Raw genomic sequence first — 57,671 nt, 5'->3', positions numbered from 1 at the left:
TTGGTCATTGTTATAAACGATTGCCTGCTCGGAAGGATCGAACTCGATTCTGAATCCTGCAATTTGTGCAAAACGACCTGTTCCGTCTCCCGTACCCATTCCTGTTTCAGGGTCAATACTTGAGACAGCATTTTCCATAATTTCAAGAAGGAGTGTTGGTGAAACATCTTCAACAACAGCAAGAATATTACCAAAAGGAAGTACATCGAATGTTTGGCTGGCAGTAATTATACCTGCAGGAATTTGATCCCTAATGCCACCACCATTTGCAAGTGCAACTAAACGACTAGGATCAAGATCTAAGCCAAAATTCTCTGCCGTTGCTAATGTAACAGCCAGATATCCATCGGTAATCAGATTACCAAGATTGGTTTCACGGGAGCGAATTTGATTTCTTTCACCTATCAAATGCACTTCAGTAGTAGCTACTTTAATTCTTGAAAGTTGTTCTACATACTCACGAACGGGTTCAACAACTTCTTGAAGAACCTGAGAGTCTTCTTCAACACCTCCTTCAAGTGAAGCATCAGCTACACGAATCGGGCCACCATTAAATGAGGTCACTTCTCCGTTAATGTCGAAATCAACATTTAAACGGCCTAAATATGTGTAATTGCCCTTAGTAGTAACTACCGGCACTTCTTTATTTTCTGCATCCTTTACAATCATAGGATATGAAGAGCGGATAAGTGCTTCGTCTCCCGGAATGAGAAGATTATCATCATTTGCAAGTAGTTCGTCTCCACCACCCGCAATCATGATATCAATTCCTGTTAGCTGTGCTGCAAGAAGCGAATCTTCTTCAATGCCTTGTAAGTGGCTGATAAGAACAATGCTCCTGATATTTTGAGCTTGTAATGCTGCTACTTCTGCCTGAACTGCAGGTAAAACCTCATTTACAATCACCGTTCCTGGGCTTGAAATGAAATTAAGGTTTTCGGTAGTAGCTCCAATAATTCCTACTGAAGCACCATTTGATAATTCAATAGTAGTACTTTTAGCAATGCGCCCTTTAGTTTGAAGTTCGAGTAGCTCTGGTTGATTTGAGAAATCAAGGTTGGCACTTAGAAATGGAGGCATGTTACCACGAGTATCTGAGATGAAGCCAGAATATGTAACCGGTCCTGCATCAAAATCGTGATTACCCATAGCAAGAGCGTCGTACCCAATGAGCCCTATTGCACGGGCATCGAAGAAGGTTCCTAGATCGAGACTAGCATTGAACTCAGTTCCTGCAAGGAAGTTGTCACCCGAGGAAACCATAATTACTTCATTGCCAGCATCCCAAGCGTCCTGCTTTTGTTGATCGGTAAGTGTTTTAAAACGTGCAACACCACCAAAATTCTCAAATCCAGCACCAGCATTAAGAAGCTGAGATTCACCATCATTATTATGGAGTACTGTAAGAGTAAAAGGCTCGGGTATGCCACGGATACCTAAACTTGACCAATCATTTTGAGCCAATACAATCCATTCAGAATCTTCAGTATTAGTTCCGAATGAACCTTGTGGAGCTGGGTTACCATGCGAGATTTCAACTTTACGAACTAAGGTATGATCCTGAGTTCCATTAGCAACACCCGCAACTTCCCATCCTGAACCCGGATCTGCAAAAAGATCACCTATGATATCAAGAATCTCGTAGTTGTTTTCGGTACCATAAACCAATGCATACGCATCATCACCATTATGGAAAACGGAGCCGGTTCCATCAGCGAAATCGAGAACTCCTGCATCAGCGCTAGAATTTGCAATTACGTAGGTACCTTTAGCAGGAACAACAGCGCCTTCAGGAAAGGTATTCCAGAAATCAAATTCGCCTGCCACGTTATTTTGGTTACTACCGGTCAGTCCGTTATTCATGTTTGGGAAAGCATAATTGGCAAGACTTACATCTTCATTTGTAGGGTTATAAACTTCAATATACTTGTTGTTTCCACTTCCTTCAGCATATTCTGAGAAGAATAGTGGAGCAGCCTGAGTTTCGAAGTTTATTTCATGAATGGTAATAGAACCGGTAATCTCATTACTTAAAACAGCAAGAGGGAGACCTATTGGACTGGCGCCTTGTTTTAAGAAAGAAATGCTTTCGGGACCGGAAGCAATAGTTGATTCAAGAATGGTTTTAATTCCAGAATGATCAGCTAGGTCGTCCAAGGATTCAATCATATCTTCATTGAAGTTGGCTTCATCAAAGTTTCGAACATTGTCGTAAGTAACAAATTCGGGTGCTGTAGGGTTGGTAATGTCATACACCATTACACCTCCAATTCTTTCCAAACCGATGAAAGCGTATACTTTTCCAGCTAATTTCACCACAGTTACGGCTTCCGGTTCCGGACCTTTATCATCAGAACGATTGTCGAAAGAATCGTTTTCTGAATTGGTAGAGTTGAAGTTTTCGGGGTCAAGAACGGAAAGAATTTGTTCGAACTCGCTGCCGCTGTCCCAGACTAATTCTCCGGTAGATGGATTCCAGATACTGAAAGAGCGTGCACCATAACTATATAATGCATCATACATAGGATCTCCATAAAGCTGACCACGGATCTCGCCACCAGGATTTGCGGCAGTGTGTACATTTACATATAAGTTTACTTCCTCTTCAAACGCAGCCGATTTAAGAGCTGATACGAAATCAGACAGATCAGAACCGTTTAATCCTTCACCCTGAACCCAGAATCCTGAAATCCATGCTGCAGTAGAATCTACTAATTCGAACTCAGTATCTGCATCCGTGCCAATATTAAATACAACGTTTCCATTAGCTCCGCTTTCTTCAAAATGAAAGTGCATTCCGGTAACATCATCCAGAGAGCTAACAGTAACAGAATCTCCCCCTGCAATTTCGCCAAAATCTAACCCTTCTATGTAGAAAAGATAGTGTAGAGTATCTTCAGTGGCACTTAAGTAAAACTCACCTTCACCCTCAGCATCCGAATCTACTTCTGCAACTTCCTGATCTCCATCAAGTTCTGTGTACAGAAATGTAGAATCCGTATTCACGCCCAGTGTGGTTGTAATATTGATACGACCTAAGTTTTCATCTTCCTGCAGATCAGGATCTGTAAATATGGATGGGTTTAAACGTAGATCTTTAACACGAGCTTCTTCACTAAAACCGTCATAATCACGGGAATCTCCTTCATTAGCGGAAACGATATAAGTAGTTCCATTCATTGTAAATGAAGAAATAGCATCGGGTTGGTACATTCCCCAAACAGGCCAGTTTGTGATATTGATTTCATCATCATCGTTACTGGCGTCAAGTTCATTGCCCGCTGTTGCATGGTTTTTATATCCCAATGCGTTAATTTCTGTAACCGTAGCGGAAGTGATATCCACAACAGCCAGAGCATTTGCTTCCTGAAGCGATACATATGCAGTAGTTCCGGTAGAATCAATAGCTATGTATTCAGGTTCGAGATCCTGAGCAACGGTAGCTCCGGGTCCGAAAATGCGAACACCTGCTTCCAACAAAGTAGTTTTTTCAGAGTTATAGGCTGTAAAATCAGCAGTTGAAGTAGTAGCGCTTGCAGCTCCGCCGGAAACATCTATAATAGTGATGCTACCTTCAGGATCTACATCATAATCATCATTTGGTTCACCTTCGTTTGCTACAATTACTTTAGATCCATCAGGAGTAAATATTAGCATATCAGGAAGAGCACCTGCAGTTATACTGTTGATGAAAGCACCGGTAGATGCTTCAAAAAATACCACACTCCCGGCATCGGTTTTAATAGCTGCTTCTACAGCTACGGCAACCAACCCGTTAAAAATGGCCACACTGTTAACGCCACCACCATAAACCGACATGTCGATGTTAGTAACTTCGGTTGGGTTGTTTGGGTCTGAAATATCCAAAACAACTACTGAGTTTGCATCAGCATTGGTAAAGAATAAATGTTTAGATGCGGGATCGTAAGCCGAGATTTCGGCTGCACCTCCATCAAAAACTCCGGTATGGTAATCTCCAAGAAAATCGAATGAGACCTCTTGTGCGAAAACCACCGTAGACGTGAAAATCATCACTGCTAAAAGCAGGGAAAAGTTAGCTTTTTTCTTCATTAGTTAGGTTTGTTTGTTAAGATTGAAAACAACCCAGAATGCACAGCTAACTTTACTACAAGATTACTCCCTGTTTATGATTCTATTAATAGAGTATATCCTATATTATCAATTTGATAAGTCATGGGTTTTAAAATAAACCCGGGTTTATTTTTTTGTTAAATAATTATTTACAAAAAAGTGGTAATGAAAAAGTAAATGAGGATATTACTTCTCGGGTTTCGAAACTGGAGGAAAATGAAACTCCTGTTTATAAAGTTAAACTAGCTTCAGTGTATCAGTCAATGTTTGGAATCACAAAAGATGTAAGCTATTTGGTAAAAGCGGAGGAGCTTCTTACAGAACCAAATAAATTCTATAAAGAACAAAATGCCGGAGTTATTTTGAAAGAAGCCGGTGAAGAAGAAAAAGCAAACAAATTTCTCAACTATGCAAAAGAAGCAAGTTTTGAGTTAGGACCTGTAACAGTCAAAGATATAGATTCTAAACTTTAGTAGGTCCGGATTTAGAAATATGCCGTCAGCTTGATATATCCAAACGAGCTGGCTGCATAGTTTTTAAAATTGAAATGCCCATAAAAGTTTTCGCTTTTTTTACCTCCAAAAAAATGAAAGCCAAGAGCTGTTTTAAGGCCGTCCTTAATATCGTATTGAGCTTCGGGGTTAATCCAAAAATCACTTCCTACATAGTTGTATCGCCCAAATCCTGACAATAAAAGATTATTTCTTAGAAATGATCTCCGAAGGCTTAGAGTGGAATAAAAGAAATTCTCTTCTTGTAGTATCAACTCATCATAGTTAAATATACATTCATAAAAGAACTGAGACTCAATATCCAAACTGGATAAACTTGTCTTAACTCCGATCATACTAATAAGCCAAGGCTTTTCGAATAAAAAGCCATCTTCATTTTGATTGAAAATTAAGATCAACTGCTGTGCCTGAGCAGGAGTAAGGCTATTGAGGTCTGCAGAAGTGGCGAGTTCAGGCAGATAATCGAAATACTTCTTAAAATGGAAAGCTGATTCAGATTTAAAGATCAGATTATCATTTACAATATAATTTCCTGAATAACCTATTATTGGTGATTTTAAATAGGTCTTTGTCAATTCGATTGCAGGTTCAGCAGGTAATAAAGGACCGGTAAACACAAGATCTTTTTTATACGATGGATTTCCTTCCGTCCACCACATTGCTGTCAGATCTAAATCCCATTTTAAACTGCTTCTGATTCCCCACTTTATCATTCCCTGAAAAGAGCTGAATGAGTTTTCAGTTAATGAATCTGAATAGGTGACGTTTGTACTTTTTTCCAGCTCTGTAAACGGAAACCATCTGGAACCGGGTTTAGCCAGTGTATTGGATTGAAAAACAGGAGTGGCAATGAATTCTAAAAAGTTATTCCCATAGTATCTGGTATATCTTACGGCCGGAATTCCTCCTTTAAGATCTTCTACTGAAAGTGTTAAAAACTCACTCACATCTACAGGGGAGAGTATATCGGTTATAAATGTTCCGTTTGTTCTTCCCTGACTTATGACCTGCTTCCCGATCCGCAGATCACTATTCCTGAAAAACAGATCTATATAACCTTCCGAAAAATCATACGCATAATTATTCGCAGATTCTGAATAAGTATTTAGTATTTCGTTAGAAATAAACACTGTTCCGTAATTAGTATTGAACGAAATGTCGACTCCAAGTCTGTTTCTTCCAACCAGATATTCGTTAGGAGGGCTTGTTAATACAGCATTATAGTTTCTAAGAAATCCGGTAACATCTTGAGAAAAAATAAGCTTAGGGGTGAAATTAATGGAGAAAATCAGAATCAAGAAAAATAGGGGTCGCCCGATTTGACTTATAGTCATAAAAAGAAGTAATTAAAAGTTTATTTATATCGTGATTGTTATTGAGGCTTAACCAATTTATCCGTATTTTTAGTTCATTATGGTTAAATCCTATCTGTATCCGTGAAAGTCGGTTCATCATCAAGATTTTAATCTCAAAACGAACACAATACTAAGAAATCTATTATGGCGCACGAAAGAATCGAAATTGATTTACCTCTTGCCAAAGCGTATGAGTTATTAAGTAATCCAGTTGAATTTCCTAAGTTTTTGGAGCGTATCGATGTAGTTAATCGAATAAATTCACAAACATTCGAATATAACACTAAGATCGGTAACGAAGAATTTAAGTGGACAACTAACTTAATTGACAATCTTCGCAACACAAGATTTGCTTGGATCACCATCAACGGTAACCTAAACCAAACAGGCACAATCCGCTTTACTCCATTAGATAATGGCGAGCGCACACGTGTTGAGTTTTCTTTAGACTATCGTACATTTTTTGGCGAGCCTAGCGAAGAAGTTGCTAAATTTATTGAAGAATCAGCCGCTCAATTGGCAAAAGATTTAGAAACGTTTAAGAAACTTGCTGAATCTGGTACATTCAAAGAGACTGAATTAAAACCAGCTGAAGAAACTGAAGAAGTAACAGCATAGTTACTCTAAAATTATTTAGTATTTTAATGCGCACCCTATCAGGTGCGCATTTTTTTTGTCCATAATCCAAGCCCGATAATTTTTTGAAATTTTCAGAGTTTATAGAATCCGAGAAAAGTCAGCTTTCCCATTATTTGCTAATTGGAAATCCTGTAATGCACAGTTTATCTCCCGCGATGCATAACCTTGCTTTAAAGCATAACAAAATAGGAGGGGAGTACATTTCGGTTTCAGTTTCTTCCAGAGATGTGAACATGGTTCTGGCACATTGCACCAACGATTCGTTCCTGGGAGCAAATATCACAATTCCGCATAAAGAATTATTTCTGGATATGGTGGATGAATTAACCGATGAAGCAAAAGAGATCGGAGCCATCAATACTTTGGTAAAGCAGGATGGGAAATTGATCGGACATAATACCGATGCATACGGCTTCATAAAACCAATAGAGAATTATATAGATACTCTGCATGGAGAAAGAGTGATCATTTTTGGATCAGGTGGTGCGACAAAAGCGATTGTTTTTGCTCTTCAGGATCTTGGAGTTGAACAGATCGTATTGGTGTCCAGAAGACCGGAAATGTATGAAAGCAATGGCTCGGAAAATATTATCCGTTGCAGCTATGACAACTGGATCGCTTATGCAGACGATGCTGCCATGATCGTGAATGCCACTCCACTGGGAATGACACCGAACACAGAAAGTTCACCCGTACCGGATCAGGATATTGAAATTCTGAATGAAAAGATCTGTTATGACATTGTATATAATCCCAGACAAACGAAATTCCTGAAACAGGCCATACAAGCAGGTGGAACACCCATTGGTGGTTTGGATATGCTGATATATCAGGGAGCTAAATCGTTTAATTTGTGGACGGGATTTGAATTCCCAATTGAGAAAATTAAATCAAAGTTAGATGAAGTCTTACCAACCTGATTTTATAAAACCATCGGTATTTGATTCGGAAGCTATTTCTTCCTGGTTTACAAAGCGGGGAGAGTCTGTTCAGGATAATTTTAAGATCAGAGGTTTGAATCTTGGATTTAACACAGAAGAAAATGAAGAAATAGTAGAAGGAAACAGAAATTTTTTAGCCAATTCTATTTCTACTCCGATTTCTGATATCGCCTTTGCAGATCAGGTACATGGAAATGAGATCATTGAAGTACAAAAAGGCGGCATCTATAAAAATATTGATGGTTTTATAACTAGGGAAAAAGGGTTGGCTTTGGCTATTCAGGTTGCAGATTGTGCTGCAGTATTATTTGGCGATTCAAAAGCAGGAGTTATAAGTGCCGTTCACGCAGGCTGGAGAGGAGCCGAAGCTGAAATTGTACCCAAAGCTATACAAAAAATGGTGAGCTTGAATGCCGATCCAAAGGACATAAAAGTATTCATTAGTCCGTGTATCTCTCAAAAGCAATTTGAAGTCGGAGACGAAGTGGCTGAAAAATTCTCGGATGATTTTGTTGATCGAAAAAGCTATTCAAAGCCACATATCGACATCAAAAAATTCATAGAATCTCAGCTTGTGAATGCAGGTATACTTGATGAGAATATTGAAATTCACGGAAGTTGTACCTTTTCTGATTCAGATTATTATTCTTACAGAAGAGACGGAAAAAGATCGGGACGAATGATGGGTATCATAAAACTGAATGACACGGTTTGAGAGTTAGTTATAGTCCCGGGTATTACGCTACTATTCCTAACGAGCATATTTTCCCGATGGGGAAATTTCAGGGATTGCATCGCTATTTGCTGGAAAAAGAAATTCTTTCTGATTTTGAGATCATTGAACCCAAAATGATCGATTTCATAAATCTGATGACGGCTCATACATCACGATATGCTTACGGTGTCTGGAACGGAACACTAGATAAAAAAGAAGTGAGAAAAATGGGGCTGCCATGGACAAAAAGTCTGGCGATTCGATCCAGATTAGCTGTTCAGGGAACTTTGAATGCCGGAATAATGGCACTGCAGGATGGGATTTCGGGGAATCTTGCAGGAGGAACCCATCACGCTATGGCTGATTGGGGAGAAGGATTTTGCGTATTTAACGATGTGGCCGTTGCCATAAAAGTGTTGCAACAATCCATGTGGATAAATAAAGCTTTGGTGATCGATTGTGATGTCCACCAGGGTAATGGAACGGCTGAAATATTCAAAGATGATGAGACAGTTTTTACCTATTCCATTCATGGCGAAAAGAATTATCCGTTCAAAAAACCACCTTCAAATTTAGATGTTGGATTACCTGACAAAACGGGAGACAAAGAATATCACAGAAATCTGATCGAGTCACTGGATTCGGTACTTAGTTCATTTGAACCGGACATCGTTTTTTATCTGGGAGGAATCGATCCGCTGGAAACCGATCATTTCGGGAGATTGTCACTTACTTTAAAAGGACTCAGAGAACGTGATCGTATTGTAATAGAAATGATCACTCAAAAGGAATTGCCTTTAGTTTTGTTACTTTCCGGTGGCTATGCACCCACACTTGAAGAAACAGTGATTGCTCATGCTCAGATGTTTGAACTGGCTAAAGAGTTGGGTTTTTAAATATTTAAATTGGGTATAAAGTCTCATAATAAATTAAATGGCTAAATAATTATACTTAAAGAAAATGGTGATATAAAAATGAGATTTATAATAGCGATATGTTACATTATCTTTGTTGTATCAACTTTAGAAATAGAGGCGCAAAACAAGGATTTTTTTCCTTATAAGAGTGGTGATATTATTGTATTTGCCGTTTTTCAAGGTAATGACCGGATGAATGATCATAAAGTAAGTTTTGTAGATGTTTCTACGGATTCGAATAAAAATACCTTTTTCACCCTAAACTATGAAGGTTATGAAAATCCAATATTTTCGGATTTAAAAATTGACAGCTCAGGAAACGTATTTGGAAATGATTGGTGGACACCTACGGAGAAGTGGAAAATTTTAAATTATGAGCTTATTACTGAAGAGAATTGGATCGCTTGGTTCTATTCGAGTGAAGAATTTGAAATTGGAAGAGTATTAAGTACCGACACTTCAAATTATTTAGGAATAAAATCTGAACACAAAAATATAGAATATTTCACAGCTGGTGATAGCACTTCCTCATCAGGATTTCAGACTATTGGAGCGACAGTAAAGGATAGTTTAGGATTTATAGATGTTTTTAGCTACGAATTTGGACCAAGATATTTGCTTAAAGGAGGAAAAATTGGTGATGAAATTTTTGGGGATACAACTCTTACATTGATAACTTCTAATGAAGAAGAAAATTCTTTCCTAAATGATTTTCAGTTAAGTAACTATCCCAATCCTTTCAATCCTTCCACAACAGTTTCCTACAGCATGAAAGAGGCAGGAACTGTAGTGTTAGAGCTATATGACATTACAGGAAGATTTGTTGAAGAGATAGTAAATGAATATAAATTGTCTGGAGAGTATAAAATTCGTTTTGACGCTTCAAACTTGTCAAGTGGCACATATTTTATTCGGGGAAAACTGGGAGAGAGTATAAGCACCCAAAAGATAACTTTGATTAAATAACTATACTTTCGTTAATTAGTAAGAAGTAAATAATAGGTTATGTGTAAATTTTCACTTAAAAATACTTTTGTCTTTCCAAGTATTTTTTTTGCTATGCCTATATTTTTATTGATTGGCTGCAGCACTAATACAGAACTCCCTCCTGAGAACGATATGATCATTCCGCTTGCAGAAGGGAATTATTGGGTTTATGAGACTAATCTATCTCGAAATGATACTGTAGTTTTTGAAAACAGGTTAGATACATTATCACTTGCTCAAGAATTCATTTTTAATGATAAAAAATCTTGGAAATTTGGTCACACATATGACTGGTCCCCATTTGGGTTAACACTATTTGATTGGTATAAACATATCAGTATCGATTCTTTAGGTGTTTATTTTACATGTACCACCGATAGGGCTAATCAATGCATAGAAAGAGAGGAATTTATTTTTCCAGCTTCAGTTGAAGATACCACTAGTTTCATTTGGTATGATGGTGATTCTATTTTAGGCTTTAGAAATATTACTATTGATATGAATTTAGATTACTCAACAAGCAATCGTGTTTATAAGGTTGAAACATTATTAAATGAATCAAAAACTTTTTTTCATATAGTAAGTGGTATAGGAATAGTTTATTGGGAAGAGGAATTTGATAATAGCAAGAGAACCTTCTCTTTAATTTCTAAAAAAAGATAAACTAATTTATTATTTATGGTTATAAAAAGACTTTGTTTTATTTCTTTCGTTTTCATTTCATTTACGATTAATGCTGAAGGAAGAAGCTTTTAACATGAAAGTAATAGAATAGCACTGGGGTTGGAATATGTTTGTACTTGAACTTTAGAATAAAAGGTAATTGCTCATGCTCAGATGTATGAAGTGGTTAAAGAATTAGGTTTCTAATTAAGCTCATTGTGCTCTATATTTCAGCTCTGAAAATCAAAGACACATCAAGTATTGAATAAACAAAAACTGGCTATTTTAGGGTCTACGGGATCTATCGGGACACAAGTGTTGGAAGTGGTCCGACAACATCCGGACAAGTTCGAGATTGTGGCGCTCACAGCCAATGGTAACTGGAAGTTGCTGGCTGATCAGATCAATGAGTTTACTCCTGAACTTGGCTTGATATGTAATGAGGCTCATTATTCAGATCTGAAACAAGCCGTATCAACTAATACTGATCTGCTTTCGGGAATTCATAATTTAGTTGAGATCGCAACTCATGAAAATTGTGATACCGTATTAAACAGTTTGGTGGGATTCGCGGGATTTGTCCCAACGATTGAAGCTTTAAAAGCAGGAAAGAAAGTAGCACTGGCAAATAAAGAGTCTTTGGTGGTTGGCGGCCAGATCATCAGAAATATTCTGGATGAGTATTCCGGAACATTAGTTCCTGTAGATTCAGAACACAGTGCCATGCTTCAATCTATAGTAGGAGAGAAGCACGAGAACATCGAGAAAATAATTATCACAGCAAGTGGTGGTCCGTTCAGAGATCTGAACAAAGAGCAGATGCAAAATGTAACGTTAGTTCAAGCCTTAGATCATCCAAATTGGGATATGGGCGCTAAAATAACTGTAGATTCTGCGACCATGATGAATAAAGGACTCGAGATCATAGAGGCAAAATGGCTGTTTGATATTCCCGTTTCCAAGATCGAGCCGGTCATCCATCCACAAAGCATAATTCATTCCATTGTTACTTTTACGGATGGTTCCAGCAAAGCACAGCTTGGTCCACCGGATATGAAAGTTCCGATTATTTATGCATTGACTTATCCTGACAGGCTAAAGTTAGAAACGCCGAGAATGGACTGGACTCAGGCACAAGAACTCACCTTTTCGCCCGTTGATTACGGGAAGTTTCCTTGTCTAAAACTCGCAATCGAATCTATAGAAAAAGGAGGGGTTGCTCCGACGGTTTTAAATGCAGCGAACGAAGTAGCAGTTAAACGCTTTTTGGATAAAGAAATTAAGTATATTGACATCCCGAAAATTGTAGAGGAATGTCTTGAAAAAATCGGGTCGGGTTATGAAGTAAACATTGACTCGTTAATTGAAATCAATAAAGAGACGCGCGACTTAGCTGCGCAGATTAAGTAATATGACGTTTATAGAAATTTTATCGACAATCGGCATCTTTATGGGTGCTTTAATGATCCTGGTTTTCATACATGAACTGGGACATTTTTTGGCCGCCAAGTTATTTGGAATGCGAGTAGAACGCTTTTCGGTTGGTTTTCCTCCTCGCGTTTGGGGATTTAAAAAAGGAGATACCGATTATTGTATCGGAGCCACTCCATTAGGCGGTTATGTGAAAATCGCCGGAATGGTGGATGAAAGCATGGATAACGAATTCCTTGAGCAGGAACCCCAGCCTTGGGAATACAGAAGTAAACCCGTTTGGCAAAGAATGGTTGTTATTACTGCGGGAGTTATTTTCAATATGATCCTGGCTTTTGTGATCTTCTCAGGGATGATCATGACGAATGGAAAGTTGGTCGTACCGGTAGAAAATATTGACGGTTTATACGTTCCCGAAGAATCTATTTTACACGAAATAGGATTCAGAAATAACGATAAAATTATCGGAGTAAACGGTGAAGAAGTTCCTTATTTCAATGATCTGGTTTCTGCATCGGCATTGACTTCAGAGAATCTGAATTATCAGATAATCAGAAACGGTGAAGAAATCACTATTCCTGTTGCGTCTTCATTTTTAGACAGCATTCAAACGCGAGGGTTTATTGACGGAACAAGTATTGCTCCAAGCATTTTCTCTCAAATAGAAAGAGGCTCTCCGGCAGCAGAAGCTGGCTTGGAGGTTGGAGATAAGGTTATTGCTATGAACGGCGAGAAAGTTACAACATGGTTGGCTTTCTTTCATATAGTTGGAAATAATGAAGAAGGAGTTCCGATTGATCTTACTATTGATCGTGGTGGAGAGACGTTATCATTCAGTATAACCCCAAATGAGGATAATAAGATTGGAGTTGGTGGACCTCAGACTTATCAATTTGGAACAAGAATTGAGTATGGAATCTTTGAATCGATTGCAGCAGGTTGGGAAGAAACAGCGGACCAAACGACAGGAATCATACAGGGATTTGCCAGAATGATCAAAGGTGATATTTCCGTACGTCAAAATTTAGGAGGTCCGATTGCCATTGCCGAAATGACCAAACAAGCTACAGATTCCAATGGTTGGATCGGTTTTTGGACGATCACTGCATTACTGAGTATTACACTGGCAATTATGAATATTTTACCTATTCCTGCTTTAGATGGCGGGCATTTAGTTTTTCTGATCTACGAAGGCATTACCCGAAAAGAACCAACAGAGAAAGTCAGGATTATCGCACAAAATATTGGTTTCTTTGTATTGGTCACACTCATGATCTTCGTAGTATTTAATGATGTTATAAAGCTCTTTTAATTTATGTTTGCACGCGAAGGCTACTTCACAATGACAGTTGCTGTTTTATTTACAGCAATTGTTTTCACACTTACAGCACTTTATGTTTCACACTGGATCGCTTATCCGATCTACATTGTAGTAGGTATATGTTGTGGAATCGTTATCTATTTTTTCCGTGATCCTGAAAGAGAAACACCGTCTGACGAAAACTTAGTTATTTCTCCAGCGGATGGTGTCGTTGTTCTTGTAAAAGAGTATCAGGAAGATGTGTACATAAAAGATAAAACTACTCAGATCAGTATTTTCCTTTCACCATTGGATGTTCACGTAAACAGAAATCCCATTTCGGGAAAACTGGAATATCTAAAATACCACCCGGGAAAATATTTGATGGCCTGGAATGAACACGCATCTGATCTAAATGAACGAGCTGACTTCGGTGTACTTCATCCTTCCGGGACTAAATTCTTTTTTAAACAAATAACCGGATTTCTGGCAAGAAGAATTGTGTATCATATTAAAGAAGGTGATGAGTTAACAGCAGGCGAACGCTTTGGCATGATGAAATTCGGCTCCAGAATGGATGTTATCGTACCTTCTAATGTTGAGATCAAAGTGAAAGAAGGAGACCGTACGGTTGCCGGAGAATCCATAATCGGAGAGATCAAATAGTGAAGTATCCGATCCAGAAGAAATATGGTTCGTTTCGCGAAAAGAGAAAGCGTATAAAGCAGGAAAAACCGCCTGTAAACCGACGTATTGCAGTGCCCAGCTTCTTTACCCTTATGAATCTATTCAGCGGTTTTCTGGCGATCATAAGCATCGCAGACGGAAATCTGTTCTGGGGCGCCTGGTTAATTGCCATTGCCGGAATGTTTGATGTAATGGACGGTTTAATGGCAAGGTTGGCAAACGCTACCAGCGATTTTGGTATAGAGCTGGATTCGCTCAGTGATATGGTTTCTTTTGGAGTCGCTCCCGGTTTTTTGATCTATACATTCAGCTTAAATGAGCTTGGTGTTTTAGGAATGATCATAAGTGCTATTCCACCATTATGTGGTGCAGTTCGTTTAGCCAGGTTTAATGTAAATGCTCGTTTATCTCCAACCAATGAGCACTTTATTGGACTCCCAATACCGGCTCAGGCAATTATGATCGGTTCATTTTTCCTCACTTTCAGAAATGAATTGGATCTATTTACAGTTTTTGAACAAGGAATAAATTCCGTTCTGATCCCTGTAGTAATTGTGATTTCATTCCTTATGGTAAGTACTATCAAATTTGATAAGATCCCGCGGTTTGATCGTCGTTCGCTACGTGAGAATAGGGGTAAACTGGGATTACTTTTATTATACCTGATCCTGATCGTGACCTTAAAAGAATATGGACTTATGGCTGTGTTCACCATTTTTATCTTCAAAGGGCTTATTATTGGAGCCATCCATTACTTTTGGGACTATGAAGAAGAAGGCGAAGAAGTATTTCAGGATTTTAGCTAGAACAGAAGGATGTTTATTTCTGAATCAGTATTTGCTTAGATCTTAGAACGAATAATTTCAGCTATCTTTTTAGATGCATCTCCGGTACCATACGGATTGTATGCTATATCAGAATCCGAATCTTTTAGTTTTTTATCGGCTTCTTTTGATATAAGTGCACTGTCTGAACCCACCAAATTAGTATATCCGCTTTCAATGAGTTCCTGCCGCTCTGTGGTTTTGCGAAGAACCAAAAGCTTTTTACCCAAGGCTGCAGCTTCTTCCTGAATACCACCTGAATCTGTGAGTACAAGATCAGCTCTTTCCAGTACGTGCTGAAAAGTTAAATAATCCATTGAATCAATAATTTTGAGTCTCTCGTGCTGGAACTCAGTTGAGTTTAGAATTTCCTGAACTTTTGGATTCGGATGACCGGGTAAAAGGATAATTCTAGAATGATCTGCTTCCAGTATTTCAACTAAACCTTTCATTATTGAATACAACGGTTCGCCAAGGTTTTCACGTCGATGAGTAGTGACAAGGATCAGTTTCTGAGAATGATCAAATTCACTCAGAATATCTGGCTTTGAGGTAGTAAATAGGTCGGTTTTCCTGATCTGATGAAGCGCATCAATAACCGTGTTTCCGGTATTATAAACTGAAGATCCTTGGATTCCTTCATCAATCAAATTCTGAACAGCTATATCTGTAGGTGCAAAATGTAAAGAAGCGATTGAACTAATTTGCTTTCTGTTCATCTCTTCCGGAAATGGATTGTAATTATCAAAAGATCTCAAACCTGCTTCCACATGATAAACGGGGATCTGTAAATAAAAAGCAGCCAGTGCACTTAAATAAGATGATGAAGTATCACCCTGAACTACAACAGCATCCGGTTTTTCTGATGTAAATAGTTCTTTTAATTTCGGTAGTAAAAACTCTGTCAGTTCAAAAAGATCAGAAGTAGAAGCCATACTTTTTAAATTATGATCGGGAGAAATCCCAAACACATTCAGCATATCAACAGCCAGTTCATCATGTTGACCTGTATGAACTTTTATAACATTGAATTTTCCGGCAAATTCCAGCTCATTTATCAGTGGCGCCAGTTTTATTATTTCGGGTCTTGTTCCGAATGCTACAACTATCTTTTTCATACAAGTAATTCCTGATAGTTTTTCAGGGTAAGTTCACCAACTTTCGACCAGGAGTAATTTTCAGAAATATGTGCCATGAGCTCTGATGATTTTGGCTTAGAAAGCGCTTCATTGATACCTTTTTGAATTGATTCTATTGAACTATGGGAAACATAATGAGCAAATTCTTTAAAGTAATCCTTAGTTCCTCCGGCCTCAGTGATCACAATGTTTGCTCCGGCTAAAGCGGCTTCCATTGCAGCAATTCCCGGTGTTTCAAACTGAGAAGCCAATACAAATACTTTAGAAGCGGCATAAGCTGAGCGAAGTAAATCTGAATTATGATCCATTGTTTCCAGTAAATGAATCCTTGGATTCTCATGAGCAAACTTTAAACATACTTTACTGTACTCAGAATCATTGAAACTACCTATGATCACCAGATCAGCATCAATATTATGCATAGCTTTTATGAGTGATAATACATTTTTGCGGGGAGCAGATGCCTGTCCGGTAAACAGAACAAAATCCTGAAGCTTTTTTTCAGTTAAAAAGAGTTTGGGATCAGCATCTTTAAATCTGAGCTCCACACCATTAGGCACAACTTTGATTCTAGCTTGCTCCAGTTCAAATGCTTTGGTAATGAGTTTAGCTTCGGATGAAGTGTTTGGAAGAATAAGGTCTGCTTTTTTGCAAACATCCTTTTTTATACCAAATTCCGATCTTATACCGGCACTTACAGAAGTTAATTTTTCTTCAACATTAATTGCTCTGCGAATAGTTTTATAACTTCTGTTTGAAAAGAGAACAGGCGAAAGAACTATCTTCTTTTTTTGCTCTTGAAGTCTGGAAATAATTCCGATGGTTTCATATCCGGCAGTAAAAATATGGAACAGATCTAATTGATTTTCGGAAATATCATCCCAAGGAGAAATAAATTTAACTTTTACTCCCAGATCTGTAAGTGCCCGGGCAGTCATTAGAGCTTGAGTTCTGACACCTCCATTAACTGCATAAATACTTTGTGGTGCTATAAATCCAACTTTCATAATCGTTGTCTATTTCTCCAGTCTAAAATATTGGTTTTGTAGAGTTGGAATCTATTTTGGTGAATTTGTTCGATTTCTGAATTTGAAGGTAGAGAAGGAGTGTCGTATTTAAAAGTAGAATAAGCGCTTTTCTCCAAAACTTGAGTATTTGTAGAAACCAGATCAAATTCATCAATTGTATTTGAAATGTATAAATATAATTCAGGATCATTTGATTCAATGAAGATCTTTTGTTCTTCTGAATAGATCGAAATTTGCTGATCCTGTCTTTTTTTCCAGAAAGAAGCATATTCATTGAATGTAAGATTGGTCAAACCATCAGCTAGAACTTTCTTGAAAATTTCACCAAAAACATCTAATCCTTTTTGCATAGGATGATGGTAAAAGAAAATAGGTTTATGGGATGATTTTTTTTGTTCATAAACTGACAAAAAATACTCTTCCATCTGGTCTGATGAGTATCCTTTTCTATTCATACTTCCTGTACAAATGGGATGAATGGGTATTTGCAGATTGGTTGATTTTGGAACAACGAAAGGAACACCGTCATATCCGGAAGTAAATTCTGAAGTGTAATTGAAGTTAAACTCAGAAAGAACTTTTTGTAGTCCAAAGTTCCAGATTCCATAGGGTGCACAAAAGCCTGATGGATGAATCCCTGATGATGCAAGTACAGAAAGTCCGGTCCTGATGTTTTCTTGTATTTTTGCAATGGAACCACTGTAGCCATGATTATATCCATGTAAGGCGAGTTCCTGTTCTCCAAACGTTTTCAGGTGCTCTAAATAATTTTCATGAGCCTGAACATGTAAAAACCAGGTAGCTTTTATACCAAAGTCAGATAACAAATTATAGATCGAATCTAGCGATTTTTTACTTCCGTAATCACTGTCAACCCGAAAGCCGAATACAGGTTCGGGTTTTGGTGAAGTCCATTTTTTGATGAACGGAAGATTCCTGGCATAAAGCAGTTTTTTTATACACAGCTCGATCAGGTCACTCAAAGAATCTCTACTTACTTTATTAACTATTTCATCCGGGAAAAGACCCGATGGACTGTAAAACCGCTTTCTGGAATAACTTGTAGCTTTTGGGAGTGAATGCACATCTAAACCAAGGAAACATACATTTTGATAACTACTGTTCTCTGTTTTTTGGAAATCTACCAACCCTGAGAATAAAGTGGAGTTTTTAGCAGAAGTCCAATGAGAATAAATATCAATAGGTCCGACGCGGTTGAAACCCGATTCTGAATTGGTATTAAAAATAGTTTTTGAGTACGATGTAGTTAATTCATCAGAGTAAAAGTATGGTTTTGTACTAATTTCCAACAGAGAGCCATTGTTCCTCAGGAAATCGTTTATCTTTGTTTGCTGATTGGAATTTAGGCTTACTTTTTCAAGTATAATTACAGAATAATTTTTTGTAAGATCTTTTTTGAAATCTATTTCTTCATACCAGATTCCAATACTGTCTAACAGAGAGATCAGATAATCAGAAGGAGAGATCAAGCCGGTACAAAGACGTTGTTTCATTTCAATAACTTTTCTTTTAACCAGTTTAGCTCGCCGATTCTAATCACTTTGGTTTTCCAGACTAAAATTGGAATCGATATTATTGAGATGACTGAGGCTAGTAAATAATGTACTTCAAAGTGATAAAAGATCCAGAATAAGCCCACACTAAGAACGATTGTTATTAATAAAGGTCTGAGAATTTGTGTAGGAATAACTTTTTTAAACCAAATAAATGAGGAAGTTGCTAATATAAATTCAGAGATTATAACTGAAATTGCCACCAGATGAGAAGAGCCATAGCTTGAAAACAGAACAATAATTATTGCCGATAGAGATCCACCAATACTTGTGGCTAAAAAATATTTCTTGTCATTGTTTGTGGCAATAAGCCCAAATGAGAACAGACTGTTTACAAAAGTGAGAAATATAAAGATCGATAGAATTTGTAACAGTTCAGCACTTTCAACAAACTCAGAACCAAAAAGCAACGCAACAATTTTACTTGCATTGATAGCCGTTAGAACTGAAACCAAGGCTCCACCAACGATAACCAATCTCAATACCATATTTACTCTTTGAATAGCAGCTTCTTTGTTTGTAGTCCAAAGAGAGGAGAGATTAGGCAAAAGCAGATTTACAAAGATCCTGTCAAGCAACATTGCAACCAGAATGATCTTGAATGCTGCTCCGTAAATTCCGGCTTCTCTTAAGCTGAAAAAGATGCCGATTAAAATAGGAGGTAAAAGTTGAACAACCTTAACAAAAAACTCTCCTAAACCGATTAATGATCCATTTTTAAGAAGCTCTATGTAAGTTTTAAATCCTCTGGATGGTAACGTAAATGGATGATGTGTCAACGAAAATGTGCCTAGTATTACTACAGCAGATGTAATTCCAATGGTATAAAGCATAGGGACTAAAGCCACATCATCGGAGCTTTTGATCAACCAGAAGATCAGTCCGAAATAAACTAAACCATTTATAATTTTGGATAAGGCTATTTTACCAAATTCCTGTCTGCCGCTATAATACCATTCAAGTAGAAGGGCATAAGGAACCAAAGCGTATAAGTACCCAAGGATAACTTGTTTTTGTAAAGAACCTATTGATACGAATGAAAGAATAATTGTCGAAGAAATGAGTACTAAAGCCCCTAATAGAACTTTAGTAGTAAATATCTCTTTAGCTCTGAAAGTCCGAAATTGCGGTTCTTTGGCCATTTCCCGAACTCCGATATTAACTAATCCCATATCAGCTCCCCAGGTTGCATAACCCAGAATTGACACCGCTACAGTAATTAAACCATAGAATTCTGCACCTAAAGTTCGGGCTAAATAAATTGTAGTGATAAATGCTAACCCCCGACCTCCAAAGTCACCAGCTGCAATCCAAAAAGCTTTTTCTTTGAACTTACTCATTATAGAAGGTAAAGATTGATGAACGGATAAGAGTGCTTAATTCCTTTTCATTTGAAAAAAGAAATGCATTAGCAGAGTTAGAGAGTTCTGTTAAAGATCCGGTTCTGGGAGCAATAATATCTTTATCGTAGCTAAGTGCCATTTCAACCGACCCGGATGTTAATATTTGAGTAAAATTAAATAGACAAAAGTCAGTTGCTCCAAAAAAAAATGGAATATCCTTTTCCTCAATAAAACTTGAATTGCAATAAAAATCAGCCACTTCTTCACATTTCAGGGTTATTCTTTCAGCGAGTGTCTCTTGACCTTTTTTGATTGATCCGGCTATTATCACTTGCAGATCAAGGTTCTGCTCAGTAATTAAATTCAGAAGATGTTCAATATTTTTATAGTGCGAAATATTTCCCCAGATCAAAGCTATCGGACGTGAAGAGGCAAGCTGCCATCCAAAATTGCTGTTTAAGTAATTTATTGATTCCTGTCTGTCTATACGTTGAGCAGGAAAACTCGGATGGGGAAGTAAACAGAATTTATTAACATCAGCATTGAACTTATCTCTTATCAGGTTAGCGGTGCTTTCAGCATGGATATGGATCTTATCCGAGATTCCGGCCATCCAGCGATGTATGCGCAAATGAAGGTTTAAAAATTTTCTGTCATGAGGTTCAAGATTATGAACAGTCCATACAATTTTTCCTCCAAATAGCTTAAACAACATAATACACACTAATTTCCATGGCATGCCTAGTAGTGATTTCATGTCCTGAAACTCAAGCCAATGGTAATGCAGAAGTACTTTTTTAGAAGTAATCGATTTCATCACAAACTTGTAGTGATCAAAAACAGATAAACTTAGAATCCGATAATTACTGTCATTGAGTAATGGTTTATAAAGCAAAAAATGATAATCAGATTCCGGATAGTCTGATCTGATTCTAGGCACTACGTAAACGGAGCAATCCTTCATTCCCATAGACGAGTAAATATCACTGAGAGATTGCTTCTCCATAAAGAGATGGTCTAAAATTTATATTGTAACCCAATTGAATGTAAGGTTCCGAAGCCTGTTTCATAAGGAACCAAAGCGTAATTTATCTTAATAAGGTCTGTTATAAAACCAACTCCAAAAGAAATCGGTTTAACAGTACTTTCTCCGGTTTTATAGCCACCGGAAATTTCCAGTACTTCGGCAACATTTAAGATCAATCCAAGGTTGAAGTAATGTTCATTTTCTTGTTCTCCGGAAGATAAGCTCTCGCGATTATTTAAAGGCTTTACAAAGTCAGTAGCTACACTTACTAAAACAGGAAGATCAGTATTCTTTGGGTGAGTATATTCGAAAACATCCAAAGCAATACCGGCACGTAGTAATTCAGGTAACTCTGTTGGTTGATTATTCAGATCGTCAAGTTTACCAATATTCAGTACAGAAATTCCTGTTTTCAGTTTAGAATCCAGGAAATTACCGGCAGCTCCAAAGTTAAATGCATATCCAGAGGCTTGATATTGAGCATTCTCCTCATTTAAAAATTGTCCGCCTAATCCCAGAGAAATAAAATCGAAATCATAGGCTAAGGCAGCGCTTAATGAAAGATAAGTCAAAGAAAAATCACCGTTTGGTTCACCCGGTCTGTCTCGTTGCTCAAAACCTCCCACACCAGAACTGTATATTCCAACAGAAAAAGCTCTGTTGCCATTAATAAAGTTTGCACCACCAAACAGATAAGTACTTTCATCGATCCAGCTGGAATACCCAAGATCAATAGTTGAGTTAGAATTATATATCAATAACGCCGGATTTAAATAAATAGAAGCAGATCCCATGGGGACAGCAGCTCCGGCTTCACCAATAGCTAAACCTGAAGGGGTGGGAGCATTTTCCAGCATAGGAAATCCCGTACTGGTCTGTTGAGCATTGACGCTGATAGCAGCTAAAAGAAATAAAAGGACTAAACCAATTCTCATAATTTTAAGCTTAAAGAGAAAACGTGCATATTTGAAATTCTGTTGGGTTCAAGGACAAAAGCATATCCTATTGAAGGTGAAAACTTATCAAAAGGAAGATAAAGCGAAAATCCACTACTTGCTCCCCAGCTGTCAGTGTTAGAAAGGTCAGGTAAATTATAACCTCCGCGAAGGGTTAATCTCTCATGGACATTCCAGGAACCTCCAAATCTGAATTGCTGAACATTTGTTTTATGTTCTGAAGTGGTAGAAATCAAAACAGGACGTCCGCCGGAAATAAATATTTCTTCTTCCGTCACCTCGGAAGATAAAGCCTGAATTTCATAATCAGCTGAAACAGTGTATTGTTCTTTTTGATAAGCTAATCCCCATTTAAAGCGGGTAGGGAATTTATTGATCACATTTCGGGATTCATTTTGATTGTAAAGATCAGCTGAATTCCATCTGTATTCAGCAAACATATCCTGAATAGTAAATCCAAAATTGACGTGATTGTTTATTTTGTAAAGAAATCCAAGATCTATACCAACACTAGTTTCCGCATCCAGATCTTTATGGTAATCGGCGTAATTCAGTTTAAAACCAAAACCGGCATTAAGCTTTTCGCTTAAACGAATTCCAAAAGCGGTAAATAATTGATACTCTGATATATCAAAACTTCCATTGGGATAACCGCTTACAGTACGACCGTCAATTTCATCTATCCCGGAACGTAGCAAGCCTACAGTAACTCCGGCAGAAGGTGGAAGTTGAAATACAGCTCCAAAAGTTTGATGAATTCTGTCATAACTCATCGAAGACACCGATAAATTTAAAGGAATATGAGTTAAGAACAGGGCAGAATGAGCCGGATTATAGTGAGCGTTAGAACCTTGTGTAGTTACAGCAGTCATTGCATTGCTCATTGCTAAAGCTTCAGGACCATAACCGATCCGTTGTGAAGCTCCTGCAAAGCCACCTGATTGTGAAAACACAGTTCCGGTGGTGATGAAAATGAATAATATTAAAGAAGTTAATTTCATGTTATTCGATCACCAGAATTTTACCGTTAATGGTTCGGTCCGGCATTTCGATTATATAGATATAAGGAGCATTGGCAACTTTCCTTCCTGAATTATCCACGCCATCCCAAACAGCTTCATAAGTGCCTGCAGAAAAAGTATCGTTTTCGATTTCACGAACTAAATTCATTCCAAAATCAAATACTCTGATATTTACCGTTCCGCTTTCTTTTAGCTCGTATTTAATTCTCACCAGATCATGTAATGAAGGAGAGAAGGGATTCGGATAAGCATATGTTTGAACGGTCTTAGCATCGGGATCAAAAGCATTGCCTCCGCTGAGCGGGAAATTAATGCGTGTGATTTCCCAAGTTTGGCCAAGATCGTCAGACGAAGCAAGTCCATCGGTTGTTCCGATCCAAACTCTGTCTGTAGTAGAACCAACAGAAAGAAACTCCGTGTTTTCTTTAAGAAAAGTATTGGCACTTCGGATCTGTGGGAATTTACTCCAGCTGTTTCCATTATTGGTAGATATAAATAATCCGTTGTCACCGGCAGCGAACACGGCACCGTCTTTGAAACCAATACTGTTGATCTTTTCTCCGATCAGATGCTGACGAAAAGTCTCTGCATTATCTGAAGTTGAAACGATACCGAATTGTTCGCCATTGGACGCATCTGTGATCCAGTTGGTTATCCAAATAGTATTGGTTGCCGGATCTTCTTCAATCTCAATTACCCAGTTACCGAGCAATCCGTCATTGCTGTTATCGAAATTTACATGTTTCCAAGAGATACTGTCTGTTGAAGTAGTGTAAGCATCAGAAGAAAAATTAATTCCATTGGCTGATCCAAACCAGACATTATTCGATGAATCTAAATGCAAACCAAAGCCAAGCAAATTTAGATCTGAACGAGCGTCATATCGATTAATAGTTGTATTCTGATAATTTGAGGACCAGGAATAAGAGTTTTCGGGAGTTAATGAACGAACACCGGAAGGAGGTAGGATGACTTTATCCCAAGTTGATCCTCTGTTTGTGCTTTTCAATAAACCTGAACCCCAAACGGCTGCAAAGACTGTGTCAGATTTTATTTGAATATCAAAAGGAGGAGATTGTTGCCGAACTGTGTTCCTGATCCTGAAATATTGAGTACCTCCATAAGTAAATACAATATCACAACCTCCTGTATAAGGAATGGAATCATCATCACAGCTGTCTGATGGTTTGCTGTCGAGCGGGAAATCCTGAAATTGCCAGTTTGTACCATTGTCTGAGGAAAAATAAAATCCGAAGCCTGATGATATGGGATCTCCATTAAGATCGATACTAAAACCTAAACCGACTGCAAAATTGGTTCCGGAAATATCCATAGAAAAAATTCTACCGTCTCCGTCTGTAATGCTGTCTATTCCGGAAGGTTGTAACCAGTCAATATTGTTAGAAACGTTGTAATTTAAAGATGGACTGATCCATAAAGTATCTCCCGCTCCAAGAATATTGGATACTCCATTCTGACTTATACTGTTAAAAGGGGAGTCAACCTGATAGACATTCTGAGAAAAGACTTCTACAGATAAAAACAAAAAGGCTATGATAAAACTTAAAGTCTTACTCATTATCTACAATATTAAAAGTGGTTGTAAGAGTATCAGAACTTAATCCGGATTTATCCAAAGCATAATATCTTGCGGTTCTGTTATTTGGTGTATTACTTGAATCGATAAAGAACTGAATTGTATAAACAGAATCTGATGCAGTGGCATCTCCGCTTGAAGTTGAGCTTGAATTATCCCCATCATCCAGAAGAATATTAGGATCAGGTGTCAGTATTGAACCATCTTCATTAATAAAATCAATAAATACTCTGTCTAAGTTTTCCTGACCATCAGGATCAAAAACTTTAGCTGTAAACAAAACTCTTGTTACATTAGATCCTGAGGGGATTTCTACTTCCTCCGGATTATTAACTTCAATGATCTCCGGTGGATTAATAGGAACCCCGATCTGTTGAATAATTGACTGCGCAAAGTTTTTGTTGTTACCGTCAAGCGAGGGCGTGATCAACAGAGTATATGTTTCAAAATCTATTGTATTAGTTTCAATTGGAATACTGGCTTGAAACGTAGTTATAGGGCTGAAGTTTACTAGAAATTTATCCTGAAGAATCGGATTCTCATCATCACCCAGAAAGACAGAATAATAAGGAACTGAATCTACTTCAAAATTAAATCCATATACGGTAACGTCTAAAGTAAGAGTAGTATCTTTCTGTCCGTCTGTTTCAGGATCAAATGAAATAGTGGAAGGATTAACTACCAGATTTTGAACATAAGGTTGTTGTTCATCGAAATCTTTGGGAGTAAGGGCGTCATCGCAAGAAGCAAACACAGTCCAAACCAAAGCAAGCAGAACCAGAGAATAGAATTTAGAAGACAAAAAGATCGCGTTTAAATTTTAGGTGAAGAAATATTGTAACGATACTAAATAGGCGATGTTTTTTTGGTTCACGTAAATATTAGGAATTCATTGTTTAGATAGCAACTTAAATATTGAAAGTTTATTTCTTTGAATAATCGTTGCTATTAAATTCTTACCCTGCTATATTTTCAGCCATGTTAAAAAAGCAACTACATAACACTTGGTGGTGGCCCAACGCTTACATAAGCAGTGGGATTGTTGCATAAAGATTTTTAACTAAGAAATTACATACACCCACTGTTCCTACGGAAGAGTGGGTTTTTTTTTGACCTTAAGTTTTGCCACAGAAGCACGAATGCATAAATTTTAGTGTTTTTGAGTTTTCGTGGCTTCAATAAATACATGAACAAACAACAATTTTTAGAACTTAGTAAAAACTACTCAGCGATACCTGTTTATAAGAGATTACTGGCAGATGTACTTACACCGGTTTCTTTGTTTATGAATATCAGGGAAGGAGCACGAAATCCTTTTTTGCTGGAATCGGTTGAAGGGGGAGAGCAACTTGCTCGTTATTCATTTATTGGGAGAAATCCCTATCAGACTCTTCATTTTGATGGATCGATCACTTCGTTAAAAAATAAAGATGGCAGTGTTGAAATAGACCGCCCGTATTTTGAAGAACTTAAATATCAAACAACGAAATATACAGAGCCAAAGATACCTGAACTGCCACGATTAACAGGTGGAGCGGTAGGTTTTTCAGCTTATGATACTTTTAGGCTGGTGGAGGATCTGCCGAATGTCCCAAAGGATGATCTGGATCTTCCGGAAGGCATTTGGTGTTTCTATGATGAAATTTATGCTTTTGATCATGTAAAGCATCAGGTGATCCTGATCAAAACGGTATTTACAGATGAGAATTCTGATCCTGAAGCACTTTATGAATCTGCTCAGGTCTCTCTGGATGAGATGGAAAAAGCTGCAATGTCAGCGAAATATCAACGAAGAGAATTTACAATTGACCCGGGCTCACTGGAAAGCAATATTGAAAGAGAGCAATTCAATGCGATGGTGTCCAAAGCTAAGGATCACATCTACGAAGGGGATATTTTTCAGGTAGTGTTGTCACAAAGATTTGAAGCCAATATGAGTGGTGATTCTTTCATGCTTTATCGCGCGTTGAGAATGGTAAATCCGTCACCGTATTTATTCTATTTAGATTTCGATGAATTCCAGATCGTTGGGTCGTCTCCTGAAGTATTGGTGAGAGTTCAGGACAAGGAAGTGAGACTTCTACCGATTGCAGGAACACGTCCACGAGGCAAAACACATGAAGAAGATCTGGAACTGGAGATCGATCTGAAAAACGATCCCAAAGAAGTAGCTGAACATATTATGCTGGTAGATCTGGGTAGAAATGATCTGTCCAGAGTGTCAAAACCGGGAACGGTTAAAATGGAACGTAATCAGGTTGTAGAGCGATATTCTCATGTGATGCATATAGTAAGTGATGTTGTGGGTGAGATCTCAGAGGACCGATCTTCAGTGGAAGCATTGATGCAATGTTTTCCGGCAGGAACGGTAAGCGGAGCTCCAAAGATCAGAGCCATGCAGATCATTGATGAATTAGAACCGACCAAAAGAGGTATTTATGCCGGAGCTGTAGGCTACTTTGACTTCTCCGGAAATATGGATACATGTATTGCCATAAGAACGATGGTTGTTACCGGCAACAAAGTTTATATTCAGGCAGGAGCAGGGATAGTGGCAGACAGTGATCCCGATAAAGAATTTGAAGAAACACAGAACAAAGCAGGAGCATTAGTTCAAGCTCTTAGCGTAGCATTAGATATAGAATGAGCAAAAAAACTATTTTATCAGGAATACAGCCTTCGGGAAAACTCCATATCGGAAACTACTTTGGAGCAATGAGGCAACATATAGAAATGCAGGATAAAGGTGATGCCTTTTACTTTATTGCCAATTTTCACTCCCTTACATCGCTTAATGATGGCAAACAACTATACCAAAATACAATTGATGTAACTCTAGATTATCTGGCTTTGGGTTTAGATCCGGAGAAAGCAACGTTCTTTGCTCAGTCAGATGTTCCTCAGGTTACTGAGCTTGCATGGATATTGGGAACACTTTGTCCGGTTAGTTTGATGGAAAAGGGAGTTTCATATAAGGATAAGATCGCTGCAGGATTAAATCCGAATATCGGTTTGTTTACTTATCCGATCTTACAAGCTGCGGATATACTTATTTATCATTCTGATGTAGTGCCGGTGGGAGAAGATCAAAAACAGAATATCGAAATAGCCAGAGATCTTGCCGGAAAATTGAACAGAGCATATGATTCCGAGCTTTTAAAAATACCTGAAGACCATATCCTAAAATCGGTAGCCGTAGTTCCCGGAACCGATGGTCGAAAAATGAGCAAGAGCTATAAGAACACCATTCCGTTATTTGCGGAAGGTAAACAGCTCAAAAAAGTAGTTATGTCTATTGAAACGGACTCAAAAGGATTAGAAGAGCCGAAAGATCCGGATACTGATAACGTTTTTGCACTGATCAAGCTGTTTGGTGACAAAGCGAAACAAGATGAAATAGCTGAAAAGTACAGAGCAGGAGGTTTCGGATATGGTCATGCTAAACTGGAACTACTTGAAATGATAGAAAGCTATTTTGGTAATGCCCACGAAAAACGTAAAGAACTGGAAAAAGATCTGGATTATGTGAAAGATGTTCTTCGGGAAGGTGGAAATAAGGCCAGAGAAAGAGCAGAATCCGTAATGGAGCCAATTCGTGAAGCATGTGGAATTATCAGGAGTTTTTAAGATGACGAACAATTATTCATATAGGTTATTAAAAAGTCCCCTCTTGAGAGGGGATTCAGGGGTGTGTCGTAAAGGTAAAATTAACGGGACTATTCAGTGATCTTAATTATAGACAACTACGATTCATTCACTTATAATCTGGTTCACTTAGTTGCTGCGGTAACTAATGATTATAAAGTAATTCGCAATGACGAGCTTACTCTTGATCAGATCAAAGGACTGGATCCTTCTAAGATATTGATCTCTCCCGGACCGGGAAGACCTGATAATGCGGGAGTAAGCAAACAAATTATTCAGGAGCTTGGTAAAACCACTCCGATCCTGGGAGTTTGCTTAGGACATCAAGCCATAGGTGAGGTATTCGGAGCAAAAGTAGATTACGCTCCTAAACTAATGCACGGCAAGGTTTCACAGGTTGAACATAACGGTAAAAATATCTTCAAAGATATCACTCAGAACTGTACAGCAACACGATATCATTCCTTGGTTTTAGCACCTGATTCTATACCGGAAGTATTGGAAATAACTGCAAGATCTGAAGATGTAATTATGGGAGTTCGACACAAAGAATATCCGATCGAAGGCATTCAATTCCATCCCGAAAGTATTCTAACCACTGAAGGACCAAAAATGATAACCAACTGGTTAACACAATCATGACATTCAAAAGTATTTTAAACAAACTTTCATTTTCAGAAGACCTAACGCTGATCGAAGCAGGTTGGGCGCTGACTCAGATCATGGAAGGTGAAGTTCCCGAAGAACAAATAGCTTCTTTTCTAACCGCAATGAGAATGAAAGGCGAAACTGTTGACGAGCTAACTGCTTTCGTTAAAGTGATGCGCGACAAGTCTGTTAAAGTAGATGTGGACGTCACAAATGCTATCGATCTTGTTGGAACAGGTGGAGATAAATCAGGAACATTCAATATTTCAACAGCAGCCAGTTTTGTAGTTGCCGGAGCAGGAGTTCCCGTTATCAAGCATGGAAACCGAAGTGCATCCAGTAAATGCGGTAGTGCGGATGTTCTGGAGCATCTGGGAGCTGCAATTGAACTTGGTAAAGAAGGTGTAGAACAGGTTTATAGTGAAGTTGGAATGGCTTTTATGTTTGCTCCGATGTTTCATCCCGCTATGAAATATGTGATGCCCACACGACGACAACTGGGATTTCGTACGTTCTTCAATATTCTGGGACCGATGGCTAATCCTGCCGGAGTTCAAAAATATGTGATCGGTGCTTTCAATACAGAGGTTGCAGGTAAAATGGCTTCAATACTGTCAAATCTTGATACAGAATTCGCTTATACCTTTAATGCAGATGACGGCTTGGATGAAGTTAGCATCACAGGTAATTCTACCGTTTTTGAACTTGAGAATAAAAAGGTATCGGATTCATACAGATTTGATCCAACATCATTGGGCTTTAAAACCTATGAAATGGAACAATTGATGGGCGGTGATGCTGAAAAGAATTCATCTATTCTTAAAAAGATTCTGGCAAACAAATGCACAGATGCACAGAAAGATATCGTGTTGATAAATGCTACTTTTGCAATCAAAGCATCCGGATTGGTGAATTCACTTCAGGAAGCCAAAAAGAAAGCGGTTGATAGTCTGGAATCTGGAAATGCACGAAAATTATTCAATAACTTTATTGATGCAACAAACGATGCAATGGGAGTATTTAAGTACTGATGTCAACTATTCTGGATAAAATAGTAGCTCAAACTTCTGAAGATCTTATCAAAAGGAAAAAAGAGATCAGTTTTAATGATCTGCATTCTCTGGAAGGATTCGAAAAGAAACGCATCGATTTTAAATCTGCATTACAGAAAAAAGATGAAGTTTCTATCATAGCAGAAGTAAAGAAAGGCTCACCATCAAAAGGAGTGATCCGAAAAGATTTTGACCCTCTCGATATTGCCCTCAGATACGAAGAGGGTGGAGCTTCAGCGATTTCTGTATTAACAGATAAACCATTTTTTATGGGAGATCTGGAGTATTTGAATGCGATTTCAAAACGAGTTCAACTTCCATTACTTAGAAAAGATTTCATTATTGATCCGTTTCAGATCAAAGAAGCAAGAGCTTATGGCGCAGATGCCGTTTTGATCATTGTTGCGATTACAGATGGAAGTCAATTGAATGAGTTACTTGCAGCAGCAAAAGAATTCGAATTATCAGCTTTGGTTGAATGTTATGATCAGACAGACTTTGACAGGTTAGACTTTAGCCAGGTAGAGATTCTGGGTGTTAATAATAGAGACTTAAAGAATTTTGAAGTAGATGTGCATCGTGGGATCAGCATCCTTCAGCAAGCACCGGAAGAAACGATTTTGGTATCAGAAAGCGGTTTATCCTCCGGAGAGGATATGGTTCTATTGAGAAAAGAAGGAATTAACTCCGCTTTGATCGGTGAATATTTTATGAGACAGAATGATCCCGGAGATGCAGTGCGGAAATTGCTTGAGTCAGCAGAAAGAGAAATGGAAAAGGAAATCATTTGATGGATTTCGATAGATTCAAAAAACTTCATGATAAATATTCAGCATCTGATTGGAATAACTTGGAAATGAGTGATTTCAGTGAATACACTGAAGCAATGCAGGAAAATAAAGAATTTCATGATTGGGCCGTTAAGTCAAATTTGGAAGCTGCAGGATTTGATTACAGTAATTATTGCTGTATAACCATGGCAAACCACATTTTTCTAAGTTATGATGATAATGGGGAGATCGATCATGGAAATCATGATGTTATAATGCATAAGTGGGAGGATGGTACTTATGGAATTCCTGTTCAAGATGGAGGAGGCTCCGTAGTTAAGATAAAATTTTGTCCATGGTGTGGATCAAACTTAAAAACTGATGAGTGATACAAAAATAAAAATATGTGGAATCACCAATCTCGAAGACGGTAGGTTTGCTTCCGGGTTGTTTGTGGACTATTTGGGATTCATATTTTACGATAAAAGTCCACGTTACATTGAACCTGCTAAAGCTGGAGCTATTATCAATTGGCTGGAAGGTCCTGAGAAAGTGGGAGTGTTTGTCAACCAACCGCTTGATGAAGTAAATGCCACAGCCAAAGAAACAGGATTGGATCTGGTTCAGCTTCATGGAAATGAAACTCCCGAATATTGTGAATTGATCGAAAAGCCGATCATTAAAGCCATTCATATTACTCTGGATTCCACAAAGAAATCTTTGCAGGAAAAGGTCGATCAGTATAACGATGTAGTCGATTTCTTTTTGTTTGATACCAAAGTTGGAGATCAATGGGGAGGAACGGGCAAGACTTTCGATTGGGATATCGTTAAAGACCTGACTTCAAAACCATTTTTCTTATCCGGTGGTTTAAATTCAGATAATGTGAAAACAGCTGTTGAAACACTTGATCCTTATGCAGTGGATATTTCAAGCAGTATTGAAGAAGAACCGGGTTTAAAAGATCTCGAAAAAATGGAAATCTTTGTGAATGCAGTTAAACCTGTAGAGCTGATTTAGGATGAATATAGATCAAAGAATTAATAGCTTTTCTTGTCATTTCGAGATGAAACTGACGTAGTCAGTATGACCGAGAAATCTTACAGACTTAGAAAAAGCAAAATAAATTTTAGATGTCTCAATCTTCCGATTGCATCGGAATCAATCGACATGACAAATTAATTTAACAATGACTGAACAAACCAAAATTAAATACCAACAACCTGACACAAGAGGCTATTTCGGGCAATACGGCGGTAAGTTTGTACCCGAAATACTTATTCCAGCTGTAAGAGCTTTAGAAGAAGAATATGAGCGTGCTAGTAAAGACCCATCGTTTAATTCACAATTAAATGAACTGCTTGATGAATATGTGGGCAGACCTACGAAGCTAACTTTCGCAAACAGGTTAACGGAGCACTACGGAAAAGCCCGGATCTATATGAAAAGAGAAGATCTTTGTCATACCGGAGCGCATAAGATCAACAATGCGATCGGTCAAGTGCTTTTAGCTCAGAGAATGGGTAAGAAACGCATTATAGCTGAAACAGGAGCGGGACAGCATGGTGTTGCAACAGCGACTGCCTGCGCTAAGTTTGGTCTTGAATGTGTGGTTTATATGGGCGCTGAAGACATGGTTCGACAAAAGTTGAATGTAGACCGAATGCATTTACTTGGAGCTGAGGTCAGAAGTGTGGAAAGTGGTTCTAAAACCCTTAAAGATGCAACAAATGAAGCAATTCGGGATTGGGTGACCAATGTAGAAGATACTTTTTATATCATTGGATCTGTGGTTGGACCTCATCCTTACCCGATGATGGTTAGAAACTTTCACCGTGTTATTGGCGATGAAACGAAACGACAGATCATGGAAGCAGAAGGAAAGCTTCCGGATTACTTGATTGCTTGTGTGGGCGGAGGATCAAACGCTATGGGATTCTTTTATCCGTTTATTGAAGATGAATCAGTGAATATTATCGGGATAGAAGCTGCCGGATTTGGAGTGGATTCCGGTAAGACAGCCGCAACACTAACAAAAGGAACTCCCGGAATTCTACACGGTTCCATGAGTTATTTGCTTCACGATAAAAACGGTCAGATAGAACTGGCTCATTCCATAAGTGCAGGATTGGATTATCCGGGAATTGGACCGGAGCATTCTCACTTATTCGATACCGGAAGAGTAAGTTATAATGCTGTAACTGATGATGAAGCTATGGAAGCAGTGAAGTTGCTGTCCAAGAAAGAAGGAATTATTCCGGCACTGGAAACAGCCCATGCTTTTGCTTGGTTAGAAAACCTGATTTCAACTACAACGGAAGATCAGGTGGTTATTGTAAACTGTTCGGGCAGAGGTGATAAGGATATGGGAACAATATCAGAGAATTTATAACAATTTGCTGTCATATCGATCCCGAGAATTCGGGAGAGATATCTAAAGATTTCCTTTAATAAAGATATTCAGATTTCTCACATCCGTTCGAAATGACAAAATTTAACTTTAGCTGAACATAATTACACAAAAGCACTAAAAATATTAATTAAGAAAAGTCATCCTGATCCCGAAACTTCGGGAGAAGGATCTACACAGTGATTAATCTTGCAGATTCTTCGCTTTCGCTCAGAATGACGGAAGAGTAAAAATTTAAACAAGCGATATCCTTCAGGTTTTCGCTGGCATCAAAAGCAGCAAATGAATAGAATTACACAAAAGTTTAACGAAAAAGCAGCTGATGAAAAGCTTATGAGCTTATTCATTACAGCCGGATATCCTGATCTTGAATCTACCGTTGAGATCGTTTTAGGAATGGAAGAGAACGGAGCGGATATGATAGAGCTGGGAATGCCTTTCAGCGATCCCTTAGCTGATGGTCCGACCATTCAGTATTCCAGTGATATCGCCATTAAAAATGGGATTACCATCGACAAGATCTTTGAAATGGTAGTCGAGATCAGGGAGAAATCTGAGATTCCGATCATCCTGATGGGATATATGAATCCTGTTCTGCGATACGGAGTTCAGGAATTCTGTGAGAAAGCATCAAGATCAGGCGTGGATGGATTGATCTTACCGGACATTCCCGTTGATGAAGATGAGATAATTCGTGAGCATGCAGAAGCAAACAATTTGCCGCTGATCCATTTAGTTGCTCCCAATAGCTCAGATATCCGCATGAAACTCGCTGATTCCAAATCATCTGGCTTTGTATACTGTGTGTCAGTAACGGGCGTTACAGGAGCCAGGGACGGAAAGGAGGTGTCTGATTCAGTGGATAAGTTTATAGAACGTGTACGCGAAAATATTATCGGTAATCCGGTAATGGTAGGCTTCGGGATAAAATCTCATGAAGACGCCAAGCGTATCGCATCAAATGCCGATGGATTCATAGTTGGAAGTGCATTAATTAATACCATCAAAAATTCGTATCCTAAACCTGAATGGAAACAAGATCTTTATTCTTTGGTTTACTCATTAAAATTCGGAAACTAAAAAATTGACTATGTCTTTAAGAAAAACAGTTTTTCTATTTACATGTATAGCTGCAACAATACTGTCTGCTTGTGACGGTGATTTCAGATCCAGAGCACAGGGATCCATTAATGAAGTAATTGTTGTAATGGATTCAGCCCATTTCGACAGTAAAACAGCAGAGGCTATCCGTGCTACTTACGGGAAATATCAGTTTCATATGCTGAATCCTGAGGTTAATTATAATCTTTCGTTCACAGATATTCGCTCAAATTCGCAATTGGATCGATTAAAAGGAATGAAAAATGTGATCTTTGCCGGTGCTTTGGATGATACTACAGATGTTTCCAGAGCAATCCGTGGTTTCTTAGACGCCGGAGTTGAAGAAAGGGTGCGAAGCGGTCAAAGCTTTGCATTTCCAATCAAAGATCAGTGGTATAAAGATCAGTACGCATTGATACTAAGCTCGACTTCTGATTCAGCACTTGCTGAAAAGATCATAAACTCAGAGCGATCTTTAATGGCTGATATTCTGGAACGCGAGTTAAGCAGATGGACATACGACGTGTATGAGAAGAAAGAACAAACTCAATATTCGGATTCCATGTGGATCAATCACGGATTTAAAGTGAGAGTTCAGCACGATTATGTAGCGAGAATTGACACAACAGACTTTATTTCTTTCAGAAGAAATCTGGAGATCAACGATCGTTGGTTCTGGGTTTGGTGGAAAGACGATGTAACCGATATTAATTTCCTTGATTCGGACTGGATCAATGCAACCAGAGATTCATTGAATCAACAATACATTAAGGGAAGTACAGAGAATAAATTTGTTACCACAGAATACAACGACCGAATTCAGATGAGAATGAACAGTTTTCAGAAAGGCCGTTATCTGGCTTATGAAACACAAGGCTGGTGGACAATGGAGAATGCCGCTATGGGCGGACCGTTTGTGAATTTTACCTACTACGATCCCGCTACAAACAGATTGTTTATGATCGAATATTCTCAGTTTGCTCCTTCGGTACGAAAGAAGCTTCCTTTTATTCGTCAGTTCAGAGCAATGGGAAGAACGTTTGAAAGTGATTCAACCTGGAATCAGACGAACAGTTGATTGGTAAAAAAAGACAACAAGTCAGATTTCATTACCGATGCTCTGAATAAAAGAAAATCAGAGCATCGCTTTAGATCCTTATCTGATCTTGATGCCGGTTTGTCTTCAGTAAACATTCGATTTGAAGGGGATGAATACATCAATTTTTCGTCTAATGACTATTTAGGACTAAGCTCTCATCCGGAATTAATTAAAAGGTCTAACGAGTTTGCTGTCAAGTTCGGGGTTGGATCGGGTGCTTCAAGATTAGTTACAGGTAATTTAAATATTCACACTGGACTTGAAGAAAAACTGGCAAGGATATTCCAAAGCGAAGCCGCAATTCTTTTCAATTCAGGATTTCAGGCTAATACCAGTATCCTTCCCGCATTAGCAGACAGAAATTCTTTGATACTTGCTGATAAGAAAATTCATAACAGCTTGATTCAGGGCGCATTGCTCAGCAGGGCTACTTTTAAACGCTTTGAGCACAACAGCTATGATGGTCTTGAGGAACTAATCAAGAATACAGACAGAGTTCGTTACAATCGAATTTGGATCGTTTCAGAAACGGTTTTCAGTATGGATGGAGATCGAAATGATATCGATCGGTTGATTGAGATTTCTGAAAAGTATAATGCTTTACTTTATTCTGATGATGCTCATGCCGTTGGAGTGCTTGGAGAAAAAGGACTGGGCTTGAATTATGGAAAGGAGGGAGTAGATATTTCTCTGGGTACTTTTGGAAAAGCTTTTGGTTCGTTTGGTGCTTTTGCTCTTTGCTCAAAAGAAATGAAAGACTATCTGATCAACTTTGCAGGTGGATTTATTTATTCGACTTCACTACCACCAAATGTAATTGGAGCTATTGATGCTGCTCTGGATCTGATTCCCGAAATGGATCAGGAAAGAACTCAGTTGATGAATAATGTAGAGTATGCTAGGGCTGAAATTCAAAAGCTTGGATTCGATACTGCTGCTTCAGACAGCCAAATTATTCCGGTCATTATTGGGGATGAACAGGAGACAATTGAATTGTCTAATCAATTGAAAGAAAAAGGATTATGGGTTTCATCTATCCGTCCACCTACGGTGGAAAAAGATGCTTCAAGACTTCGGATCACACTTTCAGTAAAGCACACAAAAGAACATCTGGGTAAACTCTTAAAGGAATTGGCTGATTGGAAAAGAAAGTAGAAATATTGGCCTATCATGGGTGGGGAATTAATGCTGATTTTTGGAACAACTTAGCTTCCGTAATTCCGGATGACATTCCTTTAAAACCTGCCAACCGGGGCTATTTCGGAAAGCCGTTTTATCCAAGATTTGATGCAGATACAAAATTCAGAGTGGTTTTTACGCATTCATACGGACTGCATTGGAGTAATTCAGCGGTGCTTAGTAAAGCAGATCTGCTGGTGATATTTAACGGTTTTGGTGATTTCCATCCAAGTGATGAAAAGCTTAAATCTGTCTCCGAAAAAGGGTTGGAAGCCATGATCAAAGGCTTTGATGCAGATCCAGAACACGTTCTGAAGAGTTTTTATAGAAACTGTTTTCACCCTTCTGAATTCAAATCGGAGATACCTTCAGGTCTTAACAAAGAACTGCTGTTAGAAGATCTAAAGGCACTCAGAGGCACTCGATTTCCGCTCATCGATCTGGATTTTGGTTCCACCATGGTTGCCATCGACAGTGCAGAAGACAAGATCCTTTTAGAGCCTAGGGGAGAAAACATGCTTGACGGCCATTATAATAAGAAATCCGTAAAGATCTTTGAGAATGAAGGTCACGCATTGCCATTCATAAATCCGAAAGATTGTTGGTCGTATCTGTGCTCAATCATTCCTATTTTTGAGCGCTATGAAAATAACCGCTGAACAAACTATTTCATCAAAAAGTATTGCCGAAACCTTCTCTGAAGCTGCTGAACAGTATCATCAGAAAGCTGAGATCCAGCAAAAAGTAGCTGATGGACTCATTTCGTCGCTCTTGCCCTGGAAAGACACACTACCTGCCGGAGATATTCTGGAAGTTGGTTGTGGTACAGGCTTTTTATCGGAACAGATCATCAAAGAATTTCCGGATCGGAATAAGCTCATTACTGATTTGGCTGCGGGAATGGTGTCGTTTTGTAAGAATCAGTTAGGGAAGAAAGGTTTACTAAACGATTCGGTCTCTTTCAACACTTTGAATGTGGATGAAATCTCTGAAACCGAACCCAAATACAGTCTCATCGTAAGTAATTTTGCCGCTCAGTGGTTTAAAGACACTTCCATGGGTTTAGAAAAACTAAGTGAATTGCTTGTTCCGGGCGGACTTCTGCTCTGCACATTCCCCGGAAATCATACTTTTTCAGAATGGTATTCCAACTGTTTGGAACTGGGTTTGCCATTTACAGCCAATGCATTTCCTGATGTGGAAGAGGTGGTGATAAAGCTGTCGATGAATCCTGTTCAGGTTGATTATTACGAGAACGATCTGTTCCAGGAATTTGATAACTCTATGGCTTTTTTCAAGCACCTGAAAGAGATCGGAGTTCGTAAATCTAAAACAGGTAAGCAATTAACTGCTAAGCAATTAAAGCTGTTAACTAAGTTTTGGGATGAGAAAGTTTCCAATGAAATCAAGGTTAAATGGCACGTGGTCTATTTGGCTGCCAAAAAAGATATGTGATGGAATTTCCGAAAGAATTTTTTGTAACAGGAACAGACACCGGAATTGGTAAAACATTAGTTTCAGGCATGCTGATGTCTGCTTTGGATGCAACTTACTGGAAACCGATTCAGGCAGGACTGGATGAAGAAACCGATACTGAATTTGTACAAAGAGTTTCGAAAGCTGATCCCTCATGGATATTCCCGGAGAGATACCGATTGGAAACGCCGATGAGTCCACATGCCGCTGCTGATATCGACGGAGTTAAGATCTCACTGAACGATTTCGAATTGCCTGAATATGAAACAAAGCATATGATCGTAGAAGGAGCCGGTGGATTGATCGTGCCGATAAACTGGGAACACACCGTTTTAGATATGATCGAGCAGTTGAATATCCCCGTTTTACTGGTGGCAAGAAGCAGTCTTGGAACATTGAATCACACATTATTATCACTGAAAGCACTCAAAGATCGAAACATAGAAGTCTTTGCAGTAGTCCTTAACGGAGAAAAACATCCATCCAACAAAGAAACGATTGAGCGTTTTGGAGACATTGATGTATTCGAGATCGAAACTCTTCAAAATGTTGACTCTGAATCATTGAAAAAAGCTTTTAATCAAAACTTTCAATTAAGAATTAAGAATTAAGAATTTTGCTTTTGTCATATCGAGCGGAGCGAGATATCTAAAAATTGCTATCAAAGAGAAGTTTAGATTTCTCATGTACATTCGAAATGACAGAAAAGTAATTCTTAATTCTTAATTGAATAATTCTTAATTCTATGAACAACGTTTGGCATCCATTTACGATCATCAAAGATGCACCTGAGCCTCTTAAGGTAAAGAGCGGAAAGGGAGCTTATCTCACATTAGAAGACGGAAGGGAAGTTCTGGATTGTATTTCCAGCTGGTGGGTAAATATGCATGGACATTCCCATCCTGATATTGCCAAAGCCATTTATGAGCAGGCAAAAACGCTTGAACATGTTATCTTTGCCGGATTTACGCACGACCCTGCAGAGCAGTTGGCGGAGTTGATCACTCAGGAATTGCCTAAGAATCTGAACAAAGTATTCTTTTCTGATAATGGATCAACCGCTGTGGAAGTTGGAATGAAGATCGCTTATCAGTACTGGAAGAATATTGGTCAGGAGCGAAAAACTTTTATCTGCTTTGAAGGAGCTTATCACGGAGATACGTTGGGAGCGATGTCGGCCGGGGAGCGTTCTATTTTCACCGATGTATTCAAAGACTGGATGTTTGATATGGAAGTGATCCCGTATCCGGAAACATGGATCGGAGATGAGAATCGGGCGAATAAAGAAGATGCCGTTATTGAAGAATTGGAAAGTTTGCTAACCAAGTATCCGGAGAAATACGCCGGTATTTTGATGGAACCACTGGTTCAGGGCGCAGGAGGGATGCGCATGTGTTCCGAAGAGTTTCTCCAAAAAGTACATTGGAGCAACCGACAGTTTGATACTTTGCTGTTGTTTGATGAAGTAATGACGGGATTTGGTCGCACGGGCGACTATTTTGCGTGTAAACGAGCGCAAGTGCAGCCGGACATCATTTGCCTGAGTAAAGGAATTACGGGCGGATTCATGCCGCTTTCGGTTACGGTGAGTAGTGACGAGATCTACGAAAGCTTCAATTCTTCTGATCCGATCAAAACTTTTTGGCATGGACACAGTTATACCGGAAATCCATTGGGCTGTGCTGCAGGAATTGCATCCTGGAAATTGTTGAGAGAAAATGCTCCGGTATTCAAAGGAATGGAAGCCATTCATACCAAACATCTGGAAAAGCTTGCCGATCATCCAAGACTCGAAAAATTCAGAGTAAAAGGAACCATAGCAGCGATGGATATCATCAACGAAGAAGAGGGCGGATATCTGAACTCGGTAGCAGCACGCATCAAAAAAGAATGTGTGGATCATGGATTGTTACTTCGTCCGCTTGGTAATGTGTTGTACCTGATGCCTCCGTACTGTGTGACAGAAGCTGAGCTGGATATGATCTATGGGAAGATTGGGGAGTTGGTTTAAGGGATTAGGTGTTTCTTAGCTGATTTTGTTTATTTTACTCAGGGTGAAATGTTCATCAGTAATATGTTATACTTAAATTGCAGAATATGGATATACAAAGCATAGTTCTTGGATATATATTTTCAACAATTATTTCTACAATTATTCTCTGGATTTTAATAGATAAGCTTGGCTGGAATTATTTGGCAAAAAAGCTTCAAATTCCAAAGAAAGAGCCTGGAATTTTAACGTTACCAATGGGAGTAGTAGAACGTGTTTTGTATACAACAGCTTTTCTTGTTTATGAGCCCACAATTATTGGTATTTGGCTAGTCCTGAAAGTGGCAACACATTGGGGCAGGTGGACAAAAGAAAACCAAAGAGGAACATACAACTTGTTTCTAATTGGTAATGCTTTATCAATAATTTTAAGCTACTTAGGAGCCTCTATAGCTTATCAGGAATTCATCAGGTTTTAAGTATAACAAGCGTTTTAAGTCGGACTCGAACGCGGTTCGGAACTTTAATAATTAAAACCAGACTCGCCGCTTAAACGCAGGGTCGTTATGCAGTTAAGAAAACTAAATGATGCCAGATTTTAGTAGCTATTCATATGATCAGTTAGTTGATAGTTTTCGCAACATCAATCAAAAACTATATCCAGAGAATGTATCTCAGCTCATATCTGAACTAGAAAAAAAGAAACCTGAAAACATTGAATTGATACAAGTTAATTCGGGATATCGATTACTTGATAAAGATCAGATTCCTAAGAAAATAGATAACTATAACGAGGTTTCTTTTTCTTATAGCACAGGAAGTAAAGAGTTCAACTCTAACTTTTTAAAAGTATACATAGCAACAGTTATTCCATTAATTATTGTAGTTCTGATCCGAATTAGAATGAGTGACATTGCTTTTAAAGAAGAACTATTAGTTGGTCTACCAATTCTAATTCTTTTAAGTATCGTCTTTTCTTACTTATATCGAGGGTCTGAAAAAACCATTAGCATAACTTTCAAAAACTCATCTATTGAAGAAATAAGAGGTAAAAAGAACAAAGTGTTTCTTTTGAATGAGTTGAGATCTATTGAAGTAAAAGAAGCAAAGAAAGATTATGTTGACCTTATTAATCTCTACTTTGAAGGTAAAAAGAAGCTGGTTTTTTCAAGCTTTGAACCTAACTATTCCGAGATTAAATCTTTTCTGAAAGAATATTTATCTCAAAGAATGAATTATGAAAAGTATCTATCATCTGGTTCAAATCTTTAACTGCATAACAAGCGTTTTAAGTCGGACTCGAACGCGTTTAACCTCGTTCCGTAGCTCTGCTGCGGAATGACCAATTGAAGCTTAACCTCGTTCCGTAGCTCTGCTGCGGAATGCTCGATTGGAGCTCCTGCTCCGAATACTCTTGATCTATGGGCAGATCGGAGAGTTGGTTTAGTTCTTTAAACTCCTGTTCATTCCATCATTTCGCTGAAAGCGGGGTGATGGAGACTTGAATATGGTTCTGATTTCATTACCAAGCTAAATTTCTTTCCTCTTAGCTAAACTCCATCAGCCGTGCAAAGCCCGACAGATGGATAACTCTTTAAACTGGTTTAAGGGATTAGGTGTTTCTTATCTGATTTTGTTTATTTTAGTGGAGATAAAATGTTTATTGGATTGTACTATTCTTCTTCTAACAACTTTGTTTTTTCAACTCTTAATCCAGATGATATGAACTCAAATAAACTTAAGTTTCCATTGAAAGAAATTGTAATAGATTATTCAGACCAGAAAAGAAACTTTACGATCAATCTATATGAATCGCCAATTGGTGGTCACTTATTAATCGCAAAGGAGGATAAAATTGAACATGATAATGGTGGATATCAATTTGAAGCATACCATGAATCTAATGTTGGCTTGGCCTTAGGAGATTTAAGAAGAAAAATAAAAAAGCATCTTTCTGTTAGATTTTTAGAAAAGATAGCTGGAAAAAATTATCCCAGAAACGATGAATTAGTTGGGCTAATAACTTCTGGTGGAATAGTTGTAGATGGTATATACATTGAATTTGAAAAATTTTCCAAGATGCTTGATTCTTATGAGGGTTTTCAATTCAAATTGATAATAAAAGATAGGCTACAAGAAATTATATAAAAACTGGACCTTAGCAAGTATCTAAAAGAGATTAGGACATTTTTTAAAAACTTAATTTTAAATTTCAGCCACGTTATAACCTCTAAGTTTTTTTTGATTTCAAAGCTCTGCTGCGGAATACTCAGATAAAAGTGATCATTTATTCTATCTTTTGAATAGTGAAATATTCATATATACAATGTTAGAGGCACCGCAAATAAAAATATTAGATTTATGAATTCAGAAGTTTTCAGCATAATAATTGGAGCTATTATTGGAGCTTTTATAAGTTCAATTAGCTACTATTTTAAAAGAAGGCAAGAGCACAAAAAGAAATTAAACAAAATACTTTTTACTATGCTTGAAATATGGGGAATTGTATATCTGATTTCCAAGATTGACGAACAAGATTTACTTGACCAGTATCAAAAATTTTTAAGAAAAAAGGGAGTAGATGTTTCTTATTCAGATGAAGAAAATTCTATTATTAACTATGCTTTAAAGGAATTTAGAAATCATCTTTTAGAACAAAGAAAAAATTTAAGTGGAAAGGATTTGCAAAAAATATACAATGAAGCTATTCAAGAAATTAGCTTTAGTTATCCCATCTTAGCTTACGAAATGAATAAAGATAGAGGTTTAGAAAAGGTTCTAAATTTTGCTGATCAATACTTTGAGAAGGCTAACCAAGCTTTTGATTTTGAATCTGAAGAAGAATTGAAATTTTGGCAAAATGTAAAGCAATACTTTAAAAGTAAAATCGCAGAAGATATTCTTGGGAGCTTAGAAGATGATATAAAAAATATTGCCTGGAAAAGCAGCTATAATAATTGGTTCAAAGCTAGAAAAATAATAAACAGGAAGAAAAATCAAGTCATTTTATCCGATAATTTTATGGAGGAAAACATGCAAGAAATTATAAAAATGGTAGCTAGTACATGATCACATCCCGTACCTCCGGTGCGGAATGTTTTTTCTGACTTTTAAAACAGTACAAGTCTTAACCTAACAATATGTAGAAATGGCTTACAGATCGGTCTTAATAATTTCGATATTAGCTTTTTGGGGATGTTCTGTCAGTAAACTTTCCTATGAGCAGATCAGGGATAATCATACTGAGTTTATAGAAGTAAATATTGGTTCTTCAATTTTTAGTTCAACACCTTCTCGGGCTATACTTTTAAGTGATAGAACTTTAGTTACTGAAAAACGAAATGTGTTTGGTTCCAAGAAAGTAAAATCTGAACATATTAGTTCTTTTATGACTGACTCCCTTTTTTCAATTGTGAAGAGTCAGTATTTCAAATCATTACCTCAAAATGTAGATGATAATTGTACTATTTCTTATCAAGATGAAAATCAGGAAAAGAAAAATATTGGCGGAACAATTACAGATCAGCCCTTGAAATCTATTCGTTATTCAAGTTCATCAACAACAAAAACTATTAAATGGAAAGAATGCCGATCGTTTTCTGATTACGAAATGAAGGAGTTAAAAAATGAACTGGGTTCTGAGGATGAATTTGAATCACTGGTAGAACAAAATGAACAAATCACAAAAAAGCTAGAGATGCTGAATAATTTACATGATACAGTATTATCCTTGAATGAATAGCTTTCCCAAGCTGCATCCCAAGATCTTTTAAGGCTTTAGCGATAGCGGTGACTTAAAAGAAACAGCTCAGGAAGTCTCCTGACTTCCATTACATCCTCTTAGTTTTATTTCATTCCTAGCCAAGCTGTGGAATGCCCAATTGGATCCTGCCTTGTCGGTAGAAAGGACCCTGCTCCTAATAGTCAGGTTAAAATTCTATCTCAATCCGCTTTTGACCAAGATTGCAAAGGATTTACAAGATGAGCAGGATTGAAATAAATCTCATTTGCAGTTTATAAGTAATTTATTCTTATTCATCTAACATTAAACTTAATTGACTGACAATACATGAGAAGCATATTTTCACTTCTGATCCTCATTCCATTTCTGGTTCATTGCTCCTCCGATAAAAACAAAGAACAATCAAACACATCAAGAGAATTTGAAGTTGTTGAAGAATTCAGGATCGAAAGTTCATTAGAAGCAGATCAGTTCTATTTTGTGTCCCCAAGCAATCTTACTATAGGTATAGACGGAAGTATATTTATGGGAGATGCTCAATTACCAACTATCAGCATGTTTGATGCAGAAGGTTCATTCGTTAAAACAATAGGTAAAGAAGGACGAGGTCCCGGAGAATATATAACGGTAGGTGGTTTAGAAACTCTGCCGGATGGAAGAATAGTTTTATGGGATCAAAGAAATGGTCGCGTAAATTTTTATTCCCAAGATGGAGAGTATATCTCCAGCCAGGCTTTTGCTATTGGTTATTATTCAGAAAAAGTGTTTGAAATAGGCTTCAATAAAAACTTCTTCTTTAAAAAGGGAGTATTTGATCCGGAAAAAAGAGAAGTAAAAGAAACAGTTTGGGCTGAATACTCACAGACGGGAGAAGTTTTAGATACATTATTTATTCCAAGAGAAGCATGGGCAGATAAAAGAACTTATGTAGTGTTTTCTAACTCAGGTAATCAATATCCATTTACCGAAACAAATGTCACAGCTGTTCATCCATCCGGATTTTTAGTAACCGGTTATAATGGAGAATATTCTATTAAGCGGTTTAATAATGATTCTTCAGAAGTACTCTATAAAAGAGAGATTCAGAAAGAAAAGGTTAAGGAAGAAGAAATACCTCAATGGAAAAAATTTAACCGAAATTTCGGGGCACAAGTTAACATTCCTGACACAAAGCCTTATTTCAAAAGCATAAAGGTAGATGCTGACAGGAGAATTTGGGTTTGGAGATATGTTGAAGCCATGCAAAGGAGTGATGTTTACCCACGTTTAGAAAACAGCTGGTGGGAGCAGCCCACATTTGATGTGTTTCTTGAAAGTGGAGAGTTCTATGGAACAGTGAAGTTACCTTTTAATGTGAAATTCAAGGAAGCTAAAGGCGAAAACGTGTGGGCAATACATACCGATGAAAATGGAGAAAAGACTGTGGTTCAGTATAAACTATCTGCTTTATGATGGATTTTGCTTTAAAAAAAACCTTAGCTTTGTAGTTAAAAGCTTGCAGGATCTCCTGCTCCTAATAAATCCTGTTATAATTCTATCTCAATTCGCTTTTGACCAAGATTTTAAAGGATTTACAAGATGAGCAGGATTGAAAATTAGCTGAGAAATAATCCTGCTGATCAATTAATCCCACAAAAATTTTGCTTCAATGAATTGAGAGAATTACATATCTACTGCGAAACTCAATCCACTCCAGGTTAAATACAATCCCATCCGGTTTAACAGATTTAAACTAATTCCCATCTTTTCAAGCTGTACCTTTCCATTGTGAAAAATTTCGCAAACATATTCTTTCTGACCGTTCTGGTTGCGGTACCATCTTTGGTACAATCAGACTATTCAGTTTCTAATGCAGATGAATATAAGCTTGTTCAAACAGCGGCAGCCACTTCCGATACGGGAGTGCCTGCGAATGGAATTTACGATCCATTTTTGCTTTTTAGTGCAGAGGCTAATTTTTCTTTTTCAGTTAGAATTCCAAAGCCGGAAGTTTCTGAGAAATTACAGGACCGATTTTCAAAAGAAGCCCAAAGCAGTACTTCCCATCCAAATAACACCGAATCATTCATAGTTTCCTCCAATCAACTTGATATCGGTTTATCCGTTAAAAAACTGATTTATCCTTTCCATTCTTTTCTGTAGAAGAGTGACAAACTGAACACACCGTTCAATCAAACTTTTTTTAATTAATATCGATGAATCCTAAGGATCAATGTGTCGGTATGTCACTATTATCTATAATTATATCAAATATGAAATTCGATTTAAGTTCATTAATTATAACAGCAATTGCACTGTTAGCATTTATTATTCCCGTAACAATTGACCAGAGAAACAAAAGGAAGACTTCTAAGATCCTTAAACAGTTGATTAGTTACGCAAAAACACTAAAATTAACCGTTGAAAAGTCAGCTGTATTTCAGCATGAATATGCGCTGGGAATAGATACCAAACAGAAAACATTGATCTATTTAAGTAAAGAGATCAATGAATCAGTTGAGAGCGTATACGATCTGACCCATATATCAAATTGCATATTGCATCAATCTGAATTGACAGATAAAGATTCAGACATAAACAAAATTGGATTTTTGAGACTTCAGTTTAATGATGCTAAAACTCAGCCGGTAGATCTTATAATTTATAAAATGAAGAAGAATCTGGCTTACACAGAAGAGGAGAGCAAAGCAAAGAAGCTTGTTAAGGATATAAAGTCAATGATTTGTTAATTACAAAGAGGCAACGATGGTTTTTGTTGCCTCTTAAACTTTAAAATTAGAAATAATATCTAAGTCCAACAGCTCCGTTTCCTGCAAATTTTGTATCGGGAGCCAGATCCACAATCGGAACAGCCTCCACGAACATATCAAAGGGGATATTCTTAAATACATAATTGAGCCCAAATGGTAATCTGACACCTAATTTTGCGTCGCTATCCAAAATAGTTCTAGCTCCGATACCATAGTAAAAAGCTAAATTAGAATTATCCTCGAACCAACTGTGAAAAAGTAAATCCGAATGAAGATGAAGCGCTTCTGTTTTGTCAGATAAAGACCAAGCCGCTCCAATATCAAACGCGGTATTATCAGATAACCACTTTTTGACGGTAAGTCCGCTTGGTTCTCCAACCATGACACCTATCCCAAAATTGTCACCTTTTTGTTGAGCATTTAATGATTCAAAACTGCCCGAAATCCCAATAACAAAAAGTAAAAGGAAAAAATATTTCAGTCGTGTTTTCAAGAAATCACTCATCTTTGCTTGAAAGTAAAGCCCAGGCTGTTGCACCGGCAATTAAAGCTAGTCCACCCAGAGCCAGCCCAATGTTCACATCTCTTTGTACACGTTCTGCTTTAGACAGGTAACTTGAGCCAACGCCGTTCTTTGCAATCGCTCGTTCAATTTTTTCGATTCTGTTTTCCACTTCGCTGATTGTCTTTTCTTTCAAACTCATTTTTTATAGTTAGATTAAATTTTCTTAGTTCTACTTGTCTAACATGGAAATAGGGAAATCAGTTTCGGATTTTAATACTTTTTTGTTGATGAATAGCTTTTGCTGAATAAATATGTAGTTCACATACTATCAATTTTGAACTACAGATTTAATTCGGCTATCTGATTAATCCGGGGTTCAAAAATTTAAAAATGTGAAAAAGAGCTAGTTTAAGTTTTTCGAGTTTATAACCCATTTAGGGTTGATTACTGCTGAGAAAGAGTAAGATTCGGACCTCCCCGGTTATGTAACAAATTGTTGGGCAGTAAGTAGTTCTCCTCCTGTTGTAGGAGGAGACAGAGGAGGTCTTTAACATCTTATAATTAAATTCATTACTGTGAAGGCAGGAATCTGAATTGTAATAATAGACGGTAAGCTTCAACTAGATCCAGATCTCGGGCATACGCCGCGAGATGACTTTGTCTAGTTACAACCCTGTCAGGGTTAAAATTCAATCAGCTCAGTTTCTCTAGTAACGCATAAAGCATCACCGCAGCGGCAACCGAAACGTTAAGCGAGTGCTTTTGACCAAACTGCGGGATGGCTACAAATTCGTCCATTAATTCGAGAATTTCGGAATCGATACCGGTGACTTCATTTCCCATCACCAAACAGATCTTATCGTGGCTATTAACATCAAGTTTGTTGAGGGAAATACTTCCTGTTGTCTGCTCCATCCCCAAAATGGAATATCCATCTTCTTTAAGTGATTCAATGATCTCAGTAGCCGTTTCAAAATGTCTCCATTCAACAAATTTCTCGGCACCAATAGCTGTTTTGTTGATCTCAGGTCGGGGAGGAGTGGGAGTATATCCGGTAAGAATCAATTCAGAAATTCCGAATGCATCCGAAGAACGAAAAACAGAGCCCACATTATGCAGACTTCTAATATTATGAAGGATGACTTTTACCTCAGCTAATTTAGCCGGCGGCTTTTGAGACAGATTCTCTTCAAGTATTTCTTTGGTAGTTAGTTTTTTAGGCATCTTCGCTTTTATTTGTCCTAAAATAGAAACTAATACATACTTTTGTACGGATTCTTTGAGTGGTTTTGGGGGAGTGAGTTAGGGTTATGGTTGAAGATGTTAGGTGATTGGTCACAGAAACTGATTATTATCTTTTTTTGAATTAATATGTCATTCCTGTGGATTTAAAGTAATTCGCTGACATTTTAGTAGCGATAGCTCTAGAAAAAATTCGCCCTTAGTATTTAAGACGGAGAAGAGAACATGATCCGGATGCGTCTGCGAAGCAGGAATAATCCTTTCCGGTGAGAAATCTAGAACTGCATCAGATCGAACGAAGACCTTTAGGATTATTCAGCGCAGGATCAGTGAACCCGTCTTAAATACTTCGGCTTGATCTTTTGCTACTTTTGTATCAAGACAAAAGTAGGTACCCTTGTGCTAAGTTAAGCCTTTTTGTAGGTTTCGGTTCTTTGGTTATATGTACTTTTGTGCCGCTACTGAGCTTCCTCAGCACAGGCTCCAGTACCAAAAGCTCCCGACAAGAATTATTGGTGCGAACTCCATTGCATAGACTAATCATTACAAAAGGTCTTCGTTCTAACTGAACACATTCAAGAATCATCCTGAGTGTAATGATTGCTCCTTCGGAGCCGTCGATTTCATTACGTTCTTTCCTCGCCAATAATTCTAAAGGTCGGTGTAGTTGGAAGCTTTTTCTGAAATCATCAAGATTATAAACAAATCAATTTTTGTAAGTGAATTATCTAACATCAACAAGGGTGACCTTACTTTTCATCTAGCGGAGTATGTCCGAGATCCTAATTTATTTAAAGGGAAAACCCGTGATGGTAATCCGGATTCCTGCTTCCAATTAGGAAGTCAAAAGCCTATCATTGGACACAAATTTATACCATGTCCAAAGAACCACGCAAAGCCGCACTGGCTTTTATTTTTATTACCGTTTTAATTGATGTGATCGGACTTGGAATTATAATCCCGATCATTCCCGCACTTATTGTAGAGCTTACAGGTGAAGGACTATCAAAAGCAGCTCTTTACGGCGGTTGGCTGATGTTTGTGTATGCATTCACACAATTTATATGTGCTCCTTTGATAGGAGCTCTCAGTGATCGTTTTGGTCGGCGACCGGTTCTGTTGTTATCGCTGTTTGGATTTGGGATCGATTACATATTGATCGGTTTTGCCCCAAATATTTTCTGGTTGTTTATCGCCCGCTTTATTTCAGGATTAACAGGAGCGAGCATAACTACGGCAAGTGCCTACATTGCTGATATCAGTTCTCCGGAAAAACGTTCACAAAACTTTGGGTTGATCGGAGCCGCATTCGGTTTAGGGTTTATAATTGGTCCTGTGATCGGTGGTCTTTTAGGGCAATACGGAACTAGAGTCCCGTTTTTTGCTGCTGCGGGACTTACATTACTGAATGTAGCATATGGATATTTTATTCTTCCTGAATCACTTCCCAAAGAAAACCGACGTAAGTTTGAACTTAAAAGAGCTAATCCGATGGGATCACTAAAACAATTGAAATCATTTCCTGGGATTTCAGGATTAGTGATCGTTTTTGGACTGATATATCTCGCTAGTCATGCCACTCAAAGCACATGGACTTATTACACAATGGAGAAATTCTTATGGGATGAGAAGATGGTAGGTATTTCGCTGGGCGTTGTTGGACTTTGTGTCGCCATCGTCCAGGGAGGATTAACACGAATTGTAATTCCAAAGATCGGGGAAGTTAAATCAGTTTATTTTGGACTGATAATGTATTGTTTAGGCTTTTTAGGGTTTGCTTTTTCGCCCACGGGAGCCATCATGATGGCAATGATAGTTCCATATTGCCTGGGAGGATTTGCAGGACCATCGTTACAGGGAATTGTGTCAAATCAGGTTCCACAAAATCAGCAGGGTGAGCTTCAGGGAGCTTTAACTAGTTTAGTTAGTTTTACTTCTATCTTTGGTCCGCCCATGATGACCGGTTTGTTCGGATATTTTACTTCAGATGCGGCACCTTTTCAGTTTTCAGGAGCACCATTTTTTATGGGAGCAGTTCTGGTTTTAGGAGCCCTCGTATTTGCCATTCGAATTCTCAGTAGGAAAAGCGTAGTTGACGCATAAACAGAAATTCTATTAATTATTAGAAAAACACTCTAATAACTCTTATTTTCAGAGAGTTGAAGGGCAGCCGAAAGGTGAGCTCTTCTTTTTATTTCAGAAACCGAATACAAGAAAGATCATGAGTAAGATCCAATATTTATCGCAGGAAGGGTACGATAAACTAGATGCAGAATTAAAAGACCTTAAAACAAGAGGTCGTAAAGAAGTTGCTGAAGATATCGCTGAAGCACGTGCAAAAGGTGATCTAAGTGAGAATGCAGAATACGATGCTGCTAAAGAGGCGCAGGGACATATGGAAGATCGTATTACAAAACTAGAGGACATTCTTGCAAACGCTCGTGTTTTAGATGCATCAGAACTTGATCTGTCACAGGTACGAGTTTTAACCAAAGTCACTATTCTGAATAAAAAGATGAACAAGGAGATGCAATATACTTTGGTTTCTCCAAATGAAGCTGATTTTAAAGCCGGTAAAATTTCTATTGAATCTCCGATCGGTCAGGCATTAGTAGGGAAAGCAGTTGGTGATGTTGTAACAGTGAAAGTACCTGCAGGCGAGCTTGAATTAGAGATCAAGAAAATCGAAATCTAAATAGACCAGGCTTTGGAAAAAAAGCTCATTGACGTATATCCTTACAGAATAAACGGCAAGAACGTTGAGTTTTTGATATTAAAGCGTTCATCCCAAAAAATATATGCCAATCAATGGCGAATGATAGGCGGTAAAGTTGAAGAAGGGGAAACCTTTTGGCAAGCTGCTTTAAGAGAGTTGAAGGAAGAGATTTCAGAAAAGCCTTCTGGTTTCTGGACAGTTCCATCGGTTAACTCTTTTTATGAACACAAAACTGATACCATTCACCAAATTCCGGCATTTGCAGCAAAAATAGAATGGACTGATGAACGTATTAAACTGGATGACGAACATTCCGGATATTTATGGGTTAAAGCTGACCAAATCAATGAGTATATTCATTGGCCGGAACAAAAAAGATTGATACGACTGATAAACGATATCCTAATCAACCAACAAATCCTACCAGAGTGGATCATAGATCTGAAATAGCTAAATTATTTTCTTTCATTTTTGTTTGGTTGATAACCTGCAGTACACTGATTTCTCAGGATAATTACGGTAAATATAAATTTATACCAGCTCCTGATGTATGGTACAACTCTGTTGACGGAGTTCGATTGGGAATCAGGGTTTTAGGTGAACTCGAAGGTTCTTTTAAAGATGGTCCTCATAGATTAGATGCCGGTTTGTGGTTGGGGACAAATTTCCCTGATAATCCGGTTTCTTACTATCTCAGTTTTACAGAGCCCGTAAAGTCAATTTCAGATTTTGGTGAAGAGGGAAGCATTCAGGCAGTTTCAAGTATAAGAACGGGATTTTCAAGCCATTCTCTTTCATTGAATAAACGCTGGCAAGACGGTTTTAATGAACTCAGATACAAAGAACTTTCCGCTTCTTTTTCTCAACAAAAGATGTATGAAGTTGCGTACCGACCATATCCAATACAATGGTCTTCAACTTGGAAATCATTAGCAGGCATTGAGTTTATGTTGCACAACGAATCTGATGAGAAGATTTTTGAATTAAATCTGGATCTTCAACAGAATCTCAATCCTGAAAGCCCTTCATTTTCGGTTTTAAATGCTGAAATATGGAATGTGTTGTCTTTAAATGAGCAATTTGGCTTAGCATTGCGATTATTTGGGGGATTTACGTCTGAAAATACAGCTCCTGAATTTTTGTACACGGCTAGTTATGCTCAACCGATCAACTGGCTTGGAAACGGTATCAGCAGAGCCAAAGGAACAATTCCAACAAGCTGGCTTGATAATGGTTTAGCTCAGGTTTCAGGTGGTGGGAACCTCAGAGGTTATACTGATACTCAATATTCTGATCTGAGTGTTGCAGGTTTTAATTCCATTGTAGCCCTGAATACCGAATTCGAATTTCCGAATCCGATCAATAGTTCTCTGAAGAATGGGATGATAGGTGAGTTCGTGTTTTTAAAAAGCTATGTTTTTGCTGATGCAGGTACTGTTTTTGAAGATAATCCTGTATTACTTGACGCAGGAGTTGGACTTCAGTTTTCAATAAATATTCCTGATTTTCTGGGAAAGCCCCGGGGGTTTGCCATCAGATATGAAGTTCCTTTCTGGATATCGGAACCTGATGCCGGAAAATCAAACTTTGAGTTTAGAAATTTGATCGGTTTTGGAGCTGTAATCTCACTTTGATATGAAAGTACTGGTTATAAATTGTGGTAGTTCTTCTATTAAGTATCAATTGATACATACTGAAGACAAAGAAACGCTTTGCAAAGGCTTAGTGGAAAGGATCGGTGCAGTTACTTCCATTATCAGGCAGGAATGGAAAGGAGAAAAGCCGGTCAAGAAATCTCTTGCTTTAGATAATCATACGATTGCTCTCAAAACCGTTATGGAGTTACTTGTTGATGCTGATAATGATTATCTGTCGTCACTGGATGAAATTGAGGCTGTGGGGCATCGCGTTGTTCACGGTGGCGAGACATTCAAAGATTCCGTACTTATTGATGAAGATGTAGAAGAAGCTATACAGGAAGCTTTTGATATCGCTCCGTTGCATAATCCCCCTAATTTACAGGGAATAAGAGCTGCTAAAGAGCATCTGCCAAACGTTCCGCATGTTGCTGTTTTTGATACAGCTTTTCATCAAACGTTACCTTCAAAAGCGTATTTGTATGGTATTCCAAACCGGCTTTATCGCAGATATAAAATTCGGAGATACGGATTTCACGGAACCTCTCATTACTACGTAAGCCGGAAGTATTACAAATTAGCTGATATAAAAAAGAAGGGTTCCAAAATTATTACCTGTCATTTAGGAAATGGAGCTTCTATCACTGCCATTAAAGATGGTGAATCTATCGATACAAGCATGGGTTTTACTCCATTAGAGGGTTTGGTAATGGGAACACGTTCCGGTGACATCGATCCTTCTATCTTATTCTACCTCATAGAGAAAGAGGAATTATCTTTGGCTAATGTTCATGCACTTTTAAACAAACACAGTGGTTTGCTAGGACTCAGTGGTTATGCCGCAGATATGAGAGACTTGATTGAAGAAGCGGAAGATGGCGACAAGCGATCTCAGGAGGCAATTGATGTTTTTTGTTATCGGGCTAAGAAATACATAGGGTCGTACATTGCAAGTATGAATGGGGTGGATGCAATTATCTTTACCGGAGGAATAGGTGAAAATTCTTCTTTAATAAGATCTAAAATACTTTCGGATATGAGTTCGTTTGGTATAGAAATAGATGAGAGTAAAAATAATTTATCCGGAGAGAAACCATTGATCAGTTCTGAAGATTCTAAAGTTGGAGTGTATGTTATCCCAACCAATGAAGAACTTGTAATCGCTATTGATGCTGCAAAGATTGCAATTACATCAAAGCAAACTCCTTGGGCCTGATGAAAAATAATATCAGAATTTTAATTCTTTTGCCGGTGTTTTTTTTGATGGCATGTTCCACAACAACATGGATCGTAGAAAGTCAGGAAGAAGTTGATCGTGGGGATTATAAGCTGTTGGAATCAAAGCTTTTTTTGCAAAAAACAGGAACGGTTACTCCTGAGTTGCCTGTGGCTCAGTTTAAGCTTAAATCAGCAAATACATTTGAATACGCTTTAAGAATAAAAACCAACCGATACATACAACGGTATCGTCCAAGATTAGGATACATGGCACTAGGTATTAGTGCCGCTGCATTGGGAGGTTATACTGCGTTAGAGTTTTCAGATCCGAATAAACAAGGTCAACAGATCGCACTACTGGGAGCCAGTTCGGCTTTATTGGGAATCTCTTTTTTGAATATGAAGCCTATCGGAGATCCTCAGCCAACGGGAGAAACAAGGTTATTACGAAAAACCGGTGATTATGTAGATACAGACACATTAGATGCAGCTGTAAATACTCCACAAAATGCATCGTACTTGATCCATTATAATGATCAGGTTTTGGTTGAGAAAAATAATGTGAGCTTATCTCAGAATAGCTTAACCGTTAATTTTTTAGAAGAACTAAATCCCGATATTTTCCCTGGTCAGGAAGATATATTTATTGAACTAGATGTGACTTTCAATGATAGTTTATATAACTATGAGGTTCCTATTAAATCGATATTTGACCCGTTTGTAGTAGTAAAAACCACTGTAACTGCATTAAGGAATCAAGCCAGAATAAGCTCAAATAATATTCTAACGGATCTTGCTCAGGGAAGTCAGCTAAAATTAGTTGAAGCACAAGGAGATTGGATCAAGGTTTTATATGGTATTTCTGAAAACTGGGTCTCTTCTAGCGACGTGGATATTATTTGGCGTCCCTCTCAATTTTCGCGAGAATTATCCGTAGTCGCTATTCCTAATGTGCCTTTTGGAAGTGTGGACGTTGAAAGAGATATACCAAGTTTGGCAGAAGAGGATAGAAGTCGATGGGGTTTTATTATAGCCAATCAGGCTTATGAAGGTGATCTGCCTGAAAAGGCCTATGCACACCGTGACGGGCAATTGATAGAGAAATACATGAACGATGCTTTAGGAATTGTTCCGACTCAAACGATCAAATTTCAGGATATATCAGGTAACCAAACAGCCGTAAATGGTTTTAATCGATTGGTTTCCAGAATCAATAATCGTCAGGTAGATCTGATGGTTTACTTAAATGGTTATGCAGAAATCGATCCCAGAACGGATAAAGTATATTTTTTGGGAACGACATCAGATAGTGCCGCTTCAAGAATAGATTTGAATTCCCTACTTGATGGGTTTGCCAATCTACCGGTGCAAAACCTGACAATAATAGCAGATATTGATTTTATTCGGGGATCTTCAAAACAAAATTCTCTTGACCTTCTTGCTGCTACCATTACAAATCAAATTCCAAATTCTACGGTAGTTTTTGCTTCCAGTACTGATCAAAGATCATATATCTATGCTGAGCCTAACGGAGTGCAAAAAAGGCATACTATATTCACGTATTTTCTTGCTGATGCCCTCAAAAAAGGAAATGTAAACTGGGCTGATATCAGAAGTTATTTGGATAGAAACGTGTCATTTACTTCCCGAAGCATTTTCAATGCAGCTCAGGATATTCGCTTTTTTGGAAGTGATTCCTTAAGCCTTATTGACTGATGGGATTTTTGTTTCTTACACTGAGTGCCGTTTTCTCTCTTTCTGTTGCTCAGGTTTTAAAATTTATTGAAGTGCGTTCCTTACGGGTATTAAATGTGCTGGTGAACAATTATTTGGTTGCTGTTGTAATTAGTGTTTTTTCGACCGATTGGAATGGTTTTGAAGAACAGACAGGCTTGATCCCAATTCTTATCCATTCTGCCATTCTTGGGTTTTTGTTCATTGCCAATTTTATGATCTACAGCAAAAGTATTGATAAAAATGGAATGGGAATCAGCATCGCCGCGATGAGAATGTCATTAGTGTTTCCAATTCTTTTAAGCTTGATGGTCTATAATGAAGATGTAACAACTGGGCTGATCCTTGGGATAATACTCTCTTTCGTATCTTTATTATTGTTAGTTCCTTCACTCAAAAAAGATCGTAGAGTACAACTAAAGTTCGCTGTTTTGCCGGTTCTGCTTTTCTTTATTTCAGGAATCACTGATTCCGGGCTAAAGGTTTTCGAACGAGAATTTTCATTGTTTTTTGATGAATCTCAGTTTTTATCAGCACTCTTCTTTTTCGCTTTTTTAACAGGATCTGTAGTTCTTTTAGTTCGAGGTCAATTTAATTTCAAAATGAAAGAGTTGATATATGGAGTAATACTCGGGGTCGTGAATTTATATTCCTCATATTTTATATTGTTGGCGCTTAAAGAGATTCCGGGGTCAGTTGTTTTTCCTTTAGTGAACTTGAGCATTGTTTTTGCAGGAACTTTTATAGGTGTTATCTTCTGGAAAGATCGACCTGATAAAAGACAATGGGTCGGTTTGGCATTAGCTTCAATATCAATTTTTTTACTGGTTGCCTGATATGAGTATCATTAAATCTATTAGAGAAAAAGCCGCATCACATAAAAAAAGAATCGTACTCCCAAGATCATCCGATGAGCGTGTAATAAAAGCTGCTCAGTTTCTGCAGGATGAAGGATTGGCTGATGTAATTCTTCTCAGAAATAAAGATTCCAAGGTTGAAACTCTGAATATTGAAGTTCTTGATCCTGAAACTGATGAGAAACTCAAAGAATTTGCAGAAGCTTTTTATCAGAAAAGAAAACACAAAGGAATCACCGAAGAGCAAGCTTTAGAGATAATAAAAGATCCTTTGTTTTTCGGAGCGTCTTTGGTTTCAGCGGGATATGCTGACGGCTGTGTTGCCGGTTCAGTTTCAACAACTGGTGATGTTCTGAAAGCCGCCATTCAAACCATCGGACTCAAAAAAGGCTCTAATGTAGTTTCCAGTATTTTCCTGATGAGCTTTCCGGATGGTAAAGTGTTTTCTTATGGAGATTGTGCGGTAGTTCCATATCCAACCTCAGATCAATTAGCTACCATAGCTTTTGATTCTGCTGTCTCACACAAATTGATAACTGGAGATGAACCTAAAGTTGCCATGCTTTCATTCAGTACTAAAGGAAGTGCTCAACATGAAAGGGTGGAGTTGGTTCAACAAGCTTTCGAGAAATTGAAAGAATACAATATAGATTTTGTAGTTGATGGAGAGCTTCAATTCGATACGGCTTTTGTTGAATCCGTAGGAAAACGAAAAGCACCAAACTCAGAAGTAGCCGGTAATGCAAATGTTTATATTTTTCCGAATCTGGATGCAGGAAATATTGCTTATAAGATCACTGAACGTCTAGCGGGCGCAACAGCTACAGGGCCAATCATACAAGGACTCGCAAAACCGATGATGGATCTTTCCCGTGGTTGTGAATGGGATGATATTGTTAATACGGCTTGTGTTTGTAGTTTGATGGGTTAGTTATCTTTTTACAGTCATCCTTGTAGGATGATAGATAATTCGCTGACAAAATTTCTTTATACCAACCTCAATATTGCAAGCAGTCATCCCGAATTTATTTCGGGATCTTACGTAAAGACTTTTAGTCTATTCTTGTTTACCATCCTCTTAAGGTATCATACCAATCCTCTAACGCTGGATTGTTTTGCTTTACCAGATTCCATGTCCATTATTTATGCCC

Annotated in this window: 56 protein-coding genes (1 of these 56 running past the window's edge); 42 read left to right on the top strand and 14 right to left on the bottom strand. The window is 38.0% G+C overall.

Annotated elements, in window-relative coordinates:
* Window positions 1–4,071 carry the 5' portion of a choice-of-anchor I family protein gene (locus tag A8B79_RS01310; RefSeq protein WP_066217069.1) on the bottom strand. The gene continues 1,146 nt to the left of window position 1, outside the view, so the window shows 4,071 of its 5,217 coding nt (coding positions 1–4,071); its start codon is at window positions 4,069–4,071; the stop codon falls past the left edge of the window.
* A gap of 155 nt (window positions 4,072–4,226) precedes the next feature.
* On the opposite strand from A8B79_RS01310, the gene A8B79_RS01305 reads away from it, so the two are divergent.
* Window positions 4,227–4,565, top strand: coding sequence for a hypothetical protein (locus A8B79_RS01305; protein WP_066217066.1), 339 nt, complete (start codon window positions 4,227–4,229; stop codon window positions 4,563–4,565).
* A gap of 11 nt (window positions 4,566–4,576) precedes the next feature.
* On the opposite strand, the gene A8B79_RS01300 is transcribed toward A8B79_RS01305, so the two are convergent.
* Complete coding sequence (locus A8B79_RS01300; protein ID WP_153038315.1) at window positions 4,577–5,938, bottom strand: hypothetical protein; 1,362 nt, start codon at window positions 5,936–5,938, stop codon at window positions 4,577–4,579.
* 165 nt (window positions 5,939–6,103) lie between these two features.
* On the opposite strand from A8B79_RS01300, the gene A8B79_RS01295 reads away from it, so the two are divergent.
* From A8B79_RS01295 to pssA, 10 genes are all read left to right on the top strand, one after another.
* Window positions 6,104–6,577 (top strand): SRPBCC family protein, encoded by a 474-nt coding sequence (locus A8B79_RS01295; RefSeq protein ID WP_066217061.1) that lies wholly within the window; start codon window positions 6,104–6,106, stop codon window positions 6,575–6,577.
* A gap of 83 nt (window positions 6,578–6,660) precedes the next feature.
* A complete protein-coding gene (gene aroE / locus A8B79_RS01290) occupies window positions 6,661–7,518 on the top strand; it encodes a shikimate dehydrogenase (RefSeq protein WP_235603517.1) in 858 nt (285 codons plus the stop codon).
* Window positions 7,499–8,254 carry a peptidoglycan editing factor PgeF gene (gene pgeF / locus A8B79_RS01285; protein WP_066217057.1) on the top strand — a complete coding sequence of 252 codons (756 nt, stop codon included), beginning with the start codon at window positions 7,499–7,501 and terminating at the stop codon, window positions 8,252–8,254. Before aroE ends, pgeF begins: the two co-directional genes overlap by 20 nt.
* On the top strand, window positions 8,251–9,150 hold the full coding sequence (locus tag A8B79_RS01280; RefSeq protein WP_066217054.1) for a histone deacetylase family protein: 900 nt from the start codon (window positions 8,251–8,253) through the stop codon (window positions 9,148–9,150). Before pgeF ends, A8B79_RS01280 begins: the two co-directional genes overlap by 4 nt.
* A 78-nt stretch (window positions 9,151–9,228) precedes the next feature.
* Complete coding sequence (locus tag A8B79_RS01275; RefSeq protein WP_066217052.1) at window positions 9,229–10,137, top strand: T9SS type A sorting domain-containing protein; 909 nt, start codon at window positions 9,229–9,231, stop codon at window positions 10,135–10,137.
* A 39-nt stretch (window positions 10,138–10,176) separates the two neighbouring features.
* Complete coding sequence (locus tag A8B79_RS01270) at window positions 10,177–10,821, top strand: hypothetical protein (protein WP_161485123.1); 645 nt, start codon at window positions 10,177–10,179, stop codon at window positions 10,819–10,821.
* A 261-nt stretch (window positions 10,822–11,082) separates the two neighbouring features.
* Complete coding sequence (locus A8B79_RS01265) at window positions 11,083–12,231, top strand: 1-deoxy-D-xylulose-5-phosphate reductoisomerase (protein ID WP_066217046.1); 1,149 nt, start codon at window positions 11,083–11,085, stop codon at window positions 12,229–12,231.
* Between the two features lies 1 nt (window position 12,232).
* Entirely contained in the window at window positions 12,233–13,564 is a 1,332-nt protein-coding gene (gene rseP, locus A8B79_RS01260; protein ID WP_066217043.1) for an RIP metalloprotease RseP, read from the top strand.
* A gap of 3 nt (window positions 13,565–13,567) precedes the next feature.
* Window positions 13,568–14,218: a phosphatidylserine decarboxylase family protein gene (locus A8B79_RS01255; RefSeq protein WP_066217041.1), complete on the top strand. Its 651-nt coding sequence runs from the start codon at window positions 13,568–13,570 to the stop codon at window positions 14,216–14,218.
* Window positions 14,218–15,045 (top strand): CDP-diacylglycerol--serine O-phosphatidyltransferase, encoded by an 828-nt coding sequence (gene pssA, locus A8B79_RS01250; protein ID WP_066217038.1) that lies wholly within the window; start codon window positions 14,218–14,220, stop codon window positions 15,043–15,045. The genes A8B79_RS01255 and pssA overlap by 1 nt, the downstream gene beginning before the upstream one ends.
* A 35-nt stretch (window positions 15,046–15,080) precedes the next feature.
* Here the strand turns inward: pssA and wecB are convergent, their stop codons facing one another.
* The 9 genes from wecB to A8B79_RS01205 are packed head-to-tail and all read right to left on the bottom strand — an operon-like array spanning window position 15,081 to window position 25,551.
* On the bottom strand, window positions 15,081–16,181 hold the full coding sequence (gene wecB / locus A8B79_RS01245) for a non-hydrolyzing UDP-N-acetylglucosamine 2-epimerase (RefSeq protein ID WP_066217035.1): 1,101 nt from the start codon (window positions 16,179–16,181) through the stop codon (window positions 15,081–15,083).
* Window positions 16,178–17,209 carry a glycosyltransferase family 4 protein gene (locus A8B79_RS01240; RefSeq protein ID WP_066217033.1) on the bottom strand — a complete coding sequence of 344 codons (1,032 nt, stop codon included), beginning with the start codon at window positions 17,207–17,209 and terminating at the stop codon, window positions 16,178–16,180. The genes wecB and A8B79_RS01240 overlap by 4 nt, the downstream gene beginning before the upstream one ends.
* Window positions 17,206–18,744, bottom strand: a complete 1,539-nt coding sequence (locus A8B79_RS01235) for a polysaccharide deacetylase family protein (RefSeq protein WP_066217030.1) — start codon at window positions 18,742–18,744, stop codon at window positions 17,206–17,208. The genes A8B79_RS01240 and A8B79_RS01235 overlap by 4 nt, the downstream gene beginning before the upstream one ends.
* Window positions 18,741–20,144 carry an oligosaccharide flippase family protein gene (locus A8B79_RS01230; RefSeq protein WP_066217026.1) on the bottom strand — a complete coding sequence of 468 codons (1,404 nt, stop codon included), beginning with the start codon at window positions 20,142–20,144 and terminating at the stop codon, window positions 18,741–18,743. Before A8B79_RS01230 ends, A8B79_RS01235 begins: the two co-directional genes overlap by 4 nt.
* On the bottom strand, window positions 20,137–21,153 hold the full coding sequence (locus A8B79_RS01225; RefSeq protein ID WP_066217023.1) for a hypothetical protein: 1,017 nt from the start codon (window positions 21,151–21,153) through the stop codon (window positions 20,137–20,139). Before A8B79_RS01225 ends, A8B79_RS01230 begins: the two co-directional genes overlap by 8 nt.
* Window positions 21,154–21,164: 11 nt before the next feature.
* Window positions 21,165–22,109 (bottom strand): PorV/PorQ family protein, encoded by a 945-nt coding sequence (locus A8B79_RS01220; RefSeq protein ID WP_066217017.1) that lies wholly within the window; start codon window positions 22,107–22,109, stop codon window positions 21,165–21,167.
* Window positions 22,106–23,131 carry a hypothetical protein gene (locus A8B79_RS01215; RefSeq protein ID WP_066217010.1) on the bottom strand — a complete coding sequence of 342 codons (1,026 nt, stop codon included), beginning with the start codon at window positions 23,129–23,131 and terminating at the stop codon, window positions 22,106–22,108. The genes A8B79_RS01220 and A8B79_RS01215 overlap by 4 nt, the downstream gene beginning before the upstream one ends.
* A 1-nt stretch (window position 23,132) precedes the next feature.
* Complete coding sequence (locus A8B79_RS01210) at window positions 23,133–24,731, bottom strand: FlgD immunoglobulin-like domain containing protein (protein ID WP_066217005.1); 1,599 nt, start codon at window positions 24,729–24,731, stop codon at window positions 23,133–23,135.
* Window positions 24,724–25,551: a hypothetical protein gene (locus A8B79_RS01205; protein ID WP_066217002.1), complete on the bottom strand. Its 828-nt coding sequence runs from the start codon at window positions 25,549–25,551 to the stop codon at window positions 24,724–24,726. The genes A8B79_RS01210 and A8B79_RS01205 overlap by 8 nt, the downstream gene beginning before the upstream one ends.
* 384 nt (window positions 25,552–25,935) lie before the next feature.
* Between A8B79_RS01205 and trpE the strand changes: the two genes are divergently transcribed.
* The 23 genes from trpE (at window position 25,936) to A8B79_RS01090 (ending at window position 46,590) form a co-directional block, all read left to right on the top strand.
* Window positions 25,936–27,396, top strand: coding sequence for an anthranilate synthase component I (gene trpE / locus A8B79_RS01200; protein WP_066216999.1), 1,461 nt, complete (start codon window positions 25,936–25,938; stop codon window positions 27,394–27,396).
* Entirely contained in the window at window positions 27,393–28,376 is a 984-nt protein-coding gene (gene trpS / locus A8B79_RS01195) for a tryptophan--tRNA ligase (RefSeq protein ID WP_066216996.1), read from the top strand. Before trpE ends, trpS begins: the two co-directional genes overlap by 4 nt.
* 96 nt (window positions 28,377–28,472) lie before the next feature.
* A complete protein-coding gene (locus tag A8B79_RS01190) occupies window positions 28,473–29,036 on the top strand; it encodes an anthranilate synthase component II (RefSeq protein WP_066216993.1) in 564 nt (187 codons plus the stop codon).
* The gene (gene trpD, locus A8B79_RS01185; protein WP_066216989.1) at window positions 29,033–30,073 is read left to right on the top strand and encodes an anthranilate phosphoribosyltransferase; all 1,041 of its coding nucleotides are present in this window, start codon (window positions 29,033–29,035) and stop codon (window positions 30,071–30,073) included. The genes A8B79_RS01190 and trpD overlap by 4 nt, the downstream gene beginning before the upstream one ends.
* On the top strand, window positions 30,073–30,885 hold the full coding sequence (gene trpC / locus A8B79_RS01180; protein WP_066216983.1) for an indole-3-glycerol phosphate synthase TrpC: 813 nt from the start codon (window positions 30,073–30,075) through the stop codon (window positions 30,883–30,885). Before trpD ends, trpC begins: the two co-directional genes overlap by 1 nt.
* On the top strand, window positions 30,885–31,253 hold the full coding sequence (locus tag A8B79_RS01175) for a DUF6980 family protein (RefSeq protein WP_066216980.1): 369 nt from the start codon (window positions 30,885–30,887) through the stop codon (window positions 31,251–31,253). Before trpC ends, A8B79_RS01175 begins: the two co-directional genes overlap by 1 nt.
* Entirely contained in the window at window positions 31,246–31,884 is a 639-nt protein-coding gene (locus A8B79_RS01170; RefSeq protein ID WP_066216976.1) for a phosphoribosylanthranilate isomerase, read from the top strand. The genes A8B79_RS01175 and A8B79_RS01170 overlap by 8 nt, the downstream gene beginning before the upstream one ends.
* 169 nt (window positions 31,885–32,053) lie before the next feature.
* Complete coding sequence (gene trpB, locus A8B79_RS01165; RefSeq protein ID WP_066216973.1) at window positions 32,054–33,256, top strand: tryptophan synthase subunit beta; 1,203 nt, start codon at window positions 32,054–32,056, stop codon at window positions 33,254–33,256.
* 300 nt (window positions 33,257–33,556) lie between these two features.
* On the top strand, window positions 33,557–34,354 hold the full coding sequence (trpA, locus tag A8B79_RS01160) for a tryptophan synthase subunit alpha (protein WP_066216970.1): 798 nt from the start codon (window positions 33,557–33,559) through the stop codon (window positions 34,352–34,354).
* Window positions 34,355–34,364: 10 nt separating this feature from the next.
* On the top strand, window positions 34,365–35,453 hold the full coding sequence (locus tag A8B79_RS01155) for a DUF4837 family protein (RefSeq protein ID WP_066216967.1): 1,089 nt from the start codon (window positions 34,365–34,367) through the stop codon (window positions 35,451–35,453).
* The gene (gene bioF, locus A8B79_RS01150) at window positions 35,454–36,629 is read left to right on the top strand and encodes an 8-amino-7-oxononanoate synthase (RefSeq protein WP_066216964.1); all 1,176 of its coding nucleotides are present in this window, start codon (window positions 35,454–35,456) and stop codon (window positions 36,627–36,629) included.
* Window positions 36,614–37,312, top strand: a complete 699-nt coding sequence (locus tag A8B79_RS01145; protein ID WP_066216961.1) for a hypothetical protein — start codon at window positions 36,614–36,616, stop codon at window positions 37,310–37,312. The genes bioF and A8B79_RS01145 overlap by 16 nt, the downstream gene beginning before the upstream one ends.
* On the top strand, window positions 37,296–38,108 hold the full coding sequence (locus A8B79_RS01140) for a methyltransferase (protein WP_066216958.1): 813 nt from the start codon (window positions 37,296–37,298) through the stop codon (window positions 38,106–38,108). The genes A8B79_RS01145 and A8B79_RS01140 overlap by 17 nt, the downstream gene beginning before the upstream one ends.
* Complete coding sequence (gene bioD, locus A8B79_RS01135) at window positions 38,069–38,740, top strand: dethiobiotin synthase (RefSeq protein ID WP_235603515.1); 672 nt, start codon at window positions 38,069–38,071, stop codon at window positions 38,738–38,740. The genes A8B79_RS01140 and bioD overlap by 40 nt, the downstream gene beginning before the upstream one ends.
* Window positions 38,741–38,874: 134 nt before the next feature.
* Window positions 38,875–40,140: an adenosylmethionine--8-amino-7-oxononanoate transaminase gene (gene bioA, locus A8B79_RS01130; protein WP_066216955.1), complete on the top strand. Its 1,266-nt coding sequence runs from the start codon at window positions 38,875–38,877 to the stop codon at window positions 40,138–40,140.
* An 86-nt stretch (window positions 40,141–40,226) separates the two neighbouring features.
* Complete coding sequence (locus tag A8B79_RS01125; protein ID WP_066216952.1) at window positions 40,227–40,598, top strand: hypothetical protein; 372 nt, start codon at window positions 40,227–40,229, stop codon at window positions 40,596–40,598.
* 106 nt (window positions 40,599–40,704) lie between these two features.
* Window positions 40,705–41,391: a hypothetical protein gene (locus tag A8B79_RS01120; protein WP_153038314.1), complete on the top strand. Its 687-nt coding sequence runs from the start codon at window positions 40,705–40,707 to the stop codon at window positions 41,389–41,391.
* Window positions 41,392–41,841: 450 nt separating this feature from the next.
* Entirely contained in the window at window positions 41,842–42,267 is a 426-nt protein-coding gene (locus tag A8B79_RS01115) for a DUF7686 domain-containing protein (RefSeq protein WP_153038313.1), read from the top strand.
* Window positions 42,268–42,480: 213 nt separating this feature from the next.
* On the top strand, window positions 42,481–43,188 hold the full coding sequence (locus A8B79_RS01110) for a hypothetical protein (protein WP_066216941.1): 708 nt from the start codon (window positions 42,481–42,483) through the stop codon (window positions 43,186–43,188).
* 79 nt (window positions 43,189–43,267) lie between these two features.
* Window positions 43,268–43,861: a hypothetical protein gene (locus tag A8B79_RS01105; protein WP_066216938.1), complete on the top strand. Its 594-nt coding sequence runs from the start codon at window positions 43,268–43,270 to the stop codon at window positions 43,859–43,861.
* Window positions 43,862–44,188: 327 nt separating this feature from the next.
* Window positions 44,189–45,313, top strand: a complete 1,125-nt coding sequence (locus tag A8B79_RS01100; protein ID WP_066216935.1) for a 6-bladed beta-propeller — start codon at window positions 44,189–44,191, stop codon at window positions 45,311–45,313.
* Window positions 45,314–45,628: 315 nt separating this feature from the next.
* The gene (locus A8B79_RS01095; protein ID WP_066216933.1) at window positions 45,629–46,003 is read left to right on the top strand and encodes a hypothetical protein; all 375 of its coding nucleotides are present in this window, start codon (window positions 45,629–45,631) and stop codon (window positions 46,001–46,003) included.
* 110 nt (window positions 46,004–46,113) lie between these two features.
* Entirely contained in the window at window positions 46,114–46,590 is a 477-nt protein-coding gene (locus A8B79_RS01090; RefSeq protein WP_066216930.1) for a hypothetical protein, read from the top strand.
* Between the two features lie 46 nt (window positions 46,591–46,636).
* Here the strand turns inward: A8B79_RS01090 and A8B79_RS01085 are convergent, their stop codons facing one another.
* The 3 genes from A8B79_RS01085 to A8B79_RS01075 all read right to left on the bottom strand — a co-directional run bounded on the left by A8B79_RS01085 (window position 46,637) and on the right by A8B79_RS01075 (window position 48,340).
* Window positions 46,637–47,104, bottom strand: coding sequence for a hypothetical protein (locus A8B79_RS01085; RefSeq protein WP_235603514.1), 468 nt, complete (start codon window positions 47,102–47,104; stop codon window positions 46,637–46,639).
* 4 nt (window positions 47,105–47,108) lie between these two features.
* On the bottom strand, window positions 47,109–47,315 hold the full coding sequence (locus A8B79_RS01080; protein WP_066216925.1) for a hypothetical protein: 207 nt from the start codon (window positions 47,313–47,315) through the stop codon (window positions 47,109–47,111).
* 494 nt (window positions 47,316–47,809) lie between these two features.
* Window positions 47,810–48,340, bottom strand: a complete 531-nt coding sequence (locus tag A8B79_RS01075; RefSeq protein ID WP_066216923.1) for an RNA methyltransferase — start codon at window positions 48,338–48,340, stop codon at window positions 47,810–47,812.
* 894 nt (window positions 48,341–49,234) lie between these two features.
* Between A8B79_RS01075 and A8B79_RS01065 the strand changes: the two genes are divergently transcribed.
* The 8 genes from A8B79_RS01065 (at window position 49,235) to pta (ending at window position 57,451) form a co-directional block, all read left to right on the top strand.
* On the top strand, window positions 49,235–50,461 hold the full coding sequence (locus A8B79_RS01065) for a TCR/Tet family MFS transporter (protein WP_066216915.1): 1,227 nt from the start codon (window positions 49,235–49,237) through the stop codon (window positions 50,459–50,461).
* Window positions 50,462–50,579: 118 nt separating this feature from the next.
* Window positions 50,580–51,053: a transcription elongation factor GreA gene (greA, locus tag A8B79_RS01060; RefSeq protein ID WP_066216912.1), complete on the top strand. Its 474-nt coding sequence runs from the start codon at window positions 50,580–50,582 to the stop codon at window positions 51,051–51,053.
* 12 nt (window positions 51,054–51,065) lie between these two features.
* The gene (locus A8B79_RS01055) at window positions 51,066–51,524 is read left to right on the top strand and encodes an NUDIX domain-containing protein (RefSeq protein ID WP_066216909.1); all 459 of its coding nucleotides are present in this window, start codon (window positions 51,066–51,068) and stop codon (window positions 51,522–51,524) included.
* Window positions 51,503–52,708: a hypothetical protein gene (locus A8B79_RS01050; RefSeq protein ID WP_066216906.1), complete on the top strand. Its 1,206-nt coding sequence runs from the start codon at window positions 51,503–51,505 to the stop codon at window positions 52,706–52,708. The genes A8B79_RS01055 and A8B79_RS01050 overlap by 22 nt, the downstream gene beginning before the upstream one ends.
* A gap of 1 nt (window position 52,709) precedes the next feature.
* The gene (locus tag A8B79_RS01045; RefSeq protein WP_066216903.1) at window positions 52,710–53,927 is read left to right on the top strand and encodes an acetate/propionate family kinase; all 1,218 of its coding nucleotides are present in this window, start codon (window positions 52,710–52,712) and stop codon (window positions 53,925–53,927) included.
* Entirely contained in the window at window positions 53,927–55,645 is a 1,719-nt protein-coding gene (locus A8B79_RS01040) for a hypothetical protein (protein ID WP_066216901.1), read from the top strand. The genes A8B79_RS01045 and A8B79_RS01040 overlap by 1 nt, the downstream gene beginning before the upstream one ends.
* Window positions 55,645–56,499: an EamA family transporter gene (locus A8B79_RS01035; protein WP_066216898.1), complete on the top strand. Its 855-nt coding sequence runs from the start codon at window positions 55,645–55,647 to the stop codon at window positions 56,497–56,499. The genes A8B79_RS01040 and A8B79_RS01035 overlap by 1 nt, the downstream gene beginning before the upstream one ends.
* 1 nt (window position 56,500) lies before the next feature.
* Entirely contained in the window at window positions 56,501–57,451 is a 951-nt protein-coding gene (gene pta / locus A8B79_RS01030) for a phosphate acetyltransferase (protein ID WP_066216895.1), read from the top strand.
* The last annotated feature ends 220 nt before the right edge of the window (window positions 57,452–57,671 follow it).

Origin of the sequence: Balneola sp. EhC07 (genome assembly GCF_001650905.1) — a bacterium.
GTDB lineage: Bacteria > Bacteroidota > Rhodothermia > Balneolales > Balneolaceae > Balneola.
This window is presented reverse-complemented; position numbering and strand designations above follow the sequence as displayed.

Bases quoted from the DNA above. Each gene is read 5' to 3' on its own strand.
- A8B79_RS01300 (WP_153038315.1), bottom strand. From the start codon at position 5,938: ATGACTATAAGTCAAATCGGGCGACCCCTATTTTTCTTGATTCTGATT.
- A8B79_RS01295 (WP_066217061.1), top strand. From the start codon at position 6,104: ATGGCGCACGAAAGAATCGAAATTGATTTACCTCTTGCCAAAGCGTAT.
- pgeF (WP_066217057.1), top strand. From the start codon at position 7,499: ATGAAGTCTTACCAACCTGATTTTATAAAACCATCGGTATTTGATTCG.
- A8B79_RS01275 (WP_066217052.1), top strand. From the start codon at position 9,229: ATGAGATTTATAATAGCGATATGTTACATTATCTTTGTTGTATCAACT.
- A8B79_RS01270 (WP_161485123.1), top strand. From the start codon at position 10,177: ATGTGTAAATTTTCACTTAAAAATACTTTTGTCTTTCCAAGTATTTTT.
- rseP (WP_066217043.1), top strand. From the start codon at position 12,233: ATGACGTTTATAGAAATTTTATCGACAATCGGCATCTTTATGGGTGCT.
- A8B79_RS01255 (WP_066217041.1), top strand. From the start codon at position 13,568: ATGTTTGCACGCGAAGGCTACTTCACAATGACAGTTGCTGTTTTATTT.
- wecB (WP_066217035.1), bottom strand. From the start codon at position 16,181: ATGAAAAAGATAGTTGTAGCATTCGGAACAAGACCCGAAATAATAAAA.
- A8B79_RS01240 (WP_066217033.1), bottom strand. From the start codon at position 17,209: ATGAAAGTTGGATTTATAGCACCACAAAGTATTTATGCAGTTAATGGA.
- A8B79_RS01235 (WP_066217030.1), bottom strand. From the start codon at position 18,744: ATGAAACAACGTCTTTGTACCGGCTTGATCTCTCCTTCTGATTATCTG.
- A8B79_RS01230 (WP_066217026.1), bottom strand. From the start codon at position 20,144: ATGAGTAAGTTCAAAGAAAAAGCTTTTTGGATTGCAGCTGGTGACTTT.
- A8B79_RS01225 (WP_066217023.1), bottom strand. From the start codon at position 21,153: ATGGAGAAGCAATCTCTCAGTGATATTTACTCGTCTATGGGAATGAAG.
- A8B79_RS01220 (WP_066217017.1), bottom strand. From the start codon at position 22,109: ATGAGAATTGGTTTAGTCCTTTTATTTCTTTTAGCTGCTATCAGCGTC.
- A8B79_RS01215 (WP_066217010.1), bottom strand. From the start codon at position 23,131: ATGAAATTAACTTCTTTAATATTATTCATTTTCATCACCACCGGAACT.
- A8B79_RS01210 (WP_066217005.1), bottom strand. From the start codon at position 24,731: ATGAGTAAGACTTTAAGTTTTATCATAGCCTTTTTGTTTTTATCTGTA.
- trpE (WP_066216999.1), top strand. From the start codon at position 25,936: ATGAACAAACAACAATTTTTAGAACTTAGTAAAAACTACTCAGCGATA.
- trpS (WP_066216996.1), top strand. From the start codon at position 27,393: ATGAGCAAAAAAACTATTTTATCAGGAATACAGCCTTCGGGAAAACTC.
- trpD (WP_066216989.1), top strand. From the start codon at position 29,033: ATGACATTCAAAAGTATTTTAAACAAACTTTCATTTTCAGAAGACCTA.
- trpC (WP_066216983.1), top strand. From the start codon at position 30,073: ATGTCAACTATTCTGGATAAAATAGTAGCTCAAACTTCTGAAGATCTT.
- A8B79_RS01175 (WP_066216980.1), top strand. From the start codon at position 30,885: ATGGATTTCGATAGATTCAAAAAACTTCATGATAAATATTCAGCATCT.
- A8B79_RS01170 (WP_066216976.1), top strand. From the start codon at position 31,246: ATGAGTGATACAAAAATAAAAATATGTGGAATCACCAATCTCGAAGAC.
- trpB (WP_066216973.1), top strand. From the start codon at position 32,054: ATGACTGAACAAACCAAAATTAAATACCAACAACCTGACACAAGAGGC.
- trpA (WP_066216970.1), top strand. From the start codon at position 33,557: ATGAATAGAATTACACAAAAGTTTAACGAAAAAGCAGCTGATGAAAAG.
- A8B79_RS01155 (WP_066216967.1), top strand. From the start codon at position 34,365: ATGTCTTTAAGAAAAACAGTTTTTCTATTTACATGTATAGCTGCAACA.
- A8B79_RS01140 (WP_066216958.1), top strand. From the start codon at position 37,296: ATGAAAATAACCGCTGAACAAACTATTTCATCAAAAAGTATTGCCGAA.
- bioD (WP_235603515.1), top strand. From the start codon at position 38,069: ATGGCACGTGGTCTATTTGGCTGCCAAAAAAGATATGTGATGGAATTT.
- bioA (WP_066216955.1), top strand. From the start codon at position 38,875: ATGAACAACGTTTGGCATCCATTTACGATCATCAAAGATGCACCTGAG.
- A8B79_RS01125 (WP_066216952.1), top strand. From the start codon at position 40,227: ATGGATATACAAAGCATAGTTCTTGGATATATATTTTCAACAATTATT.
- A8B79_RS01120 (WP_153038314.1), top strand. From the start codon at position 40,705: ATGATGCCAGATTTTAGTAGCTATTCATATGATCAGTTAGTTGATAGT.
- A8B79_RS01115 (WP_153038313.1), top strand. From the start codon at position 41,842: ATGAACTCAAATAAACTTAAGTTTCCATTGAAAGAAATTGTAATAGAT.
- A8B79_RS01110 (WP_066216941.1), top strand. From the start codon at position 42,481: ATGAATTCAGAAGTTTTCAGCATAATAATTGGAGCTATTATTGGAGCT.
- A8B79_RS01105 (WP_066216938.1), top strand. From the start codon at position 43,268: ATGGCTTACAGATCGGTCTTAATAATTTCGATATTAGCTTTTTGGGGA.
- A8B79_RS01100 (WP_066216935.1), top strand. From the start codon at position 44,189: ATGAGAAGCATATTTTCACTTCTGATCCTCATTCCATTTCTGGTTCAT.
- A8B79_RS01090 (WP_066216930.1), top strand. From the start codon at position 46,114: ATGAAATTCGATTTAAGTTCATTAATTATAACAGCAATTGCACTGTTA.
- A8B79_RS01080 (WP_066216925.1), bottom strand. From the start codon at position 47,315: ATGAGTTTGAAAGAAAAGACAATCAGCGAAGTGGAAAACAGAATCGAA.
- A8B79_RS01075 (WP_066216923.1), bottom strand. From the start codon at position 48,340: ATGCCTAAAAAACTAACTACCAAAGAAATACTTGAAGAGAATCTGTCT.
- A8B79_RS01065 (WP_066216915.1), top strand. From the start codon at position 49,235: ATGTCCAAAGAACCACGCAAAGCCGCACTGGCTTTTATTTTTATTACC.
- greA (WP_066216912.1), top strand. From the start codon at position 50,580: ATGAGTAAGATCCAATATTTATCGCAGGAAGGGTACGATAAACTAGAT.
- A8B79_RS01045 (WP_066216903.1), top strand. From the start codon at position 52,710: ATGAAAGTACTGGTTATAAATTGTGGTAGTTCTTCTATTAAGTATCAA.
- A8B79_RS01040 (WP_066216901.1), top strand. From the start codon at position 53,927: ATGAAAAATAATATCAGAATTTTAATTCTTTTGCCGGTGTTTTTTTTG.
- A8B79_RS01035 (WP_066216898.1), top strand. From the start codon at position 55,645: ATGGGATTTTTGTTTCTTACACTGAGTGCCGTTTTCTCTCTTTCTGTT.
- pta (WP_066216895.1), top strand. From the start codon at position 56,501: ATGAGTATCATTAAATCTATTAGAGAAAAAGCCGCATCACATAAAAAA.